The sequence below is a fragment of the Arenimonas metalli CF5-1 genome (assembly GCF_000747155.1).
Lineage (GTDB): Bacteria > Pseudomonadota > Gammaproteobacteria > Xanthomonadales > Xanthomonadaceae > Arenimonas > Arenimonas metalli.
Genome location: NZ_AVCK01000019.1, coordinates 1 through 56,321 on the forward strand (window position 1 = coordinate 1; position 56,321 = coordinate 56,321).

Below are 56,321 nucleotides of genomic sequence, written 5' to 3' on the forward strand. Positions count from 1 at the left end.
GGACGTAAACCGCCTTGCCGCCGCCGCTGGCGCCGCGCTCCTCAATCTCGTACCACTTTCCATGCGCTTTGATCAGGTCGCTGAGCTTTCGCTGGCCATACAACCTTGGATCAAAATCGGAGCGAACCTTGTTGAGGTAGCTGCCAACGGCGCTGAGGTGGGCCCAGCCGGCGTCATCAGAGGACTCTTCGATCGCTTGCTCGATGAGCTTCCTGGGCAGGGGCAACGGCGCGCTCTTCGAAGGAGCAGGCGGCATGGACTCCGCCGGCCCGGCATTTCCAGGCTTCTTCGACGCGGGAGCCGATGCGGGCTCCGGCGTCGGTTCGTTTCGCAAGACTTCGGCGTAGATGAACTTGTCGCAAGCCTGCACGAAAGCGTCCGGTGTCTTGCGCTCTCCGAAGCCGTAAACGCTGTGGCCTTCCTCGCGCAGGCGCTGCGCCAACCGGGTGAAGTCGCTGTCGCTCGAGACCAGGCAGAAGCCGTCGAAGCGGCGCGTGTACATCAGGTCCATCGCATCGATGATCAGCGAGGAGTCGGTGGCGTTCTTGCCGCTGGTGTAGGCGAACTGCTGCACCGGCTGGATCGAGTGCTTGAGCAGCGCCTTCTTCCACTGCGTCTGCTGCGGCGAGGTGAAGTCGCCGTAGATGCGCTTGACGCTGGCGACGCCGTACTTGGCGACCTCGGCCAGCAGGCCCTCGATGATCGCGGGCTGGGCGTTGTCGGCGTCGATCAGGACCGCCAGCAGGCGCTGGTCCTCGTCGGGCTCGGGCTTGCTGCCGTTGCGCTGCTTCATGGCGTGCTCCGCGGGGCCTGCGGCCATCCTACGAGCCGCCCCGCCGCGCCGCCACATGCGCGCCGGCCGCGGGAAACGCTAGGCTTGGCCATCCCCGCCAGGAGCCCGCCATGCCCGCCGATCGCTTCCGCCTCTACGACGAGGGCGCCCTGGCGCCGGTGATCGACGACATGGCGCGCCAGGCCGCGCTGCTGCTGGACGCCACGCCGACGGTGCTGCTGGGCATGCTGCGCCGCGGCGCGCCGCTGGCCGACCGCCTCCACGCGCGGCTGAAGGTGCACGCGCCCTGGGCCACCGTCGACCGGCTGGACCTGAAGGTGAAGCGCTACGCCGACAACCTCGAGCTGCTGCATCCTGAAACGGCGCTGGAAGCGCCGGCCAACGTGGACCTGCTCAACCGGCGCGTGATCGTGGTGGACGACGTGCTCTACCAGGGCTACTCGCTGATGCGGGTCTTCGAGTGGCTGGCGACGCAGAAGCCGGCGCAGGTGCACGCCGCGGTGCTGGTGGACCGGCAGCGCCACCGCATGCCGATCCGCGCCGACATCACCGGCCTGACGCTGAAGATCGCGCCCGAGGACGTGATCGAGTGCAACGTGCCGCCGTACGAGGCGGACTTCGCCGTCGACCTCTGGCGTCCCGCGGCATCCCCGAAATGAATGTAGGAGGGCCTTCAGGCCCGAAGCTTCCCGGCGAGGAGCTTCGGGCCTGAAGGCCCTCCTACAAGGGGAGGGCTCCAGGCGCGGGTTACTGCTGGACCAGCAGCTGGTCGGCGACCACGCTCTTCACGCCCTTGGTACCGGCGGCCAGCTTGATGGCCATGTCGCGGGCGGAGGCACTCTCGGCGACGCCGGTCAGGGTGACGACGTTGGCCTTGGTCTCGACGTTGATCTTGGTGCCCTTCACCGCGGCGTCGGCCAGCAGCTGGGCCTTCACCTTGCTGGTGATCCAGGCGTCGTCGGCGCCGTCGCCGGCCTCATCCATGGCCTCGCGCACTTCGCCCGAGGCGGTGGCGGTGTTGGCGTCCTGGCGCAGCTCGGTGCCCTCGCCGGCGACGATCAGCTGGTTGTCCACCAGGATCACGCCTTCGGCTTCGCCGGCGATCTTGCCCGCGGCCAGCTTGGACTCGAGGCTGTCGGCGCCACCGGTCAGCTTGACGGTGGCGCGCACGGTGTCGACGTTGATGTCGAAGCCCTTGGTGCGCTCGTCGGCCAGCAGGCGGGTCTTCACCGAGGCGGTGATGGTGGCGTCGTCGATGGTCTGGCCGACGCTGCGCTCCGGCGCGGCCTCGGTGGACTGCGCGTTGACGGCGGAGACGCCCAGGGCGAGCGCGATGGTGGTGGCGAGCAGGGAAGTCTTGAGAACGTTCATGGGCTTTGGCTCCTGTTTGAACGGATCGCTGCGGGGGCAGCGTGCGGCCTTCGGGCCTCGTCGCGGGCTTGGGGGAAACAGCACGTCCCGGACGTGGGGCGAGGTTGGCCTTCGATTTCCCAACGGTTGATGAAGCGCTTGTTTCGAATTTGTTAGCGACGTCCTCCATCCACCCCCGAAACCCGCGCCAACAAAGCCTCTCCGGCATCCTGAACCAAACAAAAAAAGGGGTCAGAGTGATTATTTGCTTGAAGCAAATAATCACTCTGACCCCTTTTTGAGGTGGGCTAGGTGGCGTCGAAGCGGATGGCGTGGCGCTGGCCGTGGACCAACGGTTCGAGCTGGTAGCGGCCTTTCTCGGCCAGCACGCGGTCGAAGATGGCCGGCAGCGGCTGCAGCGGCGGCAGCGCGCGCGCGTAGGGCGAGAACTCGATGTCGAGGTTCAGCGACACCGCCTGGCCGCCGCCCTCGCGCGGCGTGACCTCGAGGTCGAGCGCGACGCGGCGCACGGTGTCCAGCCGCACCGCCTCGCGCACCGCCGCCTGGCAGATGCGGTAGGCCGCCGTGCGGGCGTCGTCGTCGAGCTGGTCCACCGGGCCCGTGAAGCGCGGCTCGAACACGATATTGCCGTCCTCGAGCATCTCCCGCAGCGGGCCGTTGTCGATCGCGTGGCGCAGGCCATGGCTGTCGAGCATCGGCGGCCGCAGCTGGCGCAGCGCGCGCCGCAGGCTGTCCTGGATCTCGCGCACCTGCTCGCGCAGTGATTCGAGGAAACGCGTGCCCTGCTCGTCGCGCACGTCGCGGAAGGCCAGGCTGATGCGCGTGCCCAGCGCGTGGATGGCGTGGCCGAGTTCGTAGTCGAGCTCGCTGGCCAATTCGCGCTGCCCCTGCTCCTCGATGCGCACCAGGCGCTGGGTGACGTGGCGCAATTCCTCGGCGAGCGCGCCCAGCTCGTCGTTCTTGGTGGCCAGCTCCTGGTGCCGCTGCGCCAGCACCTCGTGGCTGTGGCGCAGCGCGGTACTGGCTGCGCCGAGCACGAGCGCGCCGGCGCCCACCACCGCCAGCACCAGCTGCAGCATGGTGACGCTGACCGACAGCAGGCCGCCCTGCACCAGCGCCTGGATCACCGCGCCGAGCACCAGCGTGCCCAGCGCCGCGCCTTCCCAGCCGTGGCGGAACCCGAGGAAGAACAGCGGCGCGAACGCCAGCAGCAGCACGTACATCGCCAGGTCGTCATAGGCCTGCAGCAGCAGGAAGATGCCCACCGCGCCCACCAGCACCACGCCCATGTCGCGCCAGAACGCCAGCCGCCGCGGCTTCATCCGCCCGTGCGCCAGCGCCACCAGCACCGGCGCCAGCACCAGCTGCCCGATCATGTCGCCGTACATGAAGGCGAACATGCTGGCCAGGCTGTCCACGGCATTCATCGGCACCGTGACCAGGAACATCCACAGCAGCGGCGAGACGCCCGCCGCGCCGACCAGGCCGGCCAGCAGGAAGCCCAGCATGCGGGTCGGGGTGTCCAGCGCCAGGCCCGGCTGCGGCCCGCGCGCCACGAATACCACCGCCGCGTAGATCACCCACGGCGCGATGCACACGCCGACGAAGGTCATCGAGAACAGCGGATAGCCCAGCACCATCGACTTGGTGGCCTGGGCGGCGATCTCGGCCGCGCCCAGCCAGCCCCAGCGCCGGGTCGGCACCAGCCACAGAAGCGCCAGGCGCAGCCCGGCGGGCAGGAACCAGAGCTGGGCCGAGAGCTGCTCCAGGCCCAGCCACACCAGCATGGACAGCAGGGCGATGCCCGCCCAGACGGCGTTCCGTCCCGGCGGGGTGTCCTGCAGCAGCCCCAGTGGATGCAACGCCATCCTTCCCGCCTGTTCCCCTCGGGCCGGCCCGCCCGGGGCCAGCATGCCAACTAAGGGCCGCGTGAAGAAAGCCCTCGACGGGCGCCTTCCGTGCATGGCGCCGGGCCGATATAATCGCGGCCTTCACCTCCACGGGCCCCGGCCCGCCGTCAGGTACGACTGTGCGCAACCACGATCTGGTATTCCTCAAGAACTTCGCGATGGTCATCGCCATCCTGGTGGGCATCACGCTCGCCCTGATCGGCCTGGGCATCTACGTCAACGGCCAGCTCGAGCCCGAGCCGAACCCGGTCGCCGAGCGCGCCACCGAGCAGCGCATCCGCCCGGTGGGCGGCGTGTACGCCGGCTCGACCGGTGCCGCCGCGCAGGCCGCGGCCGCGGCCGCGGCGGCCGCCGCTTCCGCCGGCCAGGTTGCCTATGACGGCACCCTCGACGGCTCGGTCATCTACGCGGCGCTGTGCGGCGCCTGCCACACCGCCGGTGCCGGCGGCGCCCCGAAGCTCGAGCGCGCGGCCTGGACCGCCCGCATCGCCCAGGGCATGGACACCATGAACAAGCACGCCATCGAAGGCTTCCAGGGCAGCGCGGGCATCATGCCGGCCAAGGGCGGCAACCCGAACCTCACGGACGAGCAGGTCATCGCCACCGTGCAGTGGATGGTCGACAACCTCAAGTAAGCTTGGGCCCCGCCCTCCCGCCAACGCCGCCTCCGGGCGGCGTTGTCGTTTCCGGCGTCCGAAACCCCTGGAGTCCCCGATGCGCCTGCCCCTGTTGACCGTCCTTTTCGTACTGGCCACCGGCTGCCAGACCGCGGGCCAGCCCGACCCCGCCGCGCGATCCGGCGCCATCGCCATCGGCACGGTGCAAGGTCCGACCGACCGCAGCCCGCTCGCGGGCCAGCGCGTGACGGTGGAAGGCGTGGTGGTCGGCGATTTCGGCAAGGGCTTCGGCGGCGTCTTCATCCAGTCGCGGGTGGACGATGGCGATCCGCTGACCGCCGAGGGCCTGTTCCTCGTGCAGGGCGGCCAGCCGGCGGTCGCGCTGGCGGTCGGCGACCACGTGCGCGCCACCGGCACAGTGAAGGAGCTGGGCCCGGACGGCGCCAGCCTGACCGCGCTGGTCGAGGTCGAGGCCACGGTGCTGGCGCGCGGCCTGGCGATGGCGCCGACCGTCGTGGCCGCCGCGCCGGTTCCCGAGGGCTGGGAAGCCTACGAAGGCATGCGGCTGCAGATTGATGCGCCACTCACGGTGACCGGCAACGACGGCCTGATGCGCTTCGGCGAGCTGTTCGTGAGCTTTGATGGCCGCCGCTTCGCGCCCACCGAACGCGCGGCGCCGGGCCTCGAGGCCGATGCGCTGGCGCAGCAGAATTTCCACGTGATGCTGCGGCTCGACGACGGCCTGTCGGCGCAGAACCCGGGCGAGCCCTGGTTCCTGCGCGAGCCGCTGTCGGACGAACGCCCGCTGCGCACGGGCAGCGTGATCACCGGCGCCACCGGCGTGCTCGACCAGCGCTTCGGCAGCCACCGCCTGCAGCTGGTCGCGCCGCTGGGCCAGATCGCGCAGGCGCCGCGGCCGGCGGCGCCGACCGTGCCGGGCGATCGCCGCATCGTCGGGCTCAACGTGCTCAACCTGTTCAACGGCGATGGCCGCGGCGGCGGCTTCCCGACCGAACGCGGCGCGGCCCGCGTGCAAGACCACGCGCGCCAGCAGGCCAAGCTGGTGGCCACGGTGCAGGCGCTCGACCCGGACCTGTTGGCGCTGATGGAGCTCGAGAACGACGGCTTCGGGCCGGACTCGGCAGTGGCGCAGTTCGTCGCCGCGCTCAACGCCGCCGGGCCGCACGCGGATTGGCGCGTCGTGGACGCGGGCGAAGGCCCGGGCGAAGGCAGCATCCGGGTCGGGCTGGCCTATCGCGCCACGCGCTTCCAGACCGTCGGCGCGCCGGCCACCCTGCTCGAGCCGCCGTTCAACCGGGGCAGCCGCGCGCCGGTGGCTCAGGCCTTCCGGGCCGGCAACGGGCCGGTGTTCGTGGTCGTCGCCAACCACTTCAAGTCCAAGGGCGGCTGCCGCCCCGACGCCCCCGCCGGCGACGCCGACCAGGGCGACGGCCAGGCCTGCTTCAACGCCACCCGGGTCGCGTCCTCGGAGGCGCTGCACGCCTGGCTGGCCACCGACCCCACCGGCACCCGGCCCGCGGGCCAGCTGGTGATCGGCGACCTCAACGCCCACGCCCAGGAAGACCCGCTGCGCGCGCTGTACGCCCGCGGCTGGCGCGATGCCTTCGAAGTGGCCGGCGTCGAGCAGCCCTATTCCTACGTCTGGGCCGGCCTGTCCGCGCGCCTCGACCACGCCCTGGTGGACGCCGGCCTGGCCGCGCGCCTGCGCGGGGCGGCCGAATGGCACAACAGCGCCGACGAATCCGAGCGCTTCGGCTACGGCATGGACGACGACGCCGACCCCTGGCGCGCCTCGGACCACGATCCGGTGCTGCTGGGCCTCGACCTGGCCCGCTAAGGGATATCATCGCCGCCATGGACGACATCCCGGCCTTCCCCAGCGAATCCGGCCCGCTGCACCTGACCGGCCCCGCCGGCCGGCTGGAAGTGATGGTGGACCTGCCCGAGCCCGGGCAGGAGCGCGCCGGCGTGGCCGTGCTCTGCCACCCGAATCCGCCGGACGGCGGCACCCTGCACAACAAGGTGGTCACCATGACCGCCCGCGCGCTGAGCGAGCTCGGCATCGCCGCGGTGCGCTTCAATTTCCGCGGCGTGGGCCAGTCCGAAGGCACCTTCGACGAAGGCCGCGGCGAGATCCTCGACCTGCTGGCCGTCACCGACTGGGTGCGCAAGGTGCGCCCCGACGATGCGCTGTGGCTGGGCGGCTTCTCCTTCGGCAGCTGGGTGGCCCTGCAGGGCGCGCGCCAGCTGCCGGTGAAGCAGATGATCTCGATCGCGCCGCCGGTCGGCCTGCGCGCCTTCGACGGCGTGATGCCGCCGGCCTGTCCGTGGCTGGTGGTGATGCCCGAGGCCGACGACATCGTCGATCCGCAGCAGGTCTACGCCTGGATCGATTCGCTCAAGGAAAAGCCGACCCTGGTGCGCATGCCCGACACCGGCCACTTCTTCCACCGGCGGCTGATGGACCTGCGCGGCGCGATCAAGAACGGCGTGCGCAAGAACCTGCCGCCGCCGCGCCATGGCTGAAGCGGCGGCGCAACGCCCGTCCGCCGCCTACGCCGCCGGTATCCACGCCGGGCGCTGGCAGCCCGACGAGGCCCAGGGCCAGGCCCTGGTCGAACTTGACCGCATCCACCGCCAGCTGCGCGCGCGCCAGCGCCACCCGCGCTGGAAGCAGTGGCTGTGGAAACTGCGGCCGCCGGCGCCGGTGCAGGGCCTGTACCTCTGGGGCGGCGTCGGCCGCGGCAAGACCTTCCTCAACGATTTGCTGTTCGAGCACCTGGGCGAGCTGCCGCGCCGGCGCTGGCACTTCCACCGCTTCATGGTCGAGGTGAACGCGCGCGTGCAGGCGCTGCCGGCCGACACCGCCGACACCGTGGCCGTGGTCGCCGACGGCCTGGCCGATGAGCTGAAGCTGCTGGTGCTGGACGAGTTCATCGTCACCGACATCGCCGACGCGATGATCCTGGGCCGGCTGCTCGAGCGCCTGTTTGCGCGCGGCGTGGTGCTGGTGACCACCTCGAACACGGCGCCGAAGAACCTCTACAAGGACGGCCTGCAGCGCGCGCGCTTCCTGCCCGCGATCGCGCTGATCGAGGCGCACTGCGCCGTCGTGCACCTCGACAGCAGGCAGGACTACCGCCTGCGCCAGCTCACCCGCGCGCAGACTTACCTGACGCCGCTCGACGACGCCGCCGAACGCGGCATGGCCGAGCACTTCGCGCGCCTCGCCGCCGACTGCCCGGGCGAAGACGGCCCGCTGGTGGTGAACGGCCGCGCCATCGAGGCGCGGGCGCTGGCCGAGGGTATCGCCTGGTTTGATTTCGCCGCGCTGTGCGAGGGCCCGCGCGCGGCCGCCGACTACATCGAGATCGCGCGCAGCTTCCACACCGTGCTGGTGTCGGGGGTGCCGGTGTTCGACCTGGCGCATGACAATGCCGCGCGCCGCTTCGTGCACCTGGTGGATGAACTCTACGACCGCAACGTGAACCTGCTGCTCAGCGCCGCCGCCGAGCCGATGTGGCTCTACGGCGGCGACAAGCTGCGCCAGGAATTCGAACGCACCGCCTCGCGCCTGGTGGAGATGCGCAGCGCCGAATACCTCGCCCGCGAGCACCGCCCGTGAGGCGGCTGGCGCCCTGGCTGGCGGCGGCGCTGGGCGCGGCGCTGGTGCTGTGGGTGTTCTGGCCCGGCTACATGAGCTGGGATTCGGCCTACCAGTGGTGGCAGGCGCGCCACGACCAGTTCGACAGCGTGCACCCGCCGCTGATGGCGATGACCTGGCAGCTCACCGACCGCCTGGTGCAGGGTCCCGGCGGCATGCTGGTGCTGCAGGTCGTGCTGCTGTGGTCGGCGCTGGCCGTGTTTGCATCGGCGCTGCGGCTGCCGGCGTGGGGACGCGCCCTCGTCGTGCTTTTCCTCGGCCTGTGGCCGCCGCTGCTGGCGATGCAGCCGCACATCTGGAAGGACCTGTGGACGCTGGCCGGCTTCGCCTGGGCGCTGGCGCTGCTGGCCCGGGACCTGGGTTCGCCGCATCGCGGCTGGCGCGCGGTCGCCGTGCTGGCGCTGGTGTTCGCCTGCGCGTTCCGGCACAACGCGATCACCGGCGCGCTGCCGCTGCTGGCCTGGATCGGCTGGCGCGAAGTGGCGTTTTACGCGCCGGCCTGGCCGGCGAAGCGGCGCGTCCTGCCCGCGGGCGTGATCACGCTGGCCTTGTCGGTGGGCGTCTTCGTGCTCGCCGCGATTCCCGCGCAGGACGCGCGCGTTCGCCACACCGAGCGCGTGTGGTCGGTGGTGACGCTGTGGGACGCCGCCGCGGTGTCCCTGGCCGAAGGGAAGCTGGTCTATCCGCCCGAGCTGGTGGATCCAAGCCTGGACCTCGAAGAGCTGCGCGCGAATTTCGCCGAGTACGCCAACACCACCATCTACGTCACCGGCAAACTGCGCCATAGCTTCGACGGGCCCTACACGCCGGCCCAGCGCGAAGCCATCGACGCGCTGGCCTGGTCGCTGCCCCGGGACCACGCCGCGGCCTATGCCGCGCACCGCTGGCGGCTGGCCGTGCTGCTGTTCGGCGCGGACCGCGCGGCGCTGCCCGACAGCCTGGTGATGATGCCGGGCCTGCACGGCTACGGCGACAACCCGCCGGTGGCGCCGCATCCGCATCCCCAGCACGCACGCGCGCTGGCGACGCTGCAGTCGCTGATCGACACGCCGTTCTTCGCCGGCTGGATCTACCTGCTGGTGTGCGCGCTGGTCGCGGCCGTCGGTATCGCGCGCGCGGGCCGCTCGGCGGGGGCCGGGCTGGCGGCGGTGATCGCCCTGTCCGCGCTGGCCTACGCGCTGCCGCTGGCGCTGGCCTCCGGCAGCGCCGAGTTCCGCTACCTCGCCTGGCCCGTGCTCGCCACCCTCGCCAGTGCCCTGCTCCTCGCTACCCCCACTGTAGGAGGGCCTTCAGGCCCGAAATCCTTCGCCGAGAAGCTTCGGGCCTGAAGGCCCTCCTACAGGTGGGGCGGCGGGGCGTTTGCTAGCATCGGGCCACTCACCCAGGGGAAGACCATGCGCCGACTGCTGCTCGTCACCGCCCTCGCCGCCGCGCTCTGCGGCCCCGCTGCCGCGCAGGCGCCCGATGTCGAGGCGCTGGCCGCCACCGTCGACGCCAAGGTGCAGGCCTGGCGCCGCGACATCCACCAGCATCCCGAGCTCGGCAACCGCGAGGTGCGCACCGCGAAGCTGGCCGCCGACCACCTGCGCGCCCTCGGCTTCGAGGACATCCGCACCGGCGTCGCCACCACCGGCGTCACCGCGGTGCTGCGCGGCGGCAAGCCCGGCCCGCGCATCGCGCTGCGCGCCGACATGGACGCGCTGCCGGTCACCGAGCGCAGCGGCCTGCCCTTCGAATCCAAGGCCACCACCACCTTCCGCGGCGAGACCACCGGCGTGATGCACGCCTGCGGCCACGACGCCCACGTCGGCATCCTGATGGGCGTCGCCGAGGCGCTGGCCTCGATGAAGGCGGAGCTGCCGGGCGAAGTGCTCTTCATCTTTCAGCCGGCCGAGGAAGGCCCGCCGGACGGCGAGAAGGGCGGCGCCAGTGAAATGCTGGCCCAGGGCGTGTTCGAGCGCTTCAAGCCCGAGGCGGTGTTCGGCCTGCACGTGTTCAGCACGCTCAACGCCGGCCAGGTCGGCTACCGCAGCGGCCCGCTGATGGCGGCGTCGGATCGCTTCAACATCGTGGTGAAGGGCCGGCAGACGCACGGCTCGCGGCCTTGGGGCGGCGTGGATCCGATCGTGGCTGCGGCCGACATCATCGGCACCGCGCAGACCATCGTCAGCCGCCGCCAGAACATCTCCAAGCAGCCGGTGGTGGTGAGCTTCGGCGCGATCAAGGGCGGCATCCGCTACAACATCATCCCGGACGAAGTGGAGCTGGTGGGCACCATCCGCACCTTCGACGAAGGCATGCGCACGCAGGTGTTCGCCGACCTCAAGAACGTAGCCGAGAGCGTGGCCAAGGCCCACGGCGCCACCGTCGTCGCGCAGGTACCCGACACCCAGGGCAACCCGGTCACCGTGAACCACCCGGCCCTGACCGCGCGCGTGGTGCCCAGCCTGGAAGCCGCCGTCGGCCGCGACAACGTGGTCGAGATGGACCTGACCATGGGCGCCGAGGATTTCTCCCTGTTCGCGCAGCAGGTGCCCGGCTTCTTCTTCTTCGTCGGCGCCACCCCCAAGGGCCAGGACCCGATCAAGGCCCCGTCCAACCACTCGCCCGAGTTCTTCCTCGACGAAGAGGCGCTGAAGGTGGGCACCCGCGCGATGCTGCAGGTGTCCCTCGACTACCTCCACACCGTCGAGTAACGCCCCCCTGTAGGAGGGCCTTCAGGCCCGAAGCCTTTCGCCGAAAAGCTTCGGGCCTGAAGGCCCTCCTACAAGGTTCCCGGCGTCACCATTAACCCCATCCAGGCAGCCCGGCCGTTACCGGTAACCGGACCCTTCCGGAGACCCGACCATGCGCCGCACCGCCCTCATCCGCCGCACCCTCGCCCCGGTGCTGCTCGCCGCCGGGCTCGCCCACGCGGGGCCGCCCACGGCATTCCCGGAGATCGACGCGGCCACCGCCACCTACCGCCTCGCCGTGGTCGAACTCGAGGCGCAGGGCGAGCTGCCGCAGTTCGCGGAGTGCAAGATGCCCGAGGTGCTGTGCATGGACCCGGCGCCCACCTGGTTCCGCGCGCGCGTGCTCGACACCCTGCACGGGCCGTCGCTGCCGCCGCGCTTCCACGGGGCGACCACCAGCCACTACGGCCCGATGCAGATGGCCTCGCCGCAGTACGGCAAGCCGCGGCTGATGCTGCTGATGTCCGACGGCGACCGGCACGTGATGCTGCGCTACGCCAACGGCTTCCTCGCCGAGGATCGCCAGGGTTTCCTGCACCTGGTGCTGGTGAACTCGCGGCCTGTGTGGTGGTTGCCCTGCGGCGCGATGGACCTCAAGGAGCCGATCCACGACGCGGCGCTGGCCCGCGCGTCACGGACCCCGCTGGAGCACTACCGGGAATACATGGCCGACGAAGACCGCGCCGAGTACCGGGTGCGCGGCCACCACGCCTATCCGCGCCATTCCATACCGATGGCCAAACTGGCGGCCTGGCTGGCGCGGCAGCCGGACCTGCCGGCGAACCTGCAGTGCAAGCCACAGGCGGCGGGCTGACCCCACATCTTGCGTTGACCTGCCTGCCGACACCCGATATGTTGTGGCCGTCGGTCCCGACCGCGGCAACGCGCAAGGGTTAATAGGGAAGCCGGTGTGACTCCGGCGCTGCCCCGCAGCGGTATGTGGAAACGAAGGCCGTCATTGGCACTGGCATCCGGGGTTCGGGACTGAAGTCCCTCCTACAGGGGCTGGGAAGCGACGGTTGGTAGGAGAGGTTCACGCCTCGCGTCCACGAGCCCGAAGACCTGCCGACAGCCGCGCGAAGCACACCGCGCGGTGACCGGCCCAGAGGTCTCCGGGGGGAGACGGCGCCGGTGTCGTGGCGCCGCGTCTCGGTCCCTGCGACACCCGCATTCCATCCTCCGTCTGACTTCGCATGCCCGCGGGGGCATGGCCGCGACGACGCCGTTTGGCGTCGCCGTCGCTCGTCTCCGCGCGCCGCCCCCGAGGGAGGGACGGCGACCGTGCGCCACGCACCGGAGAACACCCATGAACACCGAAACCCTGGACGCGCCCGCCGACGCCGCCGCGCCGCAGTTCGCCCTCACCCCGCCCGCCACCGCGCTGGGCATGACCGTCACCAAGCGCAGCGGCCGCCGCGAGCCGGTCGATCTGAACAAGATCGTCCGCGCGGTGGCCCGCCAGTGCGACGACCTGTACGCGATCGACCCGATGCGCGTCGCCACGCGCACCATCTCCGGCCTGTACGACGGCGCCACCACGCGCGAGCTCGATGAACTCTCGATCCGCACCGCCGCGCTGCTGACCGCCGAGGAGCCGGAGTACGGCCGCCTCGGCGCGCGCCTGCTCGCCGATTTCATCGCCAAGGAAGTGGCCGGCCAGGAGATCCACGCCTTCTCGCAGTCCATCGCCCGCGGCCACGAGGTCGGGCTGATCAACGACCGTTTGCTGGGCTTCGTGCAGGCCAACGCCCGCAAGCTCAACGACGCGCTCGACGCCACGCTCGACCGCCGCTTCGACTACTTCGGCCTGCGCACGCTGTACGACCGCTACCTGCTGCGGCATCCGACCCAGCGCACGGTGATCGAAACCCCGCAGCAGTTCTTCCTGCGCATCGCCTGCGCGCTCAGCCAGGACGTGCCCGAAGCGCTGGCGCTCTACCGGCGCATGGCGGCGCTGGACTACCTGCCCAGTTCGCCGACGCTGTTCAACGCCGGCACCACGCACGAGCAGCTGTCGAGCTGCTTCCTGCTCGACTCGCCGGACGACACGCTGGAGTCGATCTACCGCAAGTACGCCGACGTGGCGATGCTGAGCAAGTTCAGCGGCGGCATCGGCGTGTCCTTCACCCGCGTGCGTTCGCGCGGCTCGCTGATCCGCAGCACCAACGGCCACTCCAACGGCATCGTGCCGTGGCTGAAGACGCTGGATTCGTCGGTGGCGGCAGTGAACCAAGGCGGGAAGCGCAAGGGCGCCGCCTGCGTCTACCTCGAGCCCTGGCACGCCGACATCGAGGAGTTCCTGGAGCTGCGCGACAACACCGGCGACGAGGCGCGGCGCACGCACAACCTCAACCTCGCCAACTGGATCCCGGACCTGTTCATGCGCCGGGTGGAGGCCGACGGCGAGTGGTCGCTGTTCGACCCCAAGGCCGTGCCGCAGTTCACCGACCTGTTCGGCAAGGCCTTCGACGTCGCCTACGAGCAGGCCGAGGCCAGCGGCCGCGCGGTGAAGACCCTGCGCGCGCGCGACCTGTACGGAAAGATGATGCGCACCCTGGCCCAAACCGGCAACGGCTGGATGACCTTCAAGGACAAGTGCAACCGCGCCAGCAACCAGACCGCGCGGCCGGGCAACGTCATCCACCTGTCGAACCTGTGCACCGAGATCCTGGAGGTGACCTCGGGCGACGAGACCGCGGTGTGCAATCTCGGCTCGATCAACCTCGGCCAGCACCTGCGCGAGGAAGACGGCCACGTCGACTTCGATTTCGACAAGCTGGCCGAAACGGTGCGCCTGGCCGTGCGCCAGCTCGACCGCGTCATCGACCTCAACTTCTACCCGATCGAAACCGCCCGCCGCGGCAACCTGCGCTGGCGGCCGGTGGGGCTGGGCGTGATGGGCCTGCAGGATGTCTTCTTCCGCCTGCGCCTGCCCTTCGACGCCCCCGCGGCCCGCGCGCTGTCGGCGCGCATCGCCGAGGAGATCTACTTCCACGCGCTGGAGGCGAGCTGCGAGCTGGCCCAGGAGCGCGGCCGCCACCCGAACTTCGAAGAAACCCGCGCCGCCCACGGCGAGCTGCAGTTCGACGCCTGGGGCGTGCAGCCCGCCGCGCCGGAGCGCTGGGACGCGCTGCGCGAACGCATCCGCGAACACGGCTTGCGCAACTCGCTGCTGGTCGCCATCGCCCCCACCGCCACCATTGCTTCGATCGCCGGTTGCTACGAGTGCATCGAGCCGCAGGTCAGCAACCTGTTCAAGCGCGAAACCCTGTCGGGCGACTTCCTGCAGGTGAACAAGCACCTGGTGCCCGAGCTCAAGCAGCTGGGCCAGTGGACGCCGGAGATGCGCGACCGCATCAAGCTGGCGGAAGGCTCGGTGCAGGGCATCGCCGAGATCCCCGCCGAACTGCGCGCGGTCTACCGCACCGTGTGGGAGGTGCCGATGCGCTCGCTGATCGACATGGCGGCCGACCGCGGCGCCTTCATCGACCAGAGCCAGTCGCTGAACCTGTTCATGGAATCCCCGAACATCGGCGCGCTCTCCTCCATGTACATGTACGCCTGGAAACAAGGCATCAAGACCACCTACTACCTGCGCTCCCGCCCGGCCACCCGCATCGCCAAGACCACCGTCGACGCCCCGGCCGCCATCGCCTGCTCCCTTGAGAACCCCGAGTCCTGCGAGGCTTGCCAGTAACTTTTTTGCCACGGATGAACACAGATGAACACGGATGAAGGCGATAGCAATAGTTGATCTCGCGCCGACATGAGGCTGGCTGCCGGGACCAATCGTTCAACTGCTGTCCCTTGCTCCTATCCGTGTTCATCAGTGTTCATCAGTGGCTAATGAGGCTCTATAAATGACCACCGCCAAGTTGCTTGATCCCGGCTACAGCCTGACGCTGCGGCCGATGCGTTACCCGCGGTTCTACGAGATGTACCGCGATGCCATCCGGAATACCTGGACCGTCGAGGAAGTCGATTTCTCGCTGGATACCCAGGACCTCAAGACCAAGCTCGGGCCGGCCGAGCGGCACCTGGTCGAGCGGCTGGTGGCGTTCTTCGCCACCGGGGATTCGATCGTCTCGAACAACCTCGTGCTCAACCTCTACCAGCACATCAATGCGCCCGAGGCGCGGATGTACCTGTCGCGGCAGCTGTACGAGGAGGCGCTGCACGTGCAGTTCTACCTCACGCTGCTCGACACCTACCTGCCCGAGCCCGAGGCGCGGGCGAAGGCCTTCGCGGCGATCGAGAACATCCCGTCCATCCGGCGCAAGGCCGAGTTCTGCTTCAAGTGGATGGACAGCGTGCAGTCTCTGCAGCGGCTGGAGACGCGGGCGCAGCGCCGCCAGTTCCTGATGAACCTGGTTTGTTTCGCGGCCTGCATCGAGGGCTTGTTCTTCTTCGGGGCGTTTGCGTACGTGTATTACCTGCGCTCGCGCGGGCTGCTGCACGGGCTGGCGGGCGGCACCAACTGGGTGTTCCGCGACGAGAGCGGGCACATGGCGTTCGCGTTCGAGGTCATCCGTACGGTGCGCGAGGAGGAGCCGGACCTGTTCGACGACGAGCTCAAGGCGCAGATCGTGCAGATGCTGGGCGAGGCGGTGGACACGGAGTGCCTGTTCGCCGAGGACGTGCTCAGCGGCGGCGTGGCCGGCCTGTCGCCGCGCGACATGCGCCAGTACCTGGAGTACTGCGCCGACCAGCGCCTGGCCCAGCTCGGGCTGCCGCGGCACTTCGGCGCGCGGAACCCGTTCCCGTTCATGGAGCTGCAGGACGTTCAGGAACTGACCAACTTCTTCGAACGCCGGGTATCGGCCTACCAGGTCGGGGTCCAGGGCGAGGTCGCCTTCGACGCCGCCTTCTGACCGACCCTGTAGGAGGGCCTTCAGGCCCGAAGCCTTTCGCCGAAGAGCTTCGGGCCTGAAGGCCCTCCTACAGCCCTCCCACAAGGGCGGGGCCGTGAGAGAATGCGCGCCATGACTTCCCCCGAACTGAGCCCGCTGGGCAAGGCCGTCGAGTACGGCAACGACTACGACCCCAGCCTGCTGTTCCCGATCGCGCGCGCCACCCAGCGCGCGGCGCTGGGCCTGGGCGAGGAATTGCCGTTCGTGGGCGTCGATTTCTGGAACGCCTACGAGCTCAGCTGGCTCGACGGCCGCGGCAAGCCGCGCGTCGCGCTGGCCGAGTTCCGCGTGCAGGCCGCGTCGCCCAACATCATCGAGTCCAAGAGCTTCAAGCTCTACCTCGGCAGCTATGCGCAGGCCCGCTTCTCCGACACCGATGCGCTGCGCGCGCAGCTGGTGCGCGATTTGTCCGAGGCGTCGGGTGCGCCGGTCAGCGTCGTGCTGACGCCGGCGTCCACCAACAACACCGCGCTGATCGAAACCCTCGAAGGCGACCTGATCGACGACCTGCCGATCGAGATCAGCCACTACGGCCCGCCGCGTCCCGATTTCCTCAGCTCCGATCCCGAGCTCAAGGCCGACGAGATCCTGGTCTCGCACCTGCTCAAGTCGAACTGCCCGGTCACCGGCCAGCCCGACTGGGCCAGCGTGCAGATCCGCTACGCCGGCCCGCGCATCGCCCGCGACGGCCTGCTGCGGTACCTGGTGTCGTTCCGCAACCACAGCGATTTCCACGAGCAGTGCGTCGAGCGCATCTTCATGGACCTGATGCAGCACTGCGCGCCGACCCGTCTCGCCGTGTATGCGCGCTACACGCGCCGCGGCGGCCTGGACATCAACCCGTTCCGCGCCACGCCCGGCCTGCCGCTGCCCGGCAATCCGCGCACCGCCCGCCAGTAATCCGCCGACCCTCGCCCCCGGGAGCCGCCATGCGCCACGCCCAGTTCGCCGCCCTCCTGCTCGCCTCGCTGGCCCTGGTCGCCTGCGGCGGCGATGACGACGCCGCGCCGAGCGACGAACAGATCACGGCCGCCACCGACGCCGCCACGGCGGCCGCCGAAGGCCCGGCCGCGCTGCCGCCGCTGCCCGCCGGCGATTTCCGCATCACCTCGGTCAGCCTCGGCAAGGCCGTGGACGAAGAAGGCCAGGTCGGCGAGCCGCTGACCACCTTCGCGCCCGGCGACAAGATCCACGCGGCCGTGGTCGCGGTGGGCAGCAGCGACGGCCTCACGGTGTCCGCCCGCTGGCTGGCCGCCGATGGCACCGAGGTCGCCAAGGCCGGCCAGAGCCTGAAGCCGGAAACGCCCACCGTCACCACCTTCTCGATCTCGCAGCCCGAGCCCTGGCCGGTCGGCGCCTACCAGGTCGAGATCGCGATCAACGACCGGGTCGTCGAAACCCGCACCTTCGAGGTGCGCTGAGCCGCGCCGGCCCACCCCGGCGCGCGTCCGCGCGACGCGCCCATGACCCACCCCTGCCTGTCCTGCGGCGCCTGCTGCGCCACCTTCCGGGTGGCCTTCCACTGGGCCGAAGCCCAGCCCGACAACCCCGACGGCCCGCCCGCGGAACTGGTGGTGCCGCTGCGCCGGCACGAGCTGGCCATGCGCGGCACCGAATCCGCGCCCACCCGCTGCGTGGCGCTCGCCGGCACCGTCGGCGTGGACGGGCACTGCAGCATCTACGCCCTGCGCCCCTCGCCCTGCCGCGCGCTGGTGCCGGCCTGGGAAGACGGCCAGCCCAGCCCGCAGTGCGACAAGGCGCGGGTGGCGCACGGCCTCGAGCCGCTGACGCCGGACACCTGGCGCACGATCGCGGCCCCCGGATAAGACTCGCCCACGATGACGAGGGCCGGCTGGGTCGCGCCCCTGGCCCGATCCGCCACGGCATCGGCCCGGCCGATGGCCGCTGCGGCTCCCGTACCGGCACGTATGTGCGACGGAGCGTCGGCTGCCGCGACTTTCGCCGCCGGGGCGGAGCGGCGACAATCGCCGGCTAGCCCGAATACGAGACCGCGCGACCATGGCCGACACGCCCAAGATCCTCTACACGCTCACCGACGAAGCCCCGTTCCTGGCCACGCAGTCGCTGCTGCCGATCGTGCAGGCCTTCGCGGGCGCCGCCGGCATCGCGGTCGAAACGCGCGACATCTCGCTCTCGGGCCGCATCCTGGCGCAGTTCCCGGAGCGCCTGCGCGAGGACCAGCGCATCGGCGACCACCTCGCCGAGCTCGGCCAGCTGGCCACCACGCCGGAAGCCAACATCATCAAGCTGCCCAACATCAGCGCCTCGCTGCCGCAGCTCAAGGCCGCCATCAAGGAACTGCAGGCCCAGGGTTACGACCTGCCCGACTACCCGGAAGAGCCGCGCGACGACGCCGAGAAGGACGTCAAGGCGCGCTACGGCAAGGCCATGGGCAGCGCCGTGAACCCGGTGCTGCGCGAGGGCAATTCCGACCGCCGCGCGCCCAAGGCCGTGAAGGAAAACGTGCGCAAGCACCCGCACCGCATGGGCAAGTGGGCGTCTGATTCCAAGTCGCACGTGGCGCACATGGCCGGCGATGATTTCTTCGGCAGCGAGAAGTCGGCCACGATGGCCGCGGCCGGCAGCCTGAAGATCGCCTTCGTGGGTGCCGACGGCGCCGAGCGCGTGCTCAAGGAAAGCGTGAAGGTGAAGGAGGGCGAGATCGTCGACGCCTCGGTGATGCGCCGCGCCTCGCTGGCCCGCTTCGCCGCCGAGCAGATCGCCGACGCCAAGGCCACCGGCGTGCTGTTCTCGCTGCACCTCAAGGCCACGATGATGAAGGTCTCGGACCCGATCATGTTCGGCGTCTTCGTCACCGAGTTCTACAAGGACGCGCTGGCCAGGCACGCCAAGGTGCTCGACGAGGTCGGCTTTGACCCGAACAACGGCATCGGCGACCTGTACGCGCGCCTGGGCCAGCTGCCCGAGGCCACGCAGGCCGCCATTAAGGCCGACATCGACGCCGTGTACGCCAGCGCGCCCGGCCTGGCGATGGTGAACTCCGACAAGGGCATCACCAACCTGCACGTGCCCAGCGACGTGATCGTGGACGCCTCGATGCCGGCGATGATCCGCGACTCGGGCCGCATGTGGAACGCCAAGGGCGAGCTGCAGGACACCAAGGCCGTGATCCCCGACCGCTGCTACGCCGGCATCTACCAGGCCGTGATCGACGACTGCAAGGCGAACGGCGCCTTTGACCCGGCCACGATGGGCAGCGTGCCCAACGTCGGCCTGATGGCGCAGAAGGCCGAGGAATACGGCTCGCACGACAAGACCTTCCAGCTCGACGCCGCCGGCACCGTGCGCGTCACCGACGCCAGCGGCGCGGTGGTGTTCGAGCACGCAGTGCAGGCCGGCGACATCTGGCGCATGTGCCAGACCAAGGACGCGCCGATCCAGGACTGGGTGAAGCTGGCCGTGGACCGTTCCCGCCTGAGCAGCACGCCGGCCATCTTCTGGCTCGACGCCGCGCGCGCGCACGACGCCCAGCTGATCGCCAAGGTCGAGCGTTACCTCAAGGACTTCGACACCCAGGGCCTGGACATCCGCATCCTGCCGCCGGTCGAGGCGATGAAGGTCTCGCTGCAGCGCATCCGCGCCGGCCAGGACACCATCTCGGTCACCGGCAACGTGCTGCGCGACTACCTCACCGACCTGTTCCCGATCATGGAGCTGGGCACCAGCGCCAAGATGCTGTCGATCGTGCCGCTGATGGCCGGCGGCGGCCTGTTCGAGACCGGCGCCGGCGGCTCGGCGCCCAAGCACGTGCAGCAGTTCGTGCAGGAGAACTACCTGCGCTGGGATTCGCTGGGTGAATTCCTGGCGCTGGCCGCTTCGCTCGAGCACATCAGCGAGCGCTGGCTGAACTCCTCGGCGCCGGTGCTGGCCAAGACGCTGGACCTGGCCAACGGCCGCATCCTCGACGAGGACCGCGGCCCGTCGCGCAAGGTCGGCGGCCTCGACAACCGCGGCAGCCACTTCTACCTCGCGCTGTACTGGGCCCAGGCCCTGGCCGCGCAGGACGAGGACAAGGCGCTGAAGGCGAAGTTCGCGCCGCTGGCCAAGCTGCTGTCAGAGCAGGAGTCGACCATCGTCGACGAACTGCTGGCGGTGCAGGGCCAGCCGGTCGACATCGGCGGCTACTACCGCCCGGACATGGCGAAGACGACGGCGGCGATGCGCCCCAGCAACACCTTCAACATCGCCCTCTCGACCCTGTAACCGGCAACATCCTTGTAGGAGGGACTTCAGTCCCGAAGCTTTTCGGCGAAGAGCTTCGGGACTGAAGGCCCTCCTACGTTTTCAGCGCGGGGCGAGCAGGGACTGCACGGCCTCGATCACCTTCTCCGCCGACGGCTGCCCCGGCGCGATCATGTCGAAGTGCCCGACGTCCTGCAGCACCACCACGGTCACGTCATCGCCGGCGGCCTTCGCCGCGTAGGCCCTGGCGTCCTCGGGCAACAGCACCACCGACGCCACCAGCACCTGGGGCACGCCGATCGGCAGGCGCTGGCCCGGCGATCCCGCCGCGTAGCGGTCCGGCACCTCGGCCGGCGTGCCGCCGAACAGGTTCGGGATCACGGGCGGCTGGCCGCAGACCATCGCATCCCGGCCCACGAACGCGGCCAGGTCACCGGGGCCATCGACGGCGACGGCGCCCTGCACGCGCAGCGGATCGGCCGCGCCCAGCGGCGTGCCGTCGGGCTGCCCCGGGCGGGTCGCGAGCCACAGCGCTGCATGCGCGCCGGCGCTGTGGCCGACGGTCACCACGCGCGAAAGATCGATCGGATGTTTCTTCGCCAGGTCGCGTAGCGCGTCGGTGGCCACGCCCCAGTCCTGGAACGTGCCAGGCCAGCCCGCGCCTGGTTCGCCCAGCTGGCGGTATTCGATGTTCCAGGTGGCGATGCCGCGTTCGGCCAGTGCGCTGGCCAGCGGCGCAGTGTTCGCCAGCGTCGCGAAGCCCTTCGTCCAGCACCCGCCGTGCACCACCACCGCCACCGGGAACGGACCCGCGCCCTCGGGCAACCGCAGCTGGCCGTACTGCTGCGGCGCCGGACCGTAGCGATGCACCGCGTGCGGCACCCGCGTGGGCAGGCGGTCCACGTCTTCGGGCGAGATGCCCTGGGCGGCGGTGGGTCCGGGCGAAGCCACGGCGGCGAAGGCAAGGACAAGCAGCGGCAGGCGAAGGGCCATGGGCGGGACCGGCTCGGGAGGGTTCCCGGATAGAACGCCAGTCCCCGCACGCCACGGTCACGTCGACATGGGCAGTCTGGCCCGGTTTCGATAGCCAACACCTATCGCAGGCATCCGAAACATTCATTTTCACGCGGGACGATGCGGGCGTACGGTGTGAAGCCCGGACCCGTCCGGCGCCCCGCGGGCGCCCCGACCCCGACCCCTCTGTTCGTTCGCTGCAAGACCCAAGGAGCCCACCATGACTACCGAACTCAAGTGCCCGTTCTCTTCCGGCAGCGCGCCCATCCACACCCAGGCCGGTGGCCCGTCCAACGGCGATTGGTGGCCGAACGCGCTCAACCTCAAGATCCTGCACCAGCACGACAAGAAGTCGAACCCGATGGGCGAGGCGTTCAACTACGCCGAGGCCTTCAAGACCCTCGACCTCGATGCCGTGGTGCGTGACCTCACCGCGCTGATGACCGACTCGCAGGAGTGGTGGCCGGCCGACTACGGCCACTATGGCCCGTTCTTCGTGCGCATGACCTGGCACGCCGCCGGCACCTACCGCGTGCAGGACGGCCGCGGCGGCGGCGGCACCGGCGCCCAGCGCTTCGCCCCGCTCAACTCCTGGCCCGACAACGGCAACCTCGACAAGGCCCGCCGCCTGCTGTGGCCGATCAAGCAGAAGTACGGCAACAAGCTCAGCTGGGCCGACCTGCTGATCCTGGCCGGCAACGTCGCCATGGACTCGATGGGCTTCAAGACCTTCGGCTTCGGCGGCGGCCGCGCCGACATCTGGGAGCCGGAAGGCGACATCAACTGGGGCACCGAGACCGACTGGCTGGGCGACAACCGCTACAGCGGCGACCGTGAGCTCGCCAACCCGCTCGCCGCGGTGCAGATGGGCCTGATCTACGTGAACCCGCAGGGCCCGAACGGCAAGCCGGATCCGCTGGCCTCGGCCCGCGACATCCGCGACACCTTCGCGCGCATGGCGATGAACGACTACGAGACCGTCGCGCTGGTCGCCGGCGGCCACACCTTCGGCAAGGCGCACGGCGCCGGTGACGCCGCCAACGTCGGCGTCGAGCCCGAGGGCGCCGACATCGCCGAGCAGGGCTTCGGCTGGATCAGCACGCACGGCAGCGGCAAGGGCGACGACACCATCACCAGCGGCATCGAAGGTTCCTGGACCCCGACCCCGACGAAGTGGGACATGACCTACTTCGAGAACCTGTTCGGCAACGAGTGGGAGCTCACCAAGAGCCCGGCTGGTGCCTACCAGTGGCACCCGAAGGTGCAGAACGACAAGAACGTGGCCCCCGCGGCGCACGACCCGTCGAAGAAGGTCACCATCATGATGACCACCGCCGACCTGGCGCTGCGCTTCGACCCGGCCTACGAGAAGATCTCGCGCCACTTCCTGGCCAACCCGCAGGAATTCCACGACGCCTACGCCCGCGCCTGGTTCAAGCTGACCCACCGCGACATGGGCCCGAAGGCGCGCTACCTCGGCAAGCTGGTGCCGAAGGAAGACCTGATCTGGCAGGACCCGGTGCCGGCCGTCGACCACCCGCTGGTCGACGACAAGGACGTCGCCGCGCTCAAGGCCAAGGTGCTGGCCTCGGGCCTGTCGAACGCCGAGCTGGTGCGCGTGGCCTGGGCCGCGGCGTCGAGCTTCCGCGGCTCCGACTTCCGCGGCGGCGTCAACGGCGCGCGCATCCGCCTCGAGCCGCAGCGCAGCTGGGAAGCCAACAACCCGGCCGAGCTGTCGAAGGTGCTGGGCGTGCTGGAAGGCATCAAGAAGGACTTCGATGCGTCCGCTTCGGGCGGCAAGAAGGTGTCGCTGGCCGACCTGATCGTGATCGCCGGCAACGCGGCGGTCGAGGCGGCGGCGAAGAAGGGCGGCCACGACGTCTCGGTGCCGTTCGCGCCGGGCCGCACCGATGCCTCGCAGGAGCAGACCGAGGTCGATTCCTTCGCCTGGCTCGAGCCGAAGGCCGATGGCTTCCGCAACTACGCCTCGAAGGAAGCCGCGGCCGATGGTGCCGAGTGGCTGCTCGACAAGGCCAACCTGCTGACGCTCACCGCGCCCGAGATGACCGTGCTGGTCGGCGGCCTGCGTGCGCTCGACGCCAATTACGGCGGCGCCAAGCACGGCGTGTTCACCGCGCGCCCGGGCACCCTGAGCAACGATTTCTTCGTCAACCTGCTCGACATGTCCACCAAGTGGGCCCGTTCGGCCGGCGACAAGAACGTGCTCGAGGGCCGCGACCGCAAGTCCGGCCAGGTGAAGTGGACCGGCACCGTGGTCGACCTGGTGTTCGGCTCGAACTCGCAGCTGCGCTCGCTGTGCGAGGTGTACGCCGCGGGCGACGCGGAGAAGAAGTTCGTGAACGACTTCGTCGCCGCCTGGACCAAGGTGATGAACCTGGACCGCTTCGACCTGCAGTAAGCCCGTCCGGTCCGCTCCTCCGGACCTGCGCCCCGCGTTCGGCCCCGGGCCGCCGCGGGGCGCTTTCTTTCCATTCCAAAAAAGGGGTCAGAGTAAATATTTGCTTCAAGCAAATATTTACTCTGACCCCTTTTTTGTTCCGGCCTTAACAAGGGGGCGTGCTAGTGTCGGCGGCTGTTTCCACACACCCCCGGAGCCACCGCATGCGCATGAAGTTCGCCCCGCTCGCCCTCGCCCTGTCCGCGCTGCTGCTCGGCGCCTGCAGCCAGACTTCCGACGAAGCCGCGCCGGCCGCCGACGCCGCCACCAGCGACACCGCCGCCGCCACCGATGCGACGGCCGCCGACGCCGCGCCCGCCGTCGAAGACGCCGACGCCCGCGACCGCGAAGCCGACCCGATGGCCGCCATCCTCGCCGGCGACTGGCGCGACCCGGCCAACGTGGCCCGCGACCCGTACCGCCACCCGCGCGAAACCCTCGAGTTCTTCGGCGTCGGCCCCAGCCAGACCGTGATCGAGATCAGCCCGGGCGCCGGCTGGTACACCGAGATCCTGGCCCCGCTGGCCCAGGGCAAGGGCCGCTACATCGGCGTGCTCAACGACCCGGCCAAGGCCGGCAGCGAGCGCGCCACCGAGTATTACGCCAACGCCAACACCAAGTTCCGCGAGAAGCTGGCCGCGCGCGCCGACGTCTACGCCAACGCCAGCGTGGTCGAGGTCGACCCGAAGGCGCCGGTGTTCGGCGAGCCGGGCTCGGCCGACGTGGTGCTGACCTTCCGCAACGTGCACAACTGGGTCGGCGCCGGCAGCGAGGCCGCGATGTTCAAGGGCTTCTTCGACGTGCTGGCCCCGGGCGGCGTGCTGGGCGTGGTCGAGCATCGCGCCGCCGCGGGCAAGACGCTGGAAGAAGTGGTTGAGTCCGGCTACCTGCCCGAGGACTACGTGATCGGCCTCGCCACCGCCGCGGGCTTCGTGCTCGACGAGAAGAGCGAGATCAACGCCAACCCCGCCGACACCAAGGACCACCCGAACGGCGTCTGGACCCTGCCCCCGGGCAACCGCCACGACGAGGCCGATAAGGCCAAGTACGCCGCCATCGGCGAAAGCGACCGCATGACCCTGCGCTTCGTGAAGCCGCAGGCCGAGGCCGCCGCCGAGTAACCCGCCACACCAAAAAAGGGGTCAGAGTGAATATCTGTTTGAAACAGATATTCACTCTGACCCCTTTTTTTGGGCCCTGACTTTCGGGGGGCTTGACAGGGCGGGGCTGCTGTCTTCACTGTACTAGCACACACAGTACAGCTAGGACACCCATGGCCCGGACCCAGGCCCTGATGATCGAGATCGCCACCGGCGACGCCCGCCCGATCAGCAAGCAGATCGTGGACGGCGTGCGCATGAAGGTGGCCACCGGCGACCTGGCGCGCGGCGTGCAGCTGCCCAGCGTGCGCGGCCTGGCCCAGCAGCTGGGCATCAACCCCAACACGGTCGCCAAGGCCTACGCCGAACTCACCGCCGAAGGCTGGCTGGAGTCGCGCCAGGGCCTGGGCCTGTTCGTGGCGGCGCCGCGCCAGCGGCTCAGCCAGGCCGAGCGCGACAAGCGCTTCGACGACGCCGTGACCCGTTTCGTCCACGACGTGGTGGCCCTGGACCTGCCGGCCGATGAAGTGCTCGAACGCCTCGGCGCCGAGCTCCGGGCCTGCGCCCCGCGCAAGAGCGCCTGAGCCACGGAGTCCACCATGACCACCGACTTCGTGATCGAAACGCGCGCGCTCAGCAAGCGCTACGGCGGCAAGTTCGCGCTGCGCAGCCTGGACCTGCAGGTGCCGCGCGGCCACATCCACGCCATCGTCGGCGCCAACGGCGCCGGCAAGTCCACCCTGTTCCGCATCCTGCTCGGCTTCCTCGCGCCCAGCGCCGGCGAGGCGCGCATCCTCGGCCGCGACAGCCAGCGCCTCACGCCCGACGACCGCGGCCGCATCGGATTCGTCAACGAAGAACACACCCTGCCGGCCTGGATGCGCGTGCACGAAGTGACCGCCGCGCAGCGCCGCCTCTACCCGCGCTGGAAACAGCCGCTGTTCGAGGAAGTGCTGGGCCACTACCACGTGCTGCCCACGCAGAAGATCAGCGAACTCTCGCGCGGCGAACGCGCCGGCCTGAACCTGGCGCTGGCGCTGGCCCAGGGCCCCGAGCTGCTCGTGCTCGACGAGCCCACGCTGGGCCTGGACGTGGTCGCCAAGCGCGCCTTCCTCGAGGCGCTGATGTATAGCAATACCGGCGACGACTGCACCGTCATCTACTGCTCGCACCAGATGGACGAGATCGAGCGCGTCGCCGACAACCTGATCATCCTCGAGCAGGGCGAGCTGCGCACGACGTCGGCGCCCGATGAGTTCGTGGCGCGCGTCACCTACTGGGTCGCCGACATCCCGTTCAAGGGCCCGGACCCGCGCAACGTGCCGGGCCTGCTGCAGGTGCAGCGCATCGACGGCCTGCACCACTACCTGGTACTCGACCAGGGCGAAGGCTTCGCCGATTTCCTGCGCGCGCACGGCGCCCGCTCGATCAACGCCATGCCCGTGGGCCTCGACCGCGCGGTCAACGGATTCCTGGCCAAGAACCACGCCGCGCCTGCCGCCGCCTGACCGGATCCCCACGATGAACGATCTCTTCAAAGCCGAGCTGCGCCGCTTCCTGCCTTGGGCGGGGCTGTATGCGGCCGTGCACCAGGCCGTGCTGATGTTCCTGACCCGCGTGGCCGACCTGGCCCAACAGCCCGACGAGGTCTACCTCGCGTTCGCGGCCGTTTACGCGCTCAGCGGCCTGCTGCTCGGGCTGTACCAGATGGGCGGCTACCGTCGCCCGAATGCGTGGCTGAACCTGCTGCATCGCCCGCTGCCGCCGTGGCGGATCGCGCTGGCGCTGCTGGGCGCGGGCGCGGCGCTGCTGGCGCTGGCGGTGTGGCTGCCGCTGCTGGCCACCGCCGCCTGGCAGGAAAGCATGACGCCGCGCGTGCTCGACCTGCGCCACTGGCTGCTGTGCGTCGCGGCGCTGATGCTCGCGCTGGCGGGCTACGCCACCGGCTCGGCCGCGATCCTGCTGCCGCGGCGCGCGGCGCTGGCGCCGCTGGCCTTCCTGCTGCTCTTGCCCGCGGCCTACGCCACCGGCGCGGGCGCGCTGGGGCTGCAGGCGCTGGTGCTGGCCTGGCTGGTGGCGCTGGTGCTGGCGGCGTTCAAGCCCGACGTCGAGCGCCTGCCCGGCGGAGCCGGCGCCTGGCTGCTGGCCGTGCCGATGCAGGTGATGATGTGGCTGCTGCTGGTGCTGGCCGGCTTCGGCGCCGAACTGCTGTGGATCGCGCAGGGCACGCACCCGAACAACCTGGCCAGCGCGCCGGCCGGCAGCGCCAAGCAGGCCGACAATGCCGAAGGCGCCGACCTGATCTTCGCCGGCCTGGCCAACAGCGTGCATCCCGATGCACCGCTGTGGCGCGAGCAGGCCGCGATCTCCGACATCGCCACCTTCGGCGTCAGCATCCCGAAGTCGCCAGCCTGGCATGAACTCAGCAACCGCGCGCCGATGGAGTTCGACGACGAGGCGCGTCGCATCCGCTGGGTGTTCAGCCACGACCTCGGCAAGTTCGTGGGCTATGGCCTGGCGGATCGGCAGCGCGTGGGCGAACTGGGCGTGGACGGTGACGCGCGCTTCCCGTCGCCGCCGCTGCCGGTGGACGGCGGGCTGCTGGCGGGCCGCGACACGCTGCACCAGTTCGACGCGGAAACGCAGCGCGTGCTGCCGCGCGTGCAGCTGCCGGCGGGCGAGTTCCTCACGGCGGTGCGCCATGACGGCGAGCGGTTGGTGGTGATGAGCCAGCGCGCGCTCTACTTCCACGATGCGCGCCCGATGCAGCAGCGCGCCGGCCTGCTCACCGATGGCCTGCGGATGCCGCTGCCCGGCCCCACCGGCAACCTGCAGCGCGTGGACGTGATGGAGCTGCTGGACGGCTACCTGGTGTCGTTCACCCTGACGCGGCTGCGGCACAACGGGCGCGGCGATTCCTTCCAGCAGCTGATCAAGGTGGATGAAGCCGGCGCGGTCACGGACGTGGCGCGGCGCGAGCTGGCCACGGGCTACGGACCGCTGTTCACCTGGCAGACGTGGTGGCTGTCGCCGGCGATCAGCAGCACGCTGCAGGGGCTGCGGCCGATGCTGGCGGCGCCGCAGGCGGAAGCGCTGGTGGCGCCGCCGCCGCGGCCGGCGCTGGTGATTGGGCTGGCGCTGGGCTTGCTGCTGCTTTCGCTGGCGCTGGGTGCGTGGCGGGTGCGGCGCACGGCGCTGTCGCCGCGCGCCAGGCTGGCGTGGTGCGTGGCCTGCGCGGTCGTGGGCCTGCCGGCGCTGATGGCGCTGTGGCGGCTGGCACCGGCGCGCGAGGACCTCGCGTTGCCGGTGCGGGGCGTGGCGGGGCAGGTGTCGTGAGCCCAGCACTGCGCCTCGCCACGCTAATTGCGGCGTGCGGGGTGATCTCCGCGGCGACCGCGATGGGCGCGCCGACTACGAACGCGAGCAACGGCCCCAGGCCGATGTCGGCGTCTCAGGACGAAGCGCCCGGGCGCGGCGTGCCTGCCGCAACCGCATCGGCACGGGCCGACGCCGCGGTGCTGCAACAAGCCATCGCCGCAGCCCGCGCACGGCCGGTTCCGCCGCGGCTGCCGCGGGCGGCGTTTCTTTCGCAGCCGCGCGAACACGGGTTCACGCTGGCGCCCGATGGGCGAAAGGTCGCTTGGTTCGGCGAACACGGCGGGCGGCGCGGCGTGTGGCTGCAGGCGCTGCCGGACGGCGAGCCGCGGCTGCGGCTGGCGCGCACGGACGCCAGCGAGCTGGTGTGGTCGCGCGATGGCCGCTGGCTGTTGCTGCCGGGGTCGCGCCAGCTGGTGGTGCTTGCGGCGGATGGCCAGGGTGGCGATGGCGAGCTCTCGACGCTGGGCGGGCTGGGGCGCCGCGTGTTCGTGGGCGCCGATCCCGCGATCGGCGATGCGGCTTTGTTGGTGGAGCAACCCGCACGCAATGCCGCCGAGACCCCGCGCTGGCGCCTGCTGCGCGTGCAGCCCGGTGGCCGCGAAACCCTGCTGCACGAGGACGCGCTGCCCATCGTGGATGCGGCGATCGACGGCGAGGGCGAGCTGGCCTGGCTGATGCGCGCCGAAGGCGACGCGCACGTGCTGTACCGCCTGCCCTCGCGCGGGCTTGGGCACGCCGTGCTGGCCTGCGTGGTGCCGCGTCGCTGCCGGCTGCTGGGCACGTCGCCGGAAGGCGGCGTGTGGATGCAGGGCAATCCGGACGCCGACCTGTCCGGCCTCCTGCACGTGGCCGCCGACGGCGCGGTGCGCCGCATGGACCAGGATCCGCGCGGCGAAGCCGACCTCAACCACGTGGCGCTGGATCCCGTGGACGGGCAGCCGCGTTTCCTTGGCTACGACAGCACGGTGCCGCAGCTGGTGGCGCGTTCTTCGGACGATGAATCCCGACTAGTGGCGATTCGAAGCGTGCTGCCAGGGGCGTCATTGCGCGTTGAAGTCGGCGGCGAGCGCTGGCTGGTGATCGAGCGCGGCGACCGCCTGCGCGGCGAGCGCGCCTGGCTGGCGGCGGCCGACGGTGCGCTGACGCCGCTGCGACCTGAAGCGGAATTCGTGTTCGGCGGGCATCCACAGGCACGGCCCGACGAAGCCGCGATAGCGCGCAAATGGCCGATGCAGTGGACGGCCTCCGACGGCCGACGGCTGCACGGGTTCGTGACGTTGCCGTCGGGCGTGGACGTGGCGCACGCGCCGCTGGTGGTGAGCGTGCACGGCGGGCCCTTCAGCCTGGTGCGGCCCGACTTCAGCAACGATGCGCAGCTGCTGGCCAACCGCGGCTACGTGGTGTTCCAGCCGAATTTCCGGGGATCGACCGGGCTGGGGCTGGACTATGTGCTGGCCTCGCGCGGGGATTTCGGCAACGGGCGCGTGCAGCAGGACATCGTCGAGGGCACGCGCTGGCTGCTGGCCAATGGCGTCGGTGATGCGGATCGCGTGGCCATCGTCGGCGCCTCGTTCGGCGGCTACTCGGCGCTGCTGGGCGTGACCTTTGAACCCGGTTTATTCAAGTCCGCGGTGGCGGGCGTACCGCCGGCGGATTTCGGCCGCGTGTTGCGCGAGTACCAGGGCGCAGGGCAGGAGATGCACCCCGGCATCCCGATGGCGGTGTCGATGCGCGCGCTGGGCGTGGACCCCGGGGACGCGGCGCAGATGCAGCGGCTGGCCGCACAGTCCCCGACCGCGAACGCCGCCGCGCTGACCCGCCCGGTGCTGGTGCTGGCCGGCGGCGAGGACGAGCGCGTGCCGATCCGCGGCGTCACCCACTACGTCGCCCGCCTGCGCACGCTGGGCAAGGACGCCACCTTCTTCATGGACGCCGACGCCGGCCACGCCATCGCCGACGAGAAGACCCGCGAGGCCTACTACTTCCTGATGGAACGCCTGCTGCACGAAACGATCGACGGCCCCGAACCCGAGCCCGCCAGCGCAGCGCTGCAAGCCCACCTCACCCGCCACCTCCGCTGAAAAGCGGTACCGGGTTCATTTTCTTTCTCGCTGAGACTGCAGCCGCTTGGGCGGCGGCAGTCTCAGCGAGAAAGAAAATGAACCCGGTACCGCTTTTGCCCTAGCGGGCGTCTTTGACGAGCACGCCGCCCTGGATGACGACGGGGATGGCTTCGAGCAGGGTCACGTCCTGGGTCGGATCGCCCGGCACGGCGACCAGGTCGGCCCAGCGGCCGACTTCCGCCACGCCGACGTCGTTGCGGCCCAGCGCCTCGGCCGAGTTGAGGGTAGCCGAGCGGATCGCCTCCAGCGGCGTCATGCCGTAACGCACCATCACCGCGAACTGCTTGCCGTTGTCGCCATGGCGATGCACGCCGGCGTCGGTGCCGTAGATCATCTTCGCGCCGGCGGCGTGGGCGCGGCGGAAGCCTTCGCGCTGCACCTCGGCGATCTCGCGGTCCTTGCGCAGGTTGTCTTCGAGCACGCCGTTCTTCTTGCCCTCGGCCTGGGTGTAGTCGGTGTTGTAGATGTCCATGGACAGCCAGGCGCCATGCTTGATGGCGAGCGCGATGCCCTCGTCGTCGATCAGGCTGGCATGCTCGATGGTGTCCACGCCGGCGCGGATGGCGGCCTTGATGCCGCTGCTGCCGTGCGCGTGCGCGGCCACCTTCAGGTCCCACTGGTGCGCTTCCTCGACCACGGCGCGCATCTCGGCCTCGCTCAGCTGCTGCTGGCCCGGCTCGGTGTTGCGCGAGAACACGCCGCCGGTGGCGCAGACCTTGATCACCTGCGCGCCGTACTTGCGGATCTCGCGCACGCGCTTGCGCGCCTCTTCCGGGCTGTCGGCGTTGTACGGATTCTTCGATTCGAACGAGGGCGGGAAATAGGTGCTGTCGCAGTGGCCGCCGGTGGCGCCGAAGCTGTAGCCGCCGCTGACCACGCGCGGGCCGCGCACCTTGCCTTCGTCCACGGCCTGGCGCAGGCCGACGTCGTTCCAGGCATCCGAGCCGACGTTGCGCACGGTGGTGAAGCCGGCGTCCAGCGTCTCGCCCGCGTGCTTCACCGTCAGCATCGACCAGAAGCGGTCGGTGAACTGCAGGCCGGTGTAGCCGCCGTAGCTGGGGTCGGAGTCGAGGTGCACGTGCATGTCGATCAGGCCCGGCAGCAGGCTCAGGCCATCGAGCTCGATGCGGCGCGCATCGGCGACGGGTTCGCCCGGGCCGCGGGTGATGCGGGCGATCTTGCCGTCGCGCACCAGGATCTCGGGGTTTTCGATCCACTTGCCGGTGCGCACGTCGAGCAGGCGCTCGGCGGAGATCAGCACGGTGTCGGCGGTGGCCGGCAGCGCGGCCAGGGCCAGCGCGGCGGCGAGCAGGGTTTTCGTGAAGGGACGCAGGGTCATGGCGGGGCCTCGGACGGGATGCGCCGAGTGTAGCCAATCCCCGCGTGGCCGGCCGGCTAGCGAGTAACCCCCGAAGGCGCGGTGCGCCCGAGCCTGGCGCGCCGCTCGCCGAGCACAATCATCACCAGCACGACGAGGAAGCCACCGGTCGTGAGGCTATCCAGCCCACGATTGAAGCGCTCGTTGTGCGCCCGGAGCTGACCGAGGGTAGCCAGATAGCCCGCGGCCTCCTGCACCTCGGGCCGTTCGCGCGGGAGCATCGACGCGGCGAACTTGCGCGCCTGTTGCTCAAGCTGCTCCTCGGTATCCATCGTGGCGAGCAGGTATCCACCGAAGACGAGCTTGATCGCCGCGATGCTTATGAACGAGGCCATGACCAAGGCGAAGATCCTGGGGCTGTAGGGCATGGCGCGTCTCCTTGCAGGTGGGCTTCCATCGATGCGGGACGACCCCGCCGCGACGGTTCAGGGAGTGCCACGGTACTCGGCCCAGGCAGGCAGCCCGTGCTTGCGGGCCAGGTGGCGGTAGATGCCCGCCATGATCAGGCCGAACAACACGCCGGCCGCCAGCGCCGAAACGAACATGCCCGCCAGGGGCATGCCCTGGCGCGCCCAGAACCCCAGCCACATCAGCAGTCCCCAGCCCACGGCAAAGAAACCACCCATCGCCAGCGCCATCGGCAGGAAGGGCGCGAACAGCGGCGGCGGTACCTCCAGCCCCAGCTTCCACATCAGCCGCCAGGCCGGCGGCGCGACGGTGCCGCGGCTGATGCCGAGGGCGTCGGTGTGGCGGTACATCCGCTCGATTTTTTCCTGGTGGGTCATGGGTTCATTGCTCACGGGGCTAAGGCGTGCGGCCCATCATCCACAGCGCGAACAGCGGCGCAAGGTTGAACAGGAAGATGCCGATCTTGTAGATCGCCATGCCGCCGTAGTGGATGGCGTCGAAACTGTCGTCGGAAAGCCGGAACCAGCGGCCGTGCAGGCGGCGCAGCCAGGGTTTGGCGAATACCCAGGCGCCAAACCACAGCATCAGGACCAGGTAGTTGGCTGCCAGGCACCAAAGCAGGAAGGTGATGAGCGATTCGGGGGACATGGCATGAGGCTCCCGCGCAGTGGTCGCCGCAGCCTAGCGCAGCGGGCCGCGGCAAACCATCAGGCGCCGACGCGTGGCCATGACAGCCCTGCCGGAGGCGAAGGCCGTGAGCGAATTCGGCCCAGCCAGGGAGCCGTGCCGCGACGTCGGAGCTGGCCAAAAGTCAGGCGCGCAGCCGAGACACGGCAGAGCCGATTGCGTCGGCCCACGCCGAGCGCCCGGAGAGCACGAAGCGATGGTCGCCGGACTCCGTGGCCACCGCCAGGGAGTTCGGCATGAGCGGGAACAGCCCAAGGAACCTGGTCCAACACGGCCTGACCGATTGCACCGCCGACAGGGGGATATCCGTAGTCCCGGTCCGCACATTGAAGGCGTGCGAGGAGAAAACCAGCCTGGAGTCCGTGAGTACCAGCCGGCCCCCGACGGTCTCGAGTCCTCGCTGCAGGTTGGCCGCGCCTTCGCGCAGCAGTTTTTCGTTCGGGGCGAGATCGATTTTCATCTTTGGGTCCAACGCATGGGTTGAGCCGCGCCAAGGGCGGCGGCGGCCAGGCCGGCCCGCCGCTCCATCACCAGCAGCGACAGCAGCATGAGTGCCAAGAAGCCGAACTGCAGATTGACGAAGATACGTTGCCTTCGTTCGCTGTGCACCTTTTGCTCGCCGGCCAGGCTCAGGTAATGGATGGTTCCCGCCGCGGCCTGGGCGCCTTCGGGCAAGAGCGGACGCATCTTTTCGACGAACGCGCCTGCCTTCTGTTCCATCTCCGCCTCGCTGGGGAGCGTGCTGAGCAGGTAACCCGCCTCCACGAACCTCAGCAGCGCCAGCCCCAGGACACAGGCCGCCAGGATCGCGAAGATCCGCGGGCTCATCGGCATTCTCTTCTCAGGGTTCATCGTGGTTTCCTTGTCGTCGCCCCGGAAGGCTCAGGGACGGCTGGCGGGATGCCAGAATGAAATATCCGGCGGACCCGCCAGGAAAGCGCCGGCCTTCTGGATGAAGGCCTGGATATGCGGCTGCTGCATGTGCGGACCCAGGAAGACCGCCTGGCTTGGCCAATTCTCGAACAGCGTGAAGCGGGTCGGGTCGTTGGCGTCCTGGAGCAAAGTGATGCCGCCGCAATCCGCCTCGATGGCCTGGACGGTGGCGATGAGACTGGTGAGATCGCGCTTGGCCAGGTCGATCTGGTCGGGAAGCGAGCGGTAGCTGACGAGTACGGTTATGTTGGCCATGAAAACTCCGAGAGGATTGGCGTGGTGTCCCCGGCCTGTCCGAGCGTATCGGGAAGCTTAACGGTCATCCAGGTGTGCTTGGCTTCGAGGCGCACCAAGGACGCCGGCTGGAATGACCACTCGGTTCCTTCTGGTCAGGGAACGTAGACCAGGTGGACCGCCGTGCGGTATCCGGAGCCTGCTTCGGTGACCCTGGCATCAAGGACGAGATCGCTCCGGCCTTCCTCTTCAGTCCAGAGGTCGACCAACAGGCTCCAGTGGTCTCCATACCAAATGCAGACGGACGTATCCCAAGCCTGGTCAGGCAGCGGGGCAAGCGTTGCACCGTAGTCGGCGATGCTCATTCGGATCTGCGACGCAGTCTCGGCCGATACCGGCGCTACCACGGGGATGCCCCGGTCCAATCCGAAGTCACCGGAGGCGAAGGCTTCGACGATCCGCGCAAGCGTCGGCCTCCAAACCATGGGGATCGGCTGCTCCGACTCTCCGTCCTTGGCCGGCGGCGCTGGGCGCAACTCACCGGTCACTTCCTGGACTCCATTTTGATCCTGACGATGAAACCAGCCCGTGCCGGACCCGGCATCGACCCCAATGAATCGGCAAGCGTCGATCGCGGGCGTACCGTGCATGACGTCTTCATTTATCTCCACCGATCGTTATTTTGTCATGCACTTGCACTGTTCGACGTGTTGATTGAAGGTGTCGGGGTAGCAAGGCAGGCGTGAGCCGAGGTGACCTGAGACGGATCGTGTAGCCAGTTGGCTGGTGAGTTCTCTACCCTTAACAGGCAAGGAGAGCTCCATGAAGAAGCGATTCACCGACGAGCAGATCATCGGCATCCTGCGCGAGGCCGAGGTCGGCGCCATGTCGATCAAGGCCCTGTGCAAGAAGCACAACCTGACCGAGCAGACCTTTTTCCGCTGGCGCAACAAGTTCGGCGGCCTGGACGTGCCCGACGCCCGGCGACTCAAGGACCTCGAGTCCGAGAACGCCCGGCTCAAGCGGCTGGTGGCCGAGCAGATGCTGGTCATCGACGGGATGAAGGAGATCGTCCGAAAAAAATGATGACCCCGTCGGAACGACGCGACACGGTCCAGGTGCTGGTCCGTCGGGGACTCTCGCAGCGAAAGGCCCTTCGTTACCTGGGCCTGAGCCGCCGCATCGCCAGCTACGCCCCGCGCCAGGCCGCCAAGGACCAGGCGGTGGCCGAGCGACTGCTCGCCGCGTCGCCGAAGGTGCCGCGCTTCGGGTATCGCCGGATGGCGGCGTGGCTGGATCTGGGCGAGGCCCGGGTGCGGCGTCTGTGGCGCCAGCTGGGATTGAACATTCCCCGCCGCCGGCCGCGTCGCCGCCGTTCCGGCAACGACATTCGCCTGCCGGGCGCGGTTCGCCCGAATGCGGTTTGGAGCTACGACTTCGTCCACGACCAGATGGTCGACGGGCGCGCCCTGAAGATGCTGTGCGTGATCGACGAATACACCCGCGAATGCCTGGCCATCGAGGTCGGGGCCAGCCTGCGGGCGCAGGACGTGATCCTGACCTTGTCGCGGCTGATGCGGATCTACGGCAAGCCGGCTTTTGTCCGCTCCGACAACGGCGCCGAGTTCACCGCGGCTAAGGTGATGCGCTGGCTGCGCGACGCGGCGATCGGTCCGGCCTTCATCGCGCCAGGCAGCCCCTGGCAGAACGGCTTCGTCGAAAGCTTCAACGGCAAGCTGCGGGACGAGCTGCTGAACCGGGAATGGTTCCGCAGCCGCGCCGAAGCGAAGGTGCTGATCGAGCGCTGGCGGCAGTTCTACAACGAGCAGCGGCCGCACAGCGCCCATGGCTACAAGCCCCCGGCGACCGTTCGCCGGAACTGGTCGGAACCCGATACCATCTACCCCGGACTCACCGGCTGATTGGCTACAAGTTCCATACTCAGGTCAGCCACTGAAGTGAGAGAGACGCCTAACGCCTTAGTTAAGTCGCGCAGAAGGCGTCGACTTGAATGAATTGTTAGGCGAGTGCTTAGACACTGCGAAGTATCGCTGAGCGTTGTTGCTCAAACTCTGCGTCAGTGATTAGCCCTTTGGACCGCAGCGAACGCAGCTCCAAGAGTCGCGCTTCAGTAGGTGAGTGCTCGACGCTTGAGATGGCTGGAAGGGTGGTCGAGACGGATCCTGCGGCAGGCTTCCTGGTCGCCCGAATGACCAACCAAATCACCAGCCCGATGAAAACTGGAATCGAAAGGATGACCAGCAAGATGATCCAATGCCAGATACTAAAGCTGCCCATTCACTTCTCCCCATATTTCGACAATAACGGTCGATCGCCTAACTTCCTTTGGATCTCAGACTCGAGGCATATGAGACGTTTTCCGCCCGCCCGCTCCAGCGCATGCCGATTGACGCCTTTCAACTTCGACAGCTTGCGCCATCGCAACTCATCAACCTGAAAGAGCTGTCCAATGTTATCGCTGGCTTCTGGGTGGTAACTGGTTATCGGAGCAGATTCGCGCATGTGCCGGGCCTCTGCTCACTCTTGCCCGAGGGGGCGCCCCGGCGCGATTTCGCGCCAGGACGGCAATCCTCACGCCCGGCTACTGATGACCAGCTTCGCCACGTACGCCACGCTGGCACAACCGGCAGCGGCGGCGATGCCCACGCCCAGGCCGCTGCCATCCGCGCCTGACGCGGCGACCACGCCCGCGGCGGCGATGAAGAAGATCACCGTCAATGAACTGCCCAGCACGCCCTGCAGGAACTTGTCCTTTTTCGCCGCGTCTTGGGTGATATCCATGTCCGTCTCCCATGGGTGATTCGGTGGATGGCCGGGCCGCGCCCGGCGTCGGGCCCAACTATCCGCAAGCGCCGGCGCACGGGTCAAGCAGAATTCCTCGCGGGATCGCGTCGTTCAGGCTTCGCCGGTCTGCAGCCGCCACAGGGCCGCGTAGGCGCCGCCCCGGGCCACCAGCTCGTCATGCGTGCCCGATTCCACGATGCGCCCGGCCTCCAGCACATGGATCGCATCGGCATGCCGCACGGTGCTCAGCCGGTGCGCCACCACCAGCGTGGTGCGCCCGCGTGCGGCGGTGGCCAGCGAGTGCTGGATGGCCGCTTCGGTCTCGTTGTCGACGGCCGACGTGGCTTCGTCCAGCACCAGCACCTTCGGATCGCGGTACAGCGCGCGCGCCAGGGCGATACGCTGGCGCTGGCCGCCGGAGAGCTGGCTGCCGCGCTGGCCTACGGGGCTGTCGTAGCCCTGCGGCAGGGCGGCGATGAAATCGTGCGCTTCGGCGGCGCGGGCGGCGGCCTCGACGCGGGCGCGGTCGGCGGAGCGCTCGCCGTAGGCAATGTTTTCGGCCACCGTGCCGTCGGTGAGGAAAGGCTCCTGCGCGACATAGCCGATCGCGCGACGCAGCGCCGCCGGGTCGAGGCCCGCGACATCGGCGCCATCGAACAGGATGCGGCCACGGGCGGGGTCGATGAAGCGCAGCAACAGCTTCAGCAGCGTGCTCTTGCCGCCGCCGGTGCCGCCGACCAGGGCCACCGTGGCGCCGGCGGGCACCGAAAGGTCCACGGCGTGCACGGCGGCCCGGCCGTCGTAATCGTGGCCCACGCCTTCGAAGCGCAGTTCGCCGCGCGCGCCGGACGACAACGCTTCAACGCCGCGCACCGGCACCGGCGTATCCAGCAGGTCCATCACGCGGTTCACGGAAGCCATCGCGCGCTGGTAAAGGTCGGTCATGTCCGCCAGCCGCGTCAGCGGCCACAGCAGCCGCTGGGTCAGGTACACCAGCGCCGAGTAGCTGCCGACGCCCAGCTCGCCGCGAAGCGTGAGCACGCCGCCGTAAAGCAGCGTCGCCACGAAGCCGGCCAGGATGGCCATGCGGATCACCGGCGTGATCGCCGCCGAGAACCGGATCGCCTCGGCATTGCGGGCGCGGAAGCCATCCGAAGCCTCGCGCAGGTGCGCGGCCTCGAATTCCTCGGCGGTGTAGGCCTGGATGGTGGCCATGCCGGCCAGGTTGTTGTCCAGGCGCGCAGACACCGTGGCCGCGGCCTCGCGGGCGGCGGCGTAGCGCGGGGCCAGGCGCTTCTGGAACCAGAACGCACCGATCAGGATCAGCGGGATCGGCAGCATCGCCAGCGCCGCCAGGTCCGCCGTGAGCACGAAGAACACCGCACCCACCAGCAGCGAACTCACCACCACCTGGATCAGGTCGTTGGCGCCGGTGTTGAGGAAGCGTTCGATCTGGTTCACGTCCTCGTTCATCAGCGCCATCAGCCGGCCGCTGCGCTCGCGCTCGATGGTGGCCGGCGGCAGCTTCTGCACGTGGCCATAGGCGGCCTGGCGCAGCGAATGCTGCAGGTCCTGGGCCAGCCCGCGCCACTTCAGCGCGTAGAGGTACTCGAACAGCGACTCGGCCACCCACACCACCACCGTCAGCGCCACCAGCGCATACAGCTGGTGCAGCGGGTCGGGCAGGCCGAAGCCGGCCATGAACGAGTCCTCCTGGTTCACCACCACGTCCACCGCCACGCCGATCAGCAGCTCGGGCAGCACGTCGAAGATCTTGTTGAGCACCGAATAGACGGTGGCGAGGACGGCATTGCGGCGCTGGGGCCGGGCAAAGCCGGCCAGCCGGCGCAGGGGGTGGGTCGCGGCCATGCGATCTCCGGGTTCCAGGGGTGGGGCAAGCGCACAGTGTCCCACGGAGCTACACTGGACCGATGCTCATTGCCTTCAACAAGCCCTACGGCGTGCTCTGCCAGTTCACCGATAAAACGGTGCCGCCGCGGCCGACGCTGGCCGGGTTCTCGCTGCCGCCCGACGTCTACGCCGCCGGCCGCCTGGACCAGGACTCCGAGGGCCTGCTGCTGCTCTCCGACGACGGCCCGCTGATCGCCCGCATCAGCTCGCCCAAGTTCCACTGGCCCAAGACCTACCTGGTGCAGGTGGAAGGCGTGGCCGGCGACGAACACCTGGCCCAGCTGCGCAGCGGCGTCACCCTGGCCGACGGCGTCACCCGCCCGGCCAAGGCGCAGGTGCTGATCGGCGCGCCCGACTGGCTCTGGCCGCGCGACCCGCCCGTACGCGCACGCAAGACCGTGCCCGACAGCTGGATCGAGCTCACCATCACCGAAGGCCGCAACCGCCAGGTGCGGCGCATGGTCGCCGCGGTCGGCCTGCCCTGCCTGCGCCTGCTGCGCATCGCAGTCGGCCCGCACCGGCTCGAAGGCCTGCCGCCCGGCCAGTGGCGGGAACTCACCCAGTAACCCAGGAGCGCGGCATGGCTTTCCAGGACCACTTCTCCGGACACGCCACCGACTACGCCCGCGCCCGACCCACCTACCCGCACGGCCTGTTCGCCTGGCTCTCCGACCAGTGCCGGCACCACGACCTGGCCTGGGACGTGGGCTGCGGCAATGGCCAGGCCAGCCTGGCGCTGGTGCACCACTTCCAGCGCGTGCATGCCAGCGACCCCAGCGAGGCGCAGATCGCCGCCGCACCCTCCGACCCGCGCATCACCTGGCGGGTGGAATCGGCCGAGCACAGCGCGCTGCGCAACCACAGCGTGGACCTGGTCACGGCGGCGCAGGCCTACCACTGGTTCAACCAGGAGCGCTTTTGCGCCGAGGCGCAGCGGGTGCTCAAGCCCGGCGGCGTGATCGCGGTCTGGTGCTACGGCCGCACGCGGGTGGACCACGGCGTGGACGATGTCTTCGATGAACTCTACGAACACCGGCTCGGACCCTATTGGCCCCCTGAGCGTCGGCACGTGGACGATGGCTACCGGCACCTGCCGTTCCCCTTCGAGCCGATCAGCGATCCGCCGCGGTTCGAGATGGCGGTGGAATGGGACCTGGGGCAGTACCTGGATTATTTGCGCACGTGGTCGAGCAGCCAGCGTTTCCTGAAGGAAACCGGGCGCGATGCGGTGTCGGAATTCGGCTCGAACTTCGCGTCGGCCTGGGGTGATCCGGCGCGGCGGCGCGAGGTGCGCTGGCCGATTTCGCTCAAGGCCGGCCGCACGGCCGACGAGTGATGCGTGTTGTGGGAGGGACTGTAGGAGGGCCTTCAGGCCCGAAGCTTTTCAGCGGAAAGCTTCGGGCCTGAAGGCCCTCCTACATCGAGCCTTACTTCTTGGCGGCGGCTTTCTTGGCGGGAGCCTTTTTGGCCGCGGCTTTCTTCGCCGGCGCCTTCTTCACTGCAGCCTTCTTCGCCGGCGCGGTGGCCTTCTTCGCGGCGACCTGCTTGCTCGCCTTCTTGGCGGCGGGCTTGGCGGCGGCTTTCTTCTTCTTGTTGACCATGTAGACCGCGGCGCCCACGGCCGCCAGGGTCGCGGCGGTGACGGCGGCGCCGACCGGATGCTTGCGCACGGTCTTGACCGCGGCCGCGCCGCCCTTCTTCACCGCGGCCAGGCCCGCGCCGGCGCTGACCAGGGCGCCGGCCTTGCCGGCGAGGTCGGAATTCTTCCAGGCCTTCTTGGCCAGTTCGCTGCCGTCGTTCAACTTGGCCAGCGCGGTCGAAACGATCTTGTTCGTCTTGCTCATGGCGTGTCTCCGAGGGATGGGGCGCGGGAAGCGCGATTGCGTCTGTAGCCTACCGCCATTTACATGAACGGCGTATCGCGCATCGGCAGGCCTCAGGTGCCCCGGGGCTTGGCGCGGTGGGTGGCGGTGGCGGTCCACGGGTCGTCGGGCCAGGGGTGGCGCGGGTAGCGGCCCTTCATTTCCTTGCGCACTTCCGGGTAGGTGTTGGCCCAGAAGCTGCGCAGGTCCTGCGTGACCTGCAGCGGTTTGCCGCCGGGCGAGAGCAGGTGCAGGGTCAGCGGCACGCGGCCCTCGGCCACGCGCGGGGTGTCGGCCAGGCCGAACAGCTCCTGCAGCTTCACCGCCAGCACCGGCGGGCGGCCGTGCTCATAGGTGATGCCGCGCTCCATGCCCGAAGGCACTGTGATCCGCCGCGGGGCCAGGGCATCGAGCTTCTGCCGCAGCGACCAGTCCAGGGTGGAGCGCAGGGCCTCGCCCAGGGCTTCTTCATCGAGCGCATCGAGCCGGGTCTTGCCGGCGAAGGCGGGCTTGAGCCACTGCTCGCGGCTGGCCAGCAGGGCCTCGTCGGACAGGTCGGGCAGGCCGAGTTCGGGCAGCCACTCGCGCAGGCAGCGCACGCGCTCGCGCCACTGGGTCAGGCCTTCGGTCCACGGCAGCGCATCCAGGCCGAGTTCGCCGACGGCATCGCTGAGCGCCTGCGCGGCCAGCGCCGGGTCGGGGCGGCCAGCGGGCTTGGATTCGAGGGTGATGCGGTCGAAGCGGCGCTCCCGGCGGGCGATCAGGGCGCGAGCCTCGGGGTCCCAGCGCACCACGTCGCCTTCGAAGAAGCGCTCGGGGAAATCGCGCTGCAGCCGCGCCTCGTCCACCGGGGCGCCGCGCAGCACCAGCGAGTCCTTGGCTTCGAAGCGCAGTTCACTGGCGACGATCCAAGGCTCGCCGAACAGCGCGCTGTCGTCGAAGATCCGCGCCATGCGGCCGTTGGCCAGCTGGTAGCGGCGGGGCTCGCCCGGGTGCTGGCGGGCGATGCGGTCGGGGAAGGCGTGCGCGAGCAGGTCGCCGAGCAGGTGCGCGGGCGCGTCGTCGGGCGGCGCAGCGTCCACGCGCAGGCGGCGGCGCCACTGTTTGGCGGCGCTGTCGATCGCGGCCAGGGCGCCGCGGTTGGCGTCGGGGCCAACGCGGCCTTTGCGGAAGGCAGCGAGGGCCTGCCAGCGGCTGGCGATGTCATCGCGTCGTCCGCGCAGGGGGTCGCGGGCTTCGACGAGCGCGGCGAGGTCGCAAGCCAGTGCACGTTCGGCCGGATCACGCGGCGCCTTCAGCATCGCGGCCAGGCGCGGGTGCGTGCCCAGCGCCATCAGCTCGCGGCCGAAGGCGGTGATGCGCTGCTGCGCGTCGAGCGCGCCGAGGCGCTGCAGCAGTTCGCGCGCGGCGGCCAGCGGGCCGGGCGGCGGGGCGTCCACGAAGCGCAAGTCGGCGGCGCCCCAGGCCGCGAGTTCGAGCGCGAGGCCGGCCAGTTCGACCTGGGCGATCTCGGGCGTGCGCATCGGCTCGAGACGCTGCGACTGCGGCCACAGCCGATACGCCCAGCCTTCCGCGACGCGGCCCGCGCGGCCCGCGCGCTGGTCGGCCGAGGCCTGCGAGATGGTCACCGTGTCGAGCCGCGAGAAGCCGGAGTTGGGCTCGTAGCGCGGCTCGCGCGCGAGGCCGGCGTCGATCACCACGCGCACGCCGGGCAACGTGACCGAGCTTTCGGCGACGTTGGTGGCGAGGATGAGGCGGCGGCGGCCGTCGGGGTCTTCGGCGAGTGCGGCGGATTGGGCTTCGAGCGGCAGGTCGCCGTGCAGCGGCAGCACGGCCGGATCGCCGGACAATGCAGACTCGGAAAGCAGCCGCGTGGCATCGCCAATTTCCCGCTGTCCCGGCAAGAAAACCAGCAGATCGCCGGGATGCTTCGCCACGGCCTCCGCCACGCAGCGCTTGAGCTGCGCCATCAGCGGCTCGTCGCGCCGCGCCGGGAAATGCGCCACTGCCACGGGGTAGCTGCGCCCGGCGCTGGTCAAGCGCGGCGCATCGAGGAACCGCGCCAGCTTCTCGCCATCCAGCGTGGCCGACATCACCAGGATGCGCAGGTCATCGCGCAGCTGCGACTGCACGTCCAGCGCCAGCGCCAGGCCGAGGTCGCCGGCCAGGTGGCGTTCGTGGAATTCGTCGAACACGATCGCCGCGACGCCCTCGAGCGTGGGATCGTCCTGGATCATCCGCGTCAGGATGCCTTCGGTCACCACTTCGATCCGCGTGCGCGCGCTGACCTTGGCCTCGAAGCGGATGCGGTAGCCGACGGTGTCGCCCGGCGCTTCGCCCAGCTGGCGCGCCATGAAGCCGGCCGCGGCACGCGCGGCCACGCGGCGCGGTTCCAGCATCAGGATGCGGCCGTCGCCGCGCCACGGCGCCGACAGCAGGGCCAGCGGCACCTGGGTGGTCTTGCCGGCGCCGGGCGGTGCTTCCAGCACCAGGCGCGGGTGCGCCTCGAGGCTGGCCAGCAGCTGCGGCAGCAGCTCGGCGATCGGGAAATCGGGTCGGGTGGCGGCGGGTTTCACCGCGCTAGGCTAGAGAGCGCGACGCCTCGCGTCGAGCGTTGACGCACGTCCCTGTGGAAGAGACGTCCGTCCCGATGCTCCTGCCTCCTGTAGGAGGGACTTCAGCCCCGAAGCTTTTGGTTGGCCCTGGCAAGAAGCATCGGGACTGAAGTCCCTCCTACATGGGGCCGCGCGCAGGGGCGCGGCGCGCTTCGCCGATTGGGTTTGGCGCTGGAAGTCGAGCTGCCACAGGGCCAGCTGTTCGATCGCCGTGAGGTCATCGCGCATCGCCGCGCCGTTGCCGCGCACCAGCAGCACGCCGTTGCTGCCGTGGCGCCAGTCCACCCAGGGCGTGAAGCCGAAGGCGCCGGGGCTGGAAACGCGCAGGGTGTTGCCGCGCGCGTCCTTGGCTTCCACCCACTGGCCGATGCCATAGCCATAGCCGAGACCCGCGATGGGCGAGGACAAGACCGGCAGGCCGACGGTGCGGTCGATCGCCATCGCGGCCAGCGTGTCGTCGCGCAAGTAAGCCGTTGCGCCGTGGCGGCCGCCGGCCAGCACCATGTCCACCACGCGGCCGTAGTCGTCGAGCGTCGAGCGGGCGCCACCGCCGATGCGCGGGTTCGGATTGGAGATGTAGCCGGGCAAGGCCGTGCCCGCCGTCCAGTCGGTGGCGGTGAGGCCCAGCGGTTCGACCACTTCGGCGATGAACAGGCTGTCCCAGCTCAGGCCGGTCGCGCGCTCGGCGATCGCGCCGGCCACCTGCATCGAGTTGCCGCCATAGGCGAAGCCGGTGCCGGGCGCGTAGGCCAGCGGCGCATCCAAGATCTGTGTGGCGCAGTCCTGCAGCGATACCAGGCGGCTGGACAGGCATCCCGCGTCGTCCACGGTAATGCCCGAGGTGTGCGAGAACAGCTGCGCCAGCGTGATCGCGCGCGCGGCCACCGGCGCGTCCGGGAAGTAGGTGCCGACGCGGCTGTCCCAGGCCAGCACGCCGCGCTCGACCAGCCTTCCGAGCACCAGCGCCGACAGCCACTTGCTGGCCGAAGCGATGGCCACGCGCTCGTCGCCGCGGTAGCCGCCGAAGCTTTCCTGCATCAGCACCTGGCCCTCGCGGGCGAGCCGCAGCGAGGCGCCCTCGAGCGCGTAGTCGTTCACCAAGGCCTGCACCGCCAGCCGCACCGGCTGCAGGTCATGGGCGGGCCGCGCCGCGCCGGCGCCGGGCAGGCACAGGGCACCGAGGCCAAGGGTGAGCGTGAAGGCGAGCCAGCCGGATCGGGTCATGGCCGCCAGAACGCGGGCCGCGGCCCGCGGTTGACGCCCGGCGGCTAGAATTGCGGCCTCGCGAACAGGATCCGTTCATGGAATTGATCGACATCGGCGCCAACCTGGGCCACGAAAGCTTCGACGCCGACCTCGATGCCGTGCTGCAGCGCGCCGTGCTGGCCGGCGTGACGCGGCTGGTGGTCACCGGCGCCAGCCGCGCCGGCGCCGTGCGGGCGCTCGAGCTGGCGAAGGCGCACCCGGGCCTGCTCTGGGCTACCGCCGGCATCCACCCGCACCACGCCACCGAATGCACCGCCGAGGGCATCGCCGAGCTGCGCGCGCTGCAGGCCGAGCCCGAAGTGGTGGCGGCCGGCGAGTGCGGGCTGGATTACCACCGTGATTTCTCGCCGCGCCCGGCGCAGCGCAGCGCCTTCGAACGCCAGCTCGAACTGGCCGCGGAGACCAAGCTGCCGCTGTTCCTGCACCAGCGCGACGCCCACGGCGATTTCATGGCGATCATGAAGGCCTTCGAAGGCCAGCTCGGCCCGGTGGTGGTGCACTGCTTCACCGGCACCCGCGCCGAATGCTTCGACTACCTGGACCAGGACTGGCACATCGGCATCACCGGCTGGCTCTGCGACGAGCGCCGCGGCCAGCACCTGCGCGAGTTCGTGAAGGACATCCCGGCCGACCGCCTGATGGTGGAGACCGACGCGCCCTACCTGCTGCCGCGCACCGTGAAGCCGATGCCCAGCCACCGGCGCAACGAGCCGATGTACCTCGCGCACATCATCGAGGAGCTGGCCCGCGACCGCGGCGAAGACGTTTCGGTCACGGCCGCCGCGACGACGGCGACCGCCGCGGCCTTCTTCGGCTTGCCGCCGGCGCGCTAATCAGTCGGCATCCACGGGCAGCCCGTGGCGGCGGCCGAAGTCGAGCGCCTGGTCGCGCATGCGCTGGTCGAGCTCCTTCATGCGCTGGCGGTGGAACTTGCGGCAGTCGGCGCCGGTGCGGCCCGCGGGGCAGGCGTCCAGTGCCTCCTGGATTGCGCGCGCCTGGCCGACAAGGTCGGGCACCTGGTTGCCGATCGCCATCGCCTCGGCCAGGCCTTCGGCGGTGAAGGCGGTGACGATGCGGTACAGCGAGGTGTCGCGCTCCATCCGCGCGGATTCCATTTCCACCAGGTCGATCACCAGGTCGCCGCCGTCGAGGTCGCCGCCTTCCCAGCGCGTGCGGTGCACGGTGCGGTTGGCGCGGATGCGGAAGTCCTTCATCACGCCCACGCCGGCGCCGATGAAGGGCATCTGCGTCGCGATCGGGCTCGGGTTCCGGCCGACCCACATCTGCAGGAAGATGTCCTCGCCCTTGCCGCGGATGCCCTGCACGTTGCCGCCCGGGCCCTCGCCCAAGGTCTGCGGTACGCGCGGGATCGTGTCGAGGAAGCGGCGGTGCTGGGTCATGTCGCGCAGCCAGGCGAAGCCGGGGCCGAGGTTCTCGCCCAGCATCAGGCAAGCGTCGCCGATGTCCGGATGCTGCCCGCAGGCCAGCACGTCGCCGTCGGCCTGGCGCAGCACGAAGTGCAGCGTGCCGTCGCCAAAGGTGCCGGCCGGCAGCAGGCCGTCCAGCGCCCAGTCCGGGAACAGCAGGCTGCCGTCGGCGGTGTTGGCGAAGTACGTGATGCGGTCCAGGCCGCGCGAGGAATCCACCAGCTGCAGGATCCGCAGGTCGAAGCGATAGCGGCCCAGTTCGGACTCCGGATTCGGCGGGAACGGGCTGTTCGCGCGGAAGGTCTCCTCGACGCGACGCCGTTGCTCGGCCAGCCGCTCCCGCTCGGCGACATTGATGATCTCCTCGCCGTGCGCGATCCACGCTTCGTCGGTGCCGCTTTCCACCACCGGGATCGACGGCAGCTCGAACGGGTCGTGCATCGGCGGCAGCGGCACGTAGGTCTCGCCCACCAGGTCGCGGGCGGCGTCGCTGCCGGATTCGACGATGGGGATGGCCGGCGCGAACGGATCCACCGGCGTCGGTGCGGTCACTTCACCCGCGGCCCGCGCCGCGTCGCTGCCCGATTCCACCACCTCGATCGGTGGCGGTGGCGGCGGGTCACCCCAGGGCATCACGCCGGAGGCCGCCAGCACGCCGCCGGCGACCAACACCGCCGCGCCCACGGCCATCCAGCCGCGCGCGTTCACGGCAGGCCCCGTTCGGCGATGCGCCGGGCGATGGCTTCGAGCTCGCTGCTGGCCTGGAGGAACTTGTTGCGCTTGGCGTCGTCGACGCTGAAGTAGCGCAGCTCCACCACGCGGTTGCCCAGCGCGAAGCTGACGTTGAACTCCATGCGGTGCGAGGCCAGCGGATCGGGCTGGCGGAAGTGCACCGCCGACGCGCCGATCCCTTCCGGCCGCGACAGGCCGAAGCGGCGCACGCCGGTGTCGCGGGCCATGCGGTCGACCGTGGCCACGGCGCCAGCGGCGTCGCGCGCGGGCGAGACCATGAACACCAGCTCGTCCGAGAAACGGTCGTCGCCGATGCTGTAGATGCGGCTGCAGCGGCGGTCGTCCTCCGGCACCACGCCGCTGGCGCGACGGGCGATGCCGGCGGCGCGGTCGGCACCGATCACGGCGGCGATGTCGTCCACCGGGAACAGCGCATCGCACCAGGCCGAAGGTTCGGCGGCCTGCGCCGACAGCGCGGCGCCGGCCAGCACGCCAAGGGCGAAGCGACGAAGGACGGACGGCCTCACTGCTTCACCAGCTCGACGCGACGGTTGAGCGCGCGACCGGCCTCGCTGTCGTTCGGCGCCACCGGCTCGGCTTCGCCGGCGCCGCGGGCCTTGAGCCGGCGGTCGGCGATGCCGTGGTCGATCACCAGCGCGGCGCGCACGGCCAGCGCGCGCGACTCGCTCAGGCGCAGGTTCACCGTGGCGTCGCCGACGCCGTCGGTGTGGCCGACGATCTCGAGCTTGAGCGAGGGGTCGCGGCGCATCAGTTCGGCCACTTCCACCAGCGCGGCGCGCGACTCCGCCTTCAGCGTGGCCTTGCCGGTGTCGAAGTAGATGCCGTCCAGGCGCACCTTGCCGCCCTCGGCCAGCTCGGCCGCCAGCGCGTCGGCGTTCACGCCGGCCTGGCCGGTCTGCATCGCCGCGCCCTCGACCACGGTGACCCAGGTGCGCTGCTTGTTCACCATCACGGCGACGCTGACCTGGCGGTTGCCGACCACGCCCTCGGCGGCGACGTAGCGGAAGTCGCCGCCGACGCCGATGTTCATGCCGGCGACGTTGTTCCAGTTGGCCTCGCGGTTGCCGGTGCCGCCGCAGGCCTCGCGGCCGGCGCACTGGTGCACCAGGCGCAGGCCGCGGCCGCGCAGGGCCTGTTCGTAGTTGCGGGCGATCTCGAGCGTGGAGCGGCCCGACGGGTTGTTGTAGAGCGTGCGGGTGACGCGGCCCTCGACGGTGCGCGCGCGCAGGTCGCCGTTGCTCTCCTTGCCGACCACGAAGTCGTAGGCGTCGAAGGCCAGGGTGTCGTCCTCGCGCACGGTGGAGCCGGCGTAGGGCTCGACCCGAAACGCCGCGCCCGGCGCAGTCCGGCCGCCAGCCCCGGCGGGCGCGGCCACGGCACGGCCGCTGCGGTCTACGTACTGGATGTCCTCGCCCCGGGCGTCGGCCTCGCGGGCGCAGCGCTCGTCGCCCAGCACGCAGCGGGTGACGCGGCGGGTCTCGCGGTCGGCGGCGTGGCGTACTTCACTTTCGGCGGCGCGCTTGACGGTGCGCTTGAGCGAATCACCGAAGTCCTGGGCGGGCGTGGCCAACGGGAAGGTGGCGAGGAAGAGCAGGAGCAGGCTGTTTTTTCCGAACATTGCGTCGTTCTCGTGGGACGCCTGCGCAGGCAGGCCTTGCTCCGGAGTACGAAGGCGCGAGTGGATTAGTGCCACCCGCCGCCGGTCAACCGCCGCCGGCCGCCGCGATCCGGGCCGCGAGCGCGTCGCGGCGGGCCAGGTCGCGGGCGTCGCCGGGCGGCAGGTTCGGGTCTTCCGCGCGGGACCGGGCCAGCGCCACGTGGGCCGCGGCCGGGTCCCCGGCCGCGAGCAGGCACTCGGCTTCGGCCTCGGCCACCAGGGCATGCCGGGCCCGGTCGGGCCAGACGCCCTCATCGAGTCGCGCACGGGCACGCACGGCCAGCGTGCCGCCCTCGCCGGCGGCGCCGGTGCGGCACTGCGCCAGCGCGAGGTAAGCCTCGGCCTGCAGCGCTGAATCCGCGAAGGCGCCAAGCTCTTCATTGGCCTCCAGCCGCGCCAGCCCGAGTTGGCCGTCCCGCACCACGTCCGGCCAACGCTCCGCCAGCACCAGCGCCTCGAGTCGGTTCAAGGGCGTGAATGCCGCCTGCGCAGGATCCTCGCCGTCGGCGCGCGCCCACTCTTCGCTCGCCGCATCCAGCGCGGCCAGTGCGGCGTCGAACTCGCCCTGGCGCGCCAGCAGGCGACCAAGGTTGAAGCGCGCCGCGGCGCGGGCACTGCTGGGGGCATCGAACAAGGCATCGAAGACCGCCAGTGCGGCCCCAAGGCGCTCGCGCGCGCCGGCATGATCGCCCAGGTAGGTGCGCAGGCGACCGTTGTTCGAGAGGAGGATGCCCAGCCGGACGTCACGCGCGCCCGTGGCTTCCGCGGCGGCCACCGCGGCATCCGAGAAAGACAGCGCATCGGCGTAGCGACCGACGCTGCTGTAGATCACCGCCAGGTCGGAGCCCGCGCGCTCCGCCACGCCAGCGGGCAGGTCCTCGCGACCGGTGACGTCGCGATGGATGGCCTCGAACAGCGCCAGCGCCCCGTTGTAGTCCTGCCGTGACGCCAGCGCCATGGCGCGCGTGCGCCGCAGGCCCAGCAGGTCCGGACCCGGCGGCGCACCGGCTTCGATGGCCTCCTGCACCGGCACGGCTTCGGCCAACGCGGCGTCGGCCAGTTCGAAATCGCCGCGCGCCATGGCAAACGAGGCCTGGCGACGCAGGGCCTGGACCAGGATCGCGGGGGCCAGCGCCTGGTCCTGGCGGGCCAGCGCGATGGCCTCGGCGATCAGTTCGGCCGCTTCGTCCGGGCGCGCGCGGGTCTGGAACACGTTGGCGATCGCCGACAGCATCTGCGCGCGCAGCGCCGGCTCGCCAGACGCCGGGTCGCGGGCCCGCGCGACGCCGGCATCGAGCAGCTCGGCGGTGGTGGGCAGTTCATCGCGCGGCCGGTTCGGCAGCTGCGCCGAGAACAGGCCCAGCACGAAGTCGTTGAGGGCCTTGGCGCGATCACGCTCGCGCTCCGCGGCCTGGCGCGACTGCTCGGCCGCGGCCTGTGCCGCCTGTGCCGCCGCCGCCTGCGCGCGCGCCTCGCGCGCCTGCCACAGGCTCAGGCCGGTGCCCGCCAGCAGGCTCAGGACCAGGGCGCCCGCGAGCGCCGCCGGCACCGGGTTGCGCTGTGCCCAGCGGACGAACCGATAGGCGCGGCCACCCGGTCGCGCCTGCACCGGGCGACCTTCGCGCCAGGCCCGCAGGTCGTCGGCGAATGCGGCGGCCGCGGCGTAGCGATCGCCCGGATCGCGGGCCAGCGCCTTGGCCAGGATCCGCCGCAGGTCGTCGGCCAGCGGCGGGCTGGGCGGCAGCCTGGCTTCGCCCCGCTCCTCCGGCATGTCCGGCGCCGCGCCGAATACCAGCGCATGCAGCAGCGCCCCGAGGCCATAGACGTCGGTGGCGGTCGAGATGCCGCGGCCTTCGCGCTGTTCCGGCGCCGCATAGCGCGGCGTGAACGGGTAGTTGCCGCCGCGGGTGAGCTCGGCGGTGCCTTCCTCGAGTACGCGCGAGATGCCGAAATCGAGCAGCACCACGTGGCCCTCGGCATCCACCATGACGTTGCCGGGCTTGATGTCCCGATGCACGACCAGGTGGCGATGGGCATGCGCGACGGCGTCGGCCACCGCCGCCACCCGGTCCACGATGGCGTGCAGCCCCGGCCGGGTCCGCCGGCACCAGGCATCGATCGGTTCGCCTTCGACCAGGGCCATCGCGAACCAGGGCCGGCCGTCGGTGGCGACGCCGGCGTCGTAGAGCGAAGCGATGCCGGGATGCCGGAGCTGGGCCAGGATGCTGATCTCGCGCTCGAAGCGCGCCATCGCGGGCGCGTCGGGTGCCGGCAGCGCCAGCAGCTTCACCGCGGCGACTTGCGCTTCCGGCGCAACCAGGGAGCGTGCACGGTAGACCACCGACATGCCGCCGCGGCCCAGCACGGGCCCGATCGCCCAGCGGCCCAGCTGCGCCGGTGCGCTGGCGCCGGCGAGGCGCTGGTCCAGCGGTCCGCTGCCGGATTCCGCCCGCTGCATTCGCAGCACGCGCTCGCGCACCGCGTCGGGTGCCGCCGCCAGCGCCTGCGCGGCGGCTTCGGGATCAAGGTCGCGGAGGCGTTCGAACAGCGCTATCGCGACCTGCCACTCTCGGGCGTCGGTGTCTTCGCCGGCCATGGGTTCATTCCATCATTGCGTGCAGGGCCGCACGGGCGCTGGCCCAGTCTCGTTTCAAGCTACGTTCCGAGCGGCCCAGGAGTGCCACCAGTTCCGGGAACTCCAGGCCGGCGAAGAACCTCAGCTCGACCAGGCGGGCCTTGTCGGGGCTGGCGCGGGCCAGTCGCTCCAGCGCCTGGTCGAGTTCCAGCACCTGCTGGGGCGCCAGGTCGTCCACCAGCGATTCATTGAGTTCGACCCGCACCAGGCCGCCGCCATGGCGCTCGGCCAGCCGGTGGCGGGCGTGGTCGACGATGATCCAGCGCATCGCCTGCGCGGCCGCGGCAAAGAAATGCTGCCGGCTTTCCAGCGGCAGGGCGCCGCCGGAGAACAGGCGGAGATAGGTTTCGTGCACCAGCACGGTCGGCGACAGCGTGGCGTCGCCGCCGGGCGCGAGGCGCGAGGCGGCGAGGCGGCGCAACTCGGCATAGAGCAGCTCGAACGCCCGCGCCAGCGCCTGCGGGTCGCCTTCACGGGCGGCGTTGAGCCATTGCGTGATATCGCCAGTCATCCTTCCGGACCCTGCGGAGAGGGCCGAAATTACCCCGCCTGCCCGGTCAAGGCCAGCGCGAGGGGCCGGGCGGCATCGGCTGCGCTAGGCTGCAGAGCATCCCGGCATCGGAACGACACCCCATGAAGCATTGGTTGCCCAAGGCGTGGCAGCGCCTGCGCCGACCCTCCGCCGCCGCGGTGGGCAACGCCCGCTGGCGGGTGTTCGCGGCGTCCTGTGCGCTGCTCGGGCTGCTGGCGCACCTCACGCTGCTGCCGTGGTTCCTGTGGCGGGGCGTGCCCGAGCTGGTGGTGTACAGCCTGGTGACGCTGCCGGTGTACCTGCTGGCGACCTGGGTATTCGTGTTCCGCCCCGGCCTGCCCCGGCGCTGGCACTTCATCGGCACGGTGGGCGTGGGGCTGGAGCTGGCCGGCCAGGGCGCGCTGGCCACCTGGCTGCTGGGCTGGGGCGCGGGCTTCCACTACTACCTGCTGCTGGTGCCGCTGGTGATCCTGTTCTCGCCTTTCGGCAAGCCGCTGCAGCGGGCGCTGCTGTCGGCCGCCGTCGGCCTGGGCTACCTGGCGCTGTGGGAGGCAAGTAATCGCATCGCGCCCGTTTATGCGCTCGGTGCGGACGAGCTGCGCGGCTACCTGATCGCCAATTTCGCGCTGGTGTTCGTGGTGGTGATGGCGATCGGCTTCCTGTTCGAGCGCGCGGCGACGCGGATGGAAGGCGAGCTGGAGTGGGAGCGCCAGCGCTCCGAGCGCCTGCTGCTCAACACGCTGCCGGCGGCGATCGCGCAGCGCCTGAAGGACCATCCGGACGAAGCCATCGCCGAACGCCACGCCGAGGTCTCGGTGCTGTTCTGCGACATCGTCGGCTTCACGCGCCTGTCCGAACGGCTGCCGCCGGAGGCGCTGGTGGCGCTGCTCAACCGCGTGTTCACCGCCTTCGACGACCTGGCCGACCGCCACGGCGTGGAGAAGATCAAGACCATCGGCGACGCCTACATGGTCGCCGCCGGGCTGCCGGCGCCGCGTGCCGACCACGCGGCCGTGCTGGCCGACCTGGCGCTGGGCATGGTGGCGGCGGTGCGCGCGCTGCGTGAGGAAACCGGCGCCGCGCTCGACGTGCGCATCGGCATCCACAGCGGCGCCGTGGTGGCCGGCGTGATCGGCAGGCGCAAGTTCGCCTACGACCTCTGGGGCGACGTGGTGAACACCGCCGCGCGGATGGAATCCCACGGCGTGCCCGGCGCGGTGCAGGTGACCGAAGCCACCGCCCGCCTGCTCGGCGACGCCTACGGCCTGGCGCCGCGCGGCGAGTTGGAGATCAAGGGCAAGGGCGCGATGCCCGTGTACCTGCTGCAGCCCGCCGGCTGAGGCTCAGCTGCGCAGGCCGATGCCCCGCTTAAGCAGCCACAGGCCCAGCGCGCCCAGCGCCAGCACGAAGCCGAACATCAGCGCGAAGGCGGTGGCCATGGACACGTCGCTCTGGCCCAGCAGGCCGTAGCGGAAGGCGTTGACCATGTAGAAGATCGGGTTGAGGTGGGTGGCCGCCTCGGCCCAGTCCGGCAGCAGCTTCACCGAATAGAACACGCCGCCGAGGTAGGTGAGCGGGGTGAGGATGAAGGTCGGGACGATGGCGATGTCGTCGAACTTCTTGGCGTACACCGCGTTGACGAAGCCGGCGAGCGAGAAGATGGTCGCGCCCAGCAGCACCGTGGCCAGGGTGATCAGCGGGTGCGGGATGCGCACGTCGGTGAAGAACATGGCGATGCCCAGCACGATGGCGCCGACCATCAGCCCGCGCAGCACGCCGCCGGCAACGTAGCCGCCCAGGATCACCCAGTTCGGCATGGGGCTGACCAGCATTTCCTCGATGTGGCGGCCGAACTTGGCGCCGAAGAAGCTGGAGCTGATGTTGCCGTAGGCGTTCTGGATGATGGCCATCATCACCAGGCCCGGCACGATGAAGTCCATGTACGAGATGCCGTCCATGGTGCCGATGCGCGAGCCGATCAGGTTGCCGAAGATCAGGAAGTACAGGGTCATCGTGATCGCCGGCGGCACCAGGGTCTGGCCCCAGATGCGCAGGATGCGGGCGACCTCGCGGCGGGCGATGGTCTTGAGGGCGGTCAGGTTCTGGCTCATGCGGCCGCTCCCTTGGCGGCGGCTTCGGGCTGGCCGGTCAGGCGCACGAACAGCTCCTCGAGGCGGTTGGACTTGGTGCGCATCGAGCGCACGCGGATGCCCGCCTCGCCGAGCGCGGCGAACACGCGGTTGAGGTCCATCTCGCGCGGCATCTCGACGTCCAGGGTGTGGGGGTTCTCGGCCATCAGGGTGGCGCCGGGGATGGCGGGCAGCGTCGCCGGCAGGTCGCCGTCGATGTCGAGCAGGAAGCCCTCGACGTCGAGCTTGGCCAGCAGGCTGCGCATCGGGCCCTGCTCGATGATCCGGCCGCGGTCGATGATGGCGAGGTTGCGGCAGAGGTTCTCGGCCTCCTCGAGGTAATGCGTGGTGAGGATGACCGTGGTGCCGGCGGCGTTGACCTCCTTGAGCGTCTTCCACATGCCGCGGCGGATCTCGATGTCGACGCCGGCGGTGGGCTCGTCGAGGATCAGCAGCTTCGGCCGGGTCATCATGGCGCGGGCGATCATCAGCCGGCGCTTCATGCCGCCGGACAGGGTGCGCGACATGGTGCGGGCCTTGTCCCAGAGCTGGGCCTTCTTGAGCTCCTCCTCGGCGCGCTTCTCGGCTTCTGCACGCGGGATGCCGTAAAAGCCTGCGTAGTTCACGCAGATGTCGAACGGCTGCTCGAACATGTTGAAGTTGATCTCCTGCGGCACCAGGCCGATCTGGCGCATGGCCTCGGAGCGGTGGGCGTGCAGGTCGATGCCGAACACCTTCACGTCGCCGGAGGTCTTGTTCACCAGCGAGCTGACCACGCCGATGAGGGTGGACTTGCCGGCGCCGTTGGGGCCGAGCAGGGCGTAGAAATCGCCGGGGGCCACGGTGAGCGAGACGCCCTTGAGCGCTTGCACGCCGGTGGCATAGGTCTTCCGGAGATCGGTGATCTCGAGTGCGGGATGGTTTGGCATGGGGCTCCTGGACCGCCGCGGCGCTGCGCCGGGGGTCTGCGGGCCGTATTATATCGGCCTCGCCGCCCCGGCCCCGGGATCGTCGCGGCACACTGTTTCCTGATCCTGGAGTCTGTCTTGGCCATCGTGCAGTTCCCGCTCCGCCTGGTCGCCAGCCGCATGCTGGCGCCGACCGTGCGCCACCTCGCCTTCGCCCGCGACGATGGCCAGCCGCTCGACTTCATCCCGGGCCAGTTCGTGCAGGTGCACTTCAACTACCCGGACGGCACCCCGACCAAGCGCAGCTACTCGCTGGCCACCATGCACGACCACGCGATGGGCCCGGGCGAGGCGATCGAGATCGCGGTCAGCTACGTCGCCGGCGGCGCCGCCACCGCGCTGTTCGAGGCGATGGACGAAGGCCAGCAGATCCAGGCCAGCGGGCCCTACGGCCGCTTCTGCCTGGTGCCGTCCGACGCCAACCGCCGCTACCTGCTGATCGGCACCGGCACCGGCATCACCCCGTACCGGGCGATGCTGCCGCGCCTGGCCGAGCTGATGGCCGAGCGCGGCGTCGAGGTGGTGCTGTTGTTCGGCTGCCGCAAGCCCGAGGAGCTGATCTACGGCGAAGACTTCTACGCCTTCGCCGCCGCGCACCCGAACTTCCGCTTCGTGCCCTGCTTCAGCCGCGAGCTGCCGGCCGACCCGCATCCGGACGTGCGACAGGGCTACGTGCAGGACGTGCTGGCGGAATTCGCCCCGTCCGCCGAGGGCGACATCGCCTACCTCTGCGGCAACCCGAACATGGTCGACGCCACCTTCGAGGTGCTCAAGGCCGCCGGGCTGCCGGTGCCGCACATCCGGCGCGAGAAGTACGTCAGCAGCAAGTAGTCCCGCGCCCCGGCCCACCCGTCGGGGGGCCTTTGTCACCTTTTGCGCCGACGGCCGTCTGTAGTACAGGACATCCTGCCGTTCGACCCTGAGGTCACCATGCGAAGACTGCTTCCCGTCGCCCTGCTGTTGCTGTCGCTGCCGGTATCGGCGCGCACGCTGGGCAGCCTCGAGTTCACGCCCTGCGACATCGGCCGGGCCGGCACCGGCGCCACCACGCGGGCCGAGTGCGCCACGCTGGACGTGCCCGAGGACCCGGCCCGGCCCGAGGGCCGCAAGATCAGCCTGCGGATCGCGATGCTGCCGTCCCGCGCCGCCAAGCCCGCGGCCGACCCCCTGCTCTTCTTCGCCGGCGGCCCGGGCCAGTCGGCCGTGGACAGCCTCGCCAACGTCGGGCCGGGACTGGCGCGGGTGCGCGAGAAGCGGCACCTGCTGTTCATGGACCAGCGCGGCACCGGCGGATCCAACCCGCTGGCCTGCAAGCTGCCGATGGACGCGGACATGGCGATGCCATCGGCCGAGGTGCAGGTGAAGATGGCCGAGGACTGCCGCGACTCGCTCGATGCCGACCTCGCGCAGTACACCACCACGGTCGCCGCCGCCGACGTCGAGGCGCTGCGCCAGGCCATCGGTGCGCCGAAGCTCAACCTCTACGGCGGCTCCTACGGCACCCGCATGGCGCAGGAGTACGCGCGCCAGCAGCCCGACGCCGTGCGCAGCATCGTCCTCGACGGCGTGGTGCCGCCGGGACTGGCGCTGGGCAGCGAGCACGCCATCAACCTCGAGTCGGCGCTGAAGCAGATCCTCGGCCACTGCGCGGAGCAGGCCGGCTGCCGCCAGGCCTTCGGCGATCCTTACCGGACGCTGTACACGCTGCGCGACCAGGCCCGGGCGACGCCGCTGGCGGTGACGCTGCGCGATCCGCTGACGCACCAGCCGCGCGAACTCCGGCTCGACGAGGGCGCGGTGGCG

Annotated in this window: 52 protein-coding genes and 1 riboswitch (1 of these 53 running past the window's edge); of the genes, 27 read left to right on the forward strand and 25 right to left on the reverse strand. The window is 70.2% G+C overall.

The genetic code is table 11. The annotated features are described in order from the left end of the window. The coding region (locus tag N787_RS07495; RefSeq protein WP_034212266.1) for an NYN domain-containing protein at nucleotides 1–793 on the reverse strand (793 nt) is incomplete at its 3' end. A gap of 110 nt (nucleotides 794–903) precedes the next feature. Between N787_RS07495 and N787_RS07500 the strand changes: the two genes are divergently transcribed. Next, entirely contained in the window at nucleotides 904–1,452 is a 549-nt protein-coding gene (locus N787_RS07500) for a phosphoribosyltransferase family protein (protein WP_034212268.1), read from the forward strand. 88 nt (nucleotides 1,453–1,540) lie between these two features. Here N787_RS07500 and N787_RS07505 read toward each other — a convergent pair whose 3' ends face one another. Continuing rightward, the gene (locus N787_RS07505; RefSeq protein ID WP_052575263.1) at nucleotides 1,541–2,164 is read right to left on the reverse strand and encodes a BON domain-containing protein; all 624 of its coding nucleotides are present in this window, start codon (nucleotides 2,162–2,164) and stop codon (nucleotides 1,541–1,543) included. Nucleotides 2,165–2,451: 287 nt separating this feature from the next. Continuing rightward, complete coding sequence (locus N787_RS07510) at nucleotides 2,452–4,032, reverse strand: MASE1 domain-containing protein (RefSeq protein WP_169742295.1); 1,581 nt, start codon at nucleotides 4,030–4,032, stop codon at nucleotides 2,452–2,454. 161 nt (nucleotides 4,033–4,193) lie between these two features. On the opposite strand from N787_RS07510, the gene N787_RS07515 reads away from it, so the two are divergent. From N787_RS07515 to N787_RS07575, 13 genes are all read left to right on the forward strand, one after another. After that, a complete protein-coding gene (locus N787_RS07515; protein WP_034212272.1) occupies nucleotides 4,194–4,709 on the forward strand; it encodes a c-type cytochrome in 516 nt (171 codons plus the stop codon). A 79-nt stretch (nucleotides 4,710–4,788) separates the two neighbouring features. Further along, nucleotides 4,789–6,549, forward strand: coding sequence for an ExeM/NucH family extracellular endonuclease (locus N787_RS07520; RefSeq protein WP_034212275.1), 1,761 nt, complete (start codon nucleotides 4,789–4,791; stop codon nucleotides 6,547–6,549). Between the two features lie 17 nt (nucleotides 6,550–6,566). Beyond that, on the forward strand, nucleotides 6,567–7,238 hold the full coding sequence (locus tag N787_RS07525; protein ID WP_034212277.1) for an alpha/beta hydrolase: 672 nt from the start codon (nucleotides 6,567–6,569) through the stop codon (nucleotides 7,236–7,238). Continuing rightward, on the forward strand, nucleotides 7,231–8,337 hold the full coding sequence (gene zapE, locus N787_RS07530) for a cell division protein ZapE (protein ID WP_034212279.1): 1,107 nt from the start codon (nucleotides 7,231–7,233) through the stop codon (nucleotides 8,335–8,337). The genes N787_RS07525 and zapE overlap by 8 nt, the downstream gene beginning before the upstream one ends. Then, the gene (locus tag N787_RS07535) at nucleotides 8,334–9,704 is read left to right on the forward strand and encodes a hypothetical protein (protein WP_034212281.1); all 1,371 of its coding nucleotides are present in this window, start codon (nucleotides 8,334–8,336) and stop codon (nucleotides 9,702–9,704) included. Before zapE ends, N787_RS07535 begins: the two co-directional genes overlap by 4 nt. A 66-nt stretch (nucleotides 9,705–9,770) precedes the next feature. Continuing rightward, a complete protein-coding gene (locus N787_RS07540) occupies nucleotides 9,771–11,072 on the forward strand; it encodes an amidohydrolase (RefSeq protein WP_034212284.1) in 1,302 nt (433 codons plus the stop codon). Nucleotides 11,073–11,223: 151 nt separating this feature from the next. Then, nucleotides 11,224–11,925: a hypothetical protein gene (locus N787_RS07545; RefSeq protein ID WP_034212286.1), complete on the forward strand. Its 702-nt coding sequence runs from the start codon at nucleotides 11,224–11,226 to the stop codon at nucleotides 11,923–11,925. 34 nt (nucleotides 11,926–11,959) lie between these two features. Continuing rightward, a riboswitch (cobalamin riboswitch) is annotated at nucleotides 11,960–12,195 on the forward strand. 222 nt (nucleotides 12,196–12,417) lie between these two features. After that, nucleotides 12,418–14,808 carry a ribonucleoside-diphosphate reductase subunit alpha gene (locus N787_RS07550; RefSeq protein WP_034212288.1) on the forward strand — a complete coding sequence of 797 codons (2,391 nt, stop codon included), beginning with the start codon at nucleotides 12,418–12,420 and terminating at the stop codon, nucleotides 14,806–14,808. Between the two features lie 163 nt (nucleotides 14,809–14,971). Continuing rightward, the gene (locus tag N787_RS07555) at nucleotides 14,972–15,982 is read left to right on the forward strand and encodes a ribonucleotide-diphosphate reductase subunit beta (RefSeq protein ID WP_034212290.1); all 1,011 of its coding nucleotides are present in this window, start codon (nucleotides 14,972–14,974) and stop codon (nucleotides 15,980–15,982) included. 111 nt (nucleotides 15,983–16,093) lie between these two features. Then, entirely contained in the window at nucleotides 16,094–16,921 is an 828-nt protein-coding gene (gene queF, locus N787_RS07560) for an NADPH-dependent 7-cyano-7-deazaguanine reductase QueF (protein ID WP_034212292.1), read from the forward strand. A gap of 29 nt (nucleotides 16,922–16,950) precedes the next feature. Further along, entirely contained in the window at nucleotides 16,951–17,442 is a 492-nt protein-coding gene (locus tag N787_RS07565; RefSeq protein WP_052575264.1) for a hypothetical protein, read from the forward strand. A 42-nt stretch (nucleotides 17,443–17,484) separates the two neighbouring features. Next, a complete protein-coding gene (locus N787_RS07570) occupies nucleotides 17,485–17,847 on the forward strand; it encodes a YkgJ family cysteine cluster protein (RefSeq protein WP_034212294.1) in 363 nt (120 codons plus the stop codon). A gap of 193 nt (nucleotides 17,848–18,040) precedes the next feature. Further along, entirely contained in the window at nucleotides 18,041–20,266 is a 2,226-nt protein-coding gene (locus N787_RS07575) for an NADP-dependent isocitrate dehydrogenase (protein WP_034212296.1), read from the forward strand. Between the two features lie 81 nt (nucleotides 20,267–20,347). Here the strand turns inward: N787_RS07575 and N787_RS07580 are convergent, their stop codons facing one another. Continuing rightward, a complete protein-coding gene (locus N787_RS07580; RefSeq protein WP_052575265.1) occupies nucleotides 20,348–21,238 on the reverse strand; it encodes an alpha/beta hydrolase in 891 nt (296 codons plus the stop codon). Nucleotides 21,239–21,479: 241 nt separating this feature from the next. On the opposite strand from N787_RS07580, the gene katG reads away from it, so the two are divergent. The 6 genes from katG (at nucleotide 21,480) to N787_RS07610 (ending at nucleotide 30,276) form a co-directional block, all read left to right on the forward strand. Next, a complete protein-coding gene (gene katG / locus N787_RS07585) occupies nucleotides 21,480–23,678 on the forward strand; it encodes a catalase/peroxidase HPI (protein WP_034212298.1) in 2,199 nt (732 codons plus the stop codon). 209 nt (nucleotides 23,679–23,887) lie between these two features. Further along, nucleotides 23,888–24,838, forward strand: a complete 951-nt coding sequence (locus N787_RS07590; protein ID WP_156968959.1) for a class I SAM-dependent methyltransferase — start codon at nucleotides 23,888–23,890, stop codon at nucleotides 24,836–24,838. Between the two features lie 152 nt (nucleotides 24,839–24,990). Continuing rightward, the gene (locus tag N787_RS07595; RefSeq protein WP_052575266.1) at nucleotides 24,991–25,401 is read left to right on the forward strand and encodes a GntR family transcriptional regulator; all 411 of its coding nucleotides are present in this window, start codon (nucleotides 24,991–24,993) and stop codon (nucleotides 25,399–25,401) included. Nucleotides 25,402–25,416: 15 nt separating this feature from the next. Next, complete coding sequence (locus tag N787_RS07600; RefSeq protein ID WP_034212300.1) at nucleotides 25,417–26,325, forward strand: ABC transporter ATP-binding protein; 909 nt, start codon at nucleotides 25,417–25,419, stop codon at nucleotides 26,323–26,325. Between the two features lie 13 nt (nucleotides 26,326–26,338). Next, nucleotides 26,339–28,153 carry a hypothetical protein gene (locus N787_RS07605; protein ID WP_034212303.1) on the forward strand — a complete coding sequence of 605 codons (1,815 nt, stop codon included), beginning with the start codon at nucleotides 26,339–26,341 and terminating at the stop codon, nucleotides 28,151–28,153. A 140-nt stretch (nucleotides 28,154–28,293) separates the two neighbouring features. Beyond that, nucleotides 28,294–30,276, forward strand: coding sequence for a S9 family peptidase (locus N787_RS07610; protein WP_169742296.1), 1,983 nt, complete (start codon nucleotides 28,294–28,296; stop codon nucleotides 30,274–30,276). A gap of 100 nt (nucleotides 30,277–30,376) precedes the next feature. On the opposite strand, the gene N787_RS07615 is transcribed toward N787_RS07610, so the two are convergent. The 8 genes from N787_RS07615 to N787_RS07650 form a co-directional block, all read right to left on the reverse strand. Then, complete coding sequence (locus N787_RS07615) at nucleotides 30,377–31,657, reverse strand: Xaa-Pro dipeptidase (protein ID WP_034212307.1); 1,281 nt, start codon at nucleotides 31,655–31,657, stop codon at nucleotides 30,377–30,379. A gap of 56 nt (nucleotides 31,658–31,713) precedes the next feature. After that, nucleotides 31,714–32,064: a hypothetical protein gene (locus N787_RS07620; RefSeq protein ID WP_034212309.1), complete on the reverse strand. Its 351-nt coding sequence runs from the start codon at nucleotides 32,062–32,064 to the stop codon at nucleotides 31,714–31,716. A 57-nt stretch (nucleotides 32,065–32,121) separates the two neighbouring features. Next, nucleotides 32,122–32,496 carry a DUF6404 family protein gene (locus N787_RS07625; RefSeq protein ID WP_156968954.1) on the reverse strand — a complete coding sequence of 125 codons (375 nt, stop codon included), beginning with the start codon at nucleotides 32,494–32,496 and terminating at the stop codon, nucleotides 32,122–32,124. A gap of 4 nt (nucleotides 32,497–32,500) precedes the next feature. Beyond that, nucleotides 32,501–32,752 carry a DUF6868 family protein gene (locus N787_RS07630; RefSeq protein ID WP_034212313.1) on the reverse strand — a complete coding sequence of 84 codons (252 nt, stop codon included), beginning with the start codon at nucleotides 32,750–32,752 and terminating at the stop codon, nucleotides 32,501–32,503. A gap of 163 nt (nucleotides 32,753–32,915) precedes the next feature. After that, a complete protein-coding gene (locus N787_RS07635) occupies nucleotides 32,916–33,251 on the reverse strand; it encodes a GRAM domain-containing protein (protein WP_034212314.1) in 336 nt (111 codons plus the stop codon). Further along, nucleotides 33,248–33,643, reverse strand: a complete 396-nt coding sequence (locus N787_RS07640) for a hypothetical protein (protein WP_156968955.1) — start codon at nucleotides 33,641–33,643, stop codon at nucleotides 33,248–33,250. Before N787_RS07640 ends, N787_RS07635 begins: the two co-directional genes overlap by 4 nt. Before the next feature lie 30 nt (nucleotides 33,644–33,673). Next, on the reverse strand, nucleotides 33,674–33,979 hold the full coding sequence (locus N787_RS07645) for a putative quinol monooxygenase (RefSeq protein ID WP_034212323.1): 306 nt from the start codon (nucleotides 33,977–33,979) through the stop codon (nucleotides 33,674–33,676). Between the two features lie 134 nt (nucleotides 33,980–34,113). Beyond that, complete coding sequence (locus N787_RS07650) at nucleotides 34,114–34,608, reverse strand: DUF7668 domain-containing protein (protein ID WP_211252147.1); 495 nt, start codon at nucleotides 34,606–34,608, stop codon at nucleotides 34,114–34,116. 172 nt (nucleotides 34,609–34,780) lie between these two features. Here N787_RS07650 and N787_RS07660 point away from each other — a divergent pair. Further along, a protein-coding gene (locus N787_RS07660) for an IS3 family transposase (protein WP_156968956.1) occupies nucleotides 34,781–35,880 on the forward strand; the annotation gives its coding sequence in 2 pieces (ribosomal slippage) (nucleotides 34,781–35,030 and nucleotides 35,030–35,880; 1,101 coding nt in all). A 109-nt stretch (nucleotides 35,881–35,989) separates the two neighbouring features. On the opposite strand, the gene N787_RS15420 is transcribed toward N787_RS07660, so the two are convergent. The 3 genes from N787_RS15420 to N787_RS07670 all read right to left on the reverse strand — a co-directional run bounded on the left by N787_RS15420 (nucleotide 35,990) and on the right by N787_RS07670 (nucleotide 38,632). After that, a complete protein-coding gene (locus N787_RS15420) occupies nucleotides 35,990–36,256 on the reverse strand; it encodes an SHOCT domain-containing protein (protein WP_084590702.1) in 267 nt (88 codons plus the stop codon). Between the two features lie 294 nt (nucleotides 36,257–36,550). Beyond that, nucleotides 36,551–36,760, reverse strand: a complete 210-nt coding sequence (locus tag N787_RS07665; protein ID WP_034212325.1) for a hypothetical protein — start codon at nucleotides 36,758–36,760, stop codon at nucleotides 36,551–36,553. Nucleotides 36,761–36,874: 114 nt separating this feature from the next. Beyond that, complete coding sequence (locus N787_RS07670; protein ID WP_034212326.1) at nucleotides 36,875–38,632, reverse strand: ABC transporter ATP-binding protein; 1,758 nt, start codon at nucleotides 38,630–38,632, stop codon at nucleotides 36,875–36,877. Between the two features lie 62 nt (nucleotides 38,633–38,694). On the opposite strand from N787_RS07670, the gene N787_RS07675 reads away from it, so the two are divergent. Next, the gene (locus tag N787_RS07675; RefSeq protein WP_034212327.1) at nucleotides 38,695–39,240 is read left to right on the forward strand and encodes a pseudouridine synthase; all 546 of its coding nucleotides are present in this window, start codon (nucleotides 38,695–38,697) and stop codon (nucleotides 39,238–39,240) included. A gap of 14 nt (nucleotides 39,241–39,254) precedes the next feature. Further along, the gene (locus tag N787_RS07680; RefSeq protein ID WP_034212329.1) at nucleotides 39,255–40,010 is read left to right on the forward strand and encodes a class I SAM-dependent methyltransferase; all 756 of its coding nucleotides are present in this window, start codon (nucleotides 39,255–39,257) and stop codon (nucleotides 40,008–40,010) included. Between the two features lie 91 nt (nucleotides 40,011–40,101). Here the strand turns inward: N787_RS07680 and N787_RS15215 are convergent, their stop codons facing one another. The 3 genes from N787_RS15215 to N787_RS07695 form a co-directional block, all read right to left on the reverse strand. Continuing rightward, entirely contained in the window at nucleotides 40,102–40,518 is a 417-nt protein-coding gene (locus N787_RS15215) for a hypothetical protein (RefSeq protein WP_052575268.1), read from the reverse strand. Between the two features lie 92 nt (nucleotides 40,519–40,610). After that, entirely contained in the window at nucleotides 40,611–43,112 is a 2,502-nt protein-coding gene (hrpB, locus tag N787_RS07690; RefSeq protein ID WP_034212330.1) for an ATP-dependent helicase HrpB, read from the reverse strand. Between the two features lie 9 nt (nucleotides 43,113–43,121). Then, nucleotides 43,122–44,375, reverse strand: coding sequence for a serine hydrolase domain-containing protein (locus N787_RS07695; protein ID WP_034212331.1), 1,254 nt, complete (start codon nucleotides 44,373–44,375; stop codon nucleotides 43,122–43,124). Between the two features lie 77 nt (nucleotides 44,376–44,452). Here N787_RS07695 and N787_RS07700 point away from each other — a divergent pair, with 77 nt between their 5' ends. Continuing rightward, a complete protein-coding gene (locus N787_RS07700; protein ID WP_034212332.1) occupies nucleotides 44,453–45,250 on the forward strand; it encodes a TatD family hydrolase in 798 nt (265 codons plus the stop codon). Here the strand turns inward: N787_RS07700 and N787_RS07705 are convergent, their stop codons facing one another. The 5 genes from N787_RS07705 to N787_RS07725 all read right to left on the reverse strand — a co-directional run bounded on the left by N787_RS07705 (nucleotide 45,251) and on the right by N787_RS07725 (nucleotide 51,400). Beyond that, a complete protein-coding gene (locus N787_RS07705) occupies nucleotides 45,251–46,552 on the reverse strand; it encodes a hypothetical protein (RefSeq protein WP_034212334.1) in 1,302 nt (433 codons plus the stop codon). Beyond that, complete coding sequence (locus N787_RS07710; RefSeq protein WP_156968957.1) at nucleotides 46,549–47,103, reverse strand: hypothetical protein; 555 nt, start codon at nucleotides 47,101–47,103, stop codon at nucleotides 46,549–46,551. The genes N787_RS07705 and N787_RS07710 overlap by 4 nt, the downstream gene beginning before the upstream one ends. Further along, complete coding sequence (locus tag N787_RS07715; protein WP_052575269.1) at nucleotides 47,100–48,215, reverse strand: OmpA family protein; 1,116 nt, start codon at nucleotides 48,213–48,215, stop codon at nucleotides 47,100–47,102. Before N787_RS07715 ends, N787_RS07710 begins: the two co-directional genes overlap by 4 nt. 85 nt (nucleotides 48,216–48,300) lie before the next feature. Next, nucleotides 48,301–50,850, reverse strand: coding sequence for a serine/threonine-protein kinase (locus N787_RS14320; protein WP_052575270.1), 2,550 nt, complete (start codon nucleotides 50,848–50,850; stop codon nucleotides 48,301–48,303). Between the two features lie 4 nt (nucleotides 50,851–50,854). Beyond that, nucleotides 50,855–51,400 carry an ECF-type sigma factor gene (locus tag N787_RS07725; protein WP_034212338.1) on the reverse strand — a complete coding sequence of 182 codons (546 nt, stop codon included), beginning with the start codon at nucleotides 51,398–51,400 and terminating at the stop codon, nucleotides 50,855–50,857. A gap of 122 nt (nucleotides 51,401–51,522) precedes the next feature. Between N787_RS07725 and N787_RS14325 the strand changes: the two genes are divergently transcribed. Continuing rightward, nucleotides 51,523–52,761, forward strand: a complete 1,239-nt coding sequence (locus tag N787_RS14325; RefSeq protein WP_052575271.1) for an adenylate/guanylate cyclase domain-containing protein — start codon at nucleotides 51,523–51,525, stop codon at nucleotides 52,759–52,761. A gap of 3 nt (nucleotides 52,762–52,764) precedes the next feature. On the opposite strand, the gene N787_RS07735 is transcribed toward N787_RS14325, so the two are convergent. Both N787_RS07735 and N787_RS07740 read right to left on the reverse strand, forming a co-directional pair. Next, the gene (locus tag N787_RS07735; protein ID WP_034212340.1) at nucleotides 52,765–53,532 is read right to left on the reverse strand and encodes an ABC transporter permease; all 768 of its coding nucleotides are present in this window, start codon (nucleotides 53,530–53,532) and stop codon (nucleotides 52,765–52,767) included. Further along, entirely contained in the window at nucleotides 53,529–54,479 is a 951-nt protein-coding gene (locus N787_RS07740; protein ID WP_034212343.1) for an ABC transporter ATP-binding protein, read from the reverse strand. Before N787_RS07740 ends, N787_RS07735 begins: the two co-directional genes overlap by 4 nt. 117 nt (nucleotides 54,480–54,596) lie before the next feature. Between N787_RS07740 and N787_RS07745 the strand changes: the two genes are divergently transcribed. Further along, complete coding sequence (locus N787_RS07745; protein WP_329669079.1) at nucleotides 54,597–55,349, forward strand: ferredoxin--NADP reductase; 753 nt, start codon at nucleotides 54,597–54,599, stop codon at nucleotides 55,347–55,349. Nucleotides 55,350–55,448: 99 nt separating this feature from the next. After that, nucleotides 55,449–56,321 carry the 5' portion of an alpha/beta fold hydrolase gene (locus N787_RS07750; protein WP_084590705.1) on the forward strand. Its footprint extends 573 nt past the window's final position, so the window shows 873 of its 1,446 coding nt (coding positions 1–873); the start codon lies at nucleotides 55,449–55,451; its stop codon lies off the right edge, out of view.

Bases quoted from the DNA above. Each gene is read 5' to 3' on its own strand.
- N787_RS07545 (WP_034212286.1), top strand. From the start codon at position 11,224: ATGCGCCGCACCGCCCTCATCCGCCGCACCCTCGCCCCGGTGCTGCTC.
- N787_RS14325 (WP_052575271.1), top strand. From the start codon at position 51,523: ATGAAGCATTGGTTGCCCAAGGCGTGGCAGCGCCTGCGCCGACCCTCC.
- N787_RS07565 (WP_052575264.1), top strand. From the start codon at position 16,951: ATGCGCCACGCCCAGTTCGCCGCCCTCCTGCTCGCCTCGCTGGCCCTG.
- katG (WP_034212298.1), top strand. From the start codon at position 21,480: ATGACTACCGAACTCAAGTGCCCGTTCTCTTCCGGCAGCGCGCCCATC.
- N787_RS07510 (WP_169742295.1), bottom strand. From the start codon at position 4,032: ATGGCGTTGCATCCACTGGGGCTGCTGCAGGACACCCCGCCGGGACGG.
- N787_RS07615 (WP_034212307.1), bottom strand. From the start codon at position 31,657: ATGACCCTGCGTCCCTTCACGAAAACCCTGCTCGCCGCCGCGCTGGCC.
- N787_RS07600 (WP_034212300.1), top strand. From the start codon at position 25,417: ATGACCACCGACTTCGTGATCGAAACGCGCGCGCTCAGCAAGCGCTAC.
- N787_RS07715 (WP_052575269.1), bottom strand. From the start codon at position 48,215: ATGTTCGGAAAAAACAGCCTGCTCCTGCTCTTCCTCGCCACCTTCCCG.
- N787_RS07740 (WP_034212343.1), bottom strand. From the start codon at position 54,479: ATGCCAAACCATCCCGCACTCGAGATCACCGATCTCCGGAAGACCTAT.
- N787_RS07580 (WP_052575265.1), bottom strand. From the start codon at position 21,238: ATGGCCCTTCGCCTGCCGCTGCTTGTCCTTGCCTTCGCCGCCGTGGCT.
- N787_RS07635 (WP_034212314.1), bottom strand. From the start codon at position 33,251: ATGAAAATCGATCTCGCCCCGAACGAAAAACTGCTGCGCGAAGGCGCG.
- zapE (WP_034212279.1), top strand. From the start codon at position 7,231: ATGGCTGAAGCGGCGGCGCAACGCCCGTCCGCCGCCTACGCCGCCGGT.
- N787_RS07595 (WP_052575266.1), top strand. From the start codon at position 24,991: ATGGCCCGGACCCAGGCCCTGATGATCGAGATCGCCACCGGCGACGCC.
- N787_RS07630 (WP_034212313.1), bottom strand. From the start codon at position 32,752: ATGTCCCCCGAATCGCTCATCACCTTCCTGCTTTGGTGCCTGGCAGCC.
- N787_RS07675 (WP_034212327.1), top strand. From the start codon at position 38,695: ATGCTCATTGCCTTCAACAAGCCCTACGGCGTGCTCTGCCAGTTCACC.
- N787_RS07500 (WP_034212268.1), top strand. From the start codon at position 904: ATGCCCGCCGATCGCTTCCGCCTCTACGACGAGGGCGCCCTGGCGCCG.
- N787_RS07640 (WP_156968955.1), bottom strand. From the start codon at position 33,643: ATGAACCCTGAGAAGAGAATGCCGATGAGCCCGCGGATCTTCGCGATC.
- N787_RS07680 (WP_034212329.1), top strand. From the start codon at position 39,255: ATGGCTTTCCAGGACCACTTCTCCGGACACGCCACCGACTACGCCCGC.
- N787_RS07555 (WP_034212290.1), top strand. From the start codon at position 14,972: ATGACCACCGCCAAGTTGCTTGATCCCGGCTACAGCCTGACGCTGCGG.
- N787_RS07605 (WP_034212303.1), top strand. From the start codon at position 26,339: ATGAACGATCTCTTCAAAGCCGAGCTGCGCCGCTTCCTGCCTTGGGCG.
- N787_RS07700 (WP_034212332.1), top strand. From the start codon at position 44,453: ATGGAATTGATCGACATCGGCGCCAACCTGGGCCACGAAAGCTTCGAC.
- N787_RS07645 (WP_034212323.1), bottom strand. From the start codon at position 33,979: ATGGCCAACATAACCGTACTCGTCAGCTACCGCTCGCTTCCCGACCAG.
- N787_RS07590 (WP_156968959.1), top strand. From the start codon at position 23,888: ATGAAGTTCGCCCCGCTCGCCCTCGCCCTGTCCGCGCTGCTGCTCGGC.
- N787_RS15215 (WP_052575268.1), bottom strand. From the start codon at position 40,518: ATGAGCAAGACGAACAAGATCGTTTCGACCGCGCTGGCCAAGTTGAAC.
- N787_RS15420 (WP_084590702.1), bottom strand. From the start codon at position 36,256: ATGGGCAGCTTTAGTATCTGGCATTGGATCATCTTGCTGGTCATCCTT.
- N787_RS07540 (WP_034212284.1), top strand. From the start codon at position 9,771: ATGCGCCGACTGCTGCTCGTCACCGCCCTCGCCGCCGCGCTCTGCGGC.
- N787_RS07505 (WP_052575263.1), bottom strand. From the start codon at position 2,164: ATGAACGTTCTCAAGACTTCCCTGCTCGCCACCACCATCGCGCTCGCC.
- N787_RS14320 (WP_052575270.1), bottom strand. From the start codon at position 50,850: ATGGCCGGCGAAGACACCGACGCCCGAGAGTGGCAGGTCGCGATAGCG.
- N787_RS07525 (WP_034212277.1), top strand. From the start codon at position 6,567: ATGGACGACATCCCGGCCTTCCCCAGCGAATCCGGCCCGCTGCACCTG.
- N787_RS07735 (WP_034212340.1), bottom strand. From the start codon at position 53,532: ATGAGCCAGAACCTGACCGCCCTCAAGACCATCGCCCGCCGCGAGGTC.
- N787_RS07520 (WP_034212275.1), top strand. From the start codon at position 4,789: ATGCGCCTGCCCCTGTTGACCGTCCTTTTCGTACTGGCCACCGGCTGC.
- N787_RS07650 (WP_211252147.1), bottom strand. From the start codon at position 34,608: ATGCACGGTACGCCCGCGATCGACGCTTGCCGATTCATTGGGGTCGAT.
- N787_RS07670 (WP_034212326.1), bottom strand. From the start codon at position 38,632: ATGGCCGCGACCCACCCCCTGCGCCGGCTGGCCGGCTTTGCCCGGCCC.
- N787_RS07550 (WP_034212288.1), top strand. From the start codon at position 12,418: ATGAACACCGAAACCCTGGACGCGCCCGCCGACGCCGCCGCGCCGCAG.
- queF (WP_034212292.1), top strand. From the start codon at position 16,094: ATGACTTCCCCCGAACTGAGCCCGCTGGGCAAGGCCGTCGAGTACGGC.
- N787_RS07725 (WP_034212338.1), bottom strand. From the start codon at position 51,400: ATGACTGGCGATATCACGCAATGGCTCAACGCCGCCCGTGAAGGCGAC.
- N787_RS07620 (WP_034212309.1), bottom strand. From the start codon at position 32,064: ATGCCCTACAGCCCCAGGATCTTCGCCTTGGTCATGGCCTCGTTCATA.
- N787_RS07695 (WP_034212331.1), bottom strand. From the start codon at position 44,375: ATGACCCGATCCGGCTGGCTCGCCTTCACGCTCACCCTTGGCCTCGGT.
- N787_RS07665 (WP_034212325.1), bottom strand. From the start codon at position 36,760: ATGGATATCACCCAAGACGCGGCGAAAAAGGACAAGTTCCTGCAGGGC.
- N787_RS07570 (WP_034212294.1), top strand. From the start codon at position 17,485: ATGACCCACCCCTGCCTGTCCTGCGGCGCCTGCTGCGCCACCTTCCGG.
- N787_RS07575 (WP_034212296.1), top strand. From the start codon at position 18,041: ATGGCCGACACGCCCAAGATCCTCTACACGCTCACCGACGAAGCCCCG.